This is a genomic window from Pseudoalteromonas sp. BZB3, assembly GCF_040104455.1.
Lineage (GTDB): Bacteria > Pseudomonadota > Gammaproteobacteria > Enterobacterales > Alteromonadaceae > Pseudoalteromonas.
Map to the genome: position 1 here is coordinate 1 of NZ_JBECOS010000007.1, position 51,307 is coordinate 51,307.

General features: G+C 41.3%; 33 protein-coding genes and 3 tRNA genes. 23 read left to right on the top strand and 13 right to left on the bottom strand.

The annotated features are described in order from the left end of the window. The first annotated feature begins 1,051 nt into the window (after positions 1–1,051). The 13 genes from ABMY35_RS05450 (at position 1,052) to ABMY35_RS05510 (ending at position 27,776) form a co-directional block, all read left to right on the top strand. Positions 1,052–1,750: a DNA-3-methyladenine glycosylase I gene (locus ABMY35_RS05450; RefSeq protein WP_349285353.1), complete on the top strand. Its 699-nt coding sequence runs from the start codon at positions 1,052–1,054 to the stop codon at positions 1,748–1,750. Further along, positions 1,750–3,171, top strand: a complete 1,422-nt coding sequence (locus ABMY35_RS05455) for a protein adenylyltransferase SelO family protein (protein WP_349285354.1) — start codon at positions 1,750–1,752, stop codon at positions 3,169–3,171. Before ABMY35_RS05450 ends, ABMY35_RS05455 begins: the two co-directional genes overlap by 1 nt. Then, a complete protein-coding gene (locus tag ABMY35_RS05460) occupies positions 3,171–4,961 on the top strand; it encodes an ABC transporter ATP-binding protein (RefSeq protein ID WP_349285355.1) in 1,791 nt (596 codons plus the stop codon). The genes ABMY35_RS05455 and ABMY35_RS05460 overlap by 1 nt, the downstream gene beginning before the upstream one ends. A 125-nt stretch (positions 4,962–5,086) precedes the next feature. Continuing rightward, positions 5,087–6,148 (top strand): OmpA family protein, encoded by a 1,062-nt coding sequence (locus ABMY35_RS05465; RefSeq protein ID WP_349285356.1) that lies wholly within the window; start codon positions 5,087–5,089, stop codon positions 6,146–6,148. Between the two features lie 306 nt (positions 6,149–6,454). Continuing rightward, positions 6,455–7,393, top strand: a complete 939-nt coding sequence (locus ABMY35_RS05470) for an autotransporter outer membrane beta-barrel domain-containing protein (protein WP_349285357.1) — start codon at positions 6,455–6,457, stop codon at positions 7,391–7,393. Between the two features lie 2 nt (positions 7,394–7,395). After that, a complete protein-coding gene (locus ABMY35_RS05475; protein ID WP_349285358.1) occupies positions 7,396–8,385 on the top strand; it encodes a hypothetical protein in 990 nt (329 codons plus the stop codon). A 116-nt stretch (positions 8,386–8,501) separates the two neighbouring features. Next, positions 8,502–17,882: a hypothetical protein gene (locus ABMY35_RS05480; RefSeq protein ID WP_349285359.1), complete on the top strand. Its 9,381-nt coding sequence runs from the start codon at positions 8,502–8,504 to the stop codon at positions 17,880–17,882. A 255-nt stretch (positions 17,883–18,137) separates the two neighbouring features. Next, entirely contained in the window at positions 18,138–22,613 is a 4,476-nt protein-coding gene (locus tag ABMY35_RS05485) for a hypothetical protein (protein ID WP_349285360.1), read from the top strand. Positions 22,614–22,727: 114 nt separating this feature from the next. Beyond that, the gene (locus ABMY35_RS05490) at positions 22,728–23,531 is read left to right on the top strand and encodes a VOC family protein (RefSeq protein ID WP_349285361.1); all 804 of its coding nucleotides are present in this window, start codon (positions 22,728–22,730) and stop codon (positions 23,529–23,531) included. A gap of 56 nt (positions 23,532–23,587) precedes the next feature. Beyond that, a complete protein-coding gene (locus ABMY35_RS05495) occupies positions 23,588–24,253 on the top strand; it encodes an SDR family oxidoreductase (RefSeq protein ID WP_349285362.1) in 666 nt (221 codons plus the stop codon). Between the two features lie 111 nt (positions 24,254–24,364). Continuing rightward, the gene (locus tag ABMY35_RS05500; protein WP_349285363.1) at positions 24,365–24,730 is read left to right on the top strand and encodes a hypothetical protein; all 366 of its coding nucleotides are present in this window, start codon (positions 24,365–24,367) and stop codon (positions 24,728–24,730) included. After that, positions 24,730–27,072 carry a fatty acid cis/trans isomerase gene (locus ABMY35_RS05505; RefSeq protein WP_349285364.1) on the top strand — a complete coding sequence of 781 codons (2,343 nt, stop codon included), beginning with the start codon at positions 24,730–24,732 and terminating at the stop codon, positions 27,070–27,072. The genes ABMY35_RS05500 and ABMY35_RS05505 overlap by 1 nt, the downstream gene beginning before the upstream one ends. A gap of 83 nt (positions 27,073–27,155) precedes the next feature. Further along, positions 27,156–27,776 carry a dUTP diphosphatase gene (locus tag ABMY35_RS05510; protein WP_349285365.1) on the top strand — a complete coding sequence of 207 codons (621 nt, stop codon included), beginning with the start codon at positions 27,156–27,158 and terminating at the stop codon, positions 27,774–27,776. 8 nt (positions 27,777–27,784) lie between these two features. On the opposite strand, the gene yrfG is transcribed toward ABMY35_RS05510, so the two are convergent. Beyond that, positions 27,785–28,441: a GMP/IMP nucleotidase gene (gene yrfG, locus ABMY35_RS05515; RefSeq protein WP_349285366.1), complete on the bottom strand. Its 657-nt coding sequence runs from the start codon at positions 28,439–28,441 to the stop codon at positions 27,785–27,787. A gap of 61 nt (positions 28,442–28,502) precedes the next feature. Between yrfG and nudE the strand changes: the two genes are divergently transcribed. The 7 genes from nudE to ABMY35_RS05550 all read left to right on the top strand — a co-directional run bounded on the left by nudE (position 28,503) and on the right by ABMY35_RS05550 (position 33,014). Next, positions 28,503–29,066: an ADP compounds hydrolase NudE gene (gene nudE, locus ABMY35_RS05520; protein ID WP_138484616.1), complete on the top strand. Its 564-nt coding sequence runs from the start codon at positions 28,503–28,505 to the stop codon at positions 29,064–29,066. A gap of 3 nt (positions 29,067–29,069) precedes the next feature. Further along, positions 29,070–29,870, top strand: coding sequence for a 3'(2'),5'-bisphosphate nucleotidase CysQ (gene cysQ, locus ABMY35_RS05525; protein ID WP_349285367.1), 801 nt, complete (start codon positions 29,070–29,072; stop codon positions 29,868–29,870). 193 nt (positions 29,871–30,063) lie between these two features. Further along, positions 30,064–30,140, top strand: a tRNA-Met gene (locus tag ABMY35_RS05530). A 58-nt stretch (positions 30,141–30,198) separates the two neighbouring features. Beyond that, positions 30,199–30,275 (top strand) — tRNA-Met (locus ABMY35_RS05535). Positions 30,276–30,332: 57 nt separating this feature from the next. Further along, a tRNA-Met gene (locus ABMY35_RS05540) sits at positions 30,333–30,409 on the top strand. A gap of 724 nt (positions 30,410–31,133) precedes the next feature. Continuing rightward, positions 31,134–31,766, top strand: coding sequence for a 2OG-Fe dioxygenase family protein (locus tag ABMY35_RS05545; protein ID WP_138630925.1), 633 nt, complete (start codon positions 31,134–31,136; stop codon positions 31,764–31,766). 9 nt (positions 31,767–31,775) lie between these two features. After that, positions 31,776–33,014, top strand: a complete 1,239-nt coding sequence (locus ABMY35_RS05550; protein WP_349285368.1) for a cysteine desulfurase-like protein — start codon at positions 31,776–31,778, stop codon at positions 33,012–33,014. Between the two features lie 56 nt (positions 33,015–33,070). On the opposite strand, the gene ABMY35_RS05555 is transcribed toward ABMY35_RS05550, so the two are convergent. From ABMY35_RS05555 to glnA, 6 genes are all read right to left on the bottom strand, one after another. Then, positions 33,071–33,241 (bottom strand): hypothetical protein, encoded by a 171-nt coding sequence (locus tag ABMY35_RS05555; protein ID WP_171037261.1) that lies wholly within the window; start codon positions 33,239–33,241, stop codon positions 33,071–33,073. 98 nt (positions 33,242–33,339) lie between these two features. After that, the gene (locus tag ABMY35_RS05560) at positions 33,340–33,798 is read right to left on the bottom strand and encodes a cyclic nucleotide-binding domain-containing protein (protein ID WP_349285369.1); all 459 of its coding nucleotides are present in this window, start codon (positions 33,796–33,798) and stop codon (positions 33,340–33,342) included. Positions 33,799–33,818: 20 nt separating this feature from the next. Continuing rightward, on the bottom strand, positions 33,819–35,219 hold the full coding sequence (gene ntrC / locus ABMY35_RS05565) for a nitrogen regulation protein NR(I) (protein ID WP_349285370.1): 1,401 nt from the start codon (positions 35,217–35,219) through the stop codon (positions 33,819–33,821). Further along, a complete protein-coding gene (gene glnL, locus ABMY35_RS05570) occupies positions 35,216–36,298 on the bottom strand; it encodes a nitrogen regulation protein NR(II) (RefSeq protein WP_349285371.1) in 1,083 nt (360 codons plus the stop codon). The genes ntrC and glnL overlap by 4 nt, the downstream gene beginning before the upstream one ends. 68 nt (positions 36,299–36,366) lie before the next feature. After that, positions 36,367–36,900 carry a DUF4124 domain-containing protein gene (locus ABMY35_RS05575; RefSeq protein ID WP_349285372.1) on the bottom strand — a complete coding sequence of 178 codons (534 nt, stop codon included), beginning with the start codon at positions 36,898–36,900 and terminating at the stop codon, positions 36,367–36,369. 203 nt (positions 36,901–37,103) lie between these two features. Beyond that, positions 37,104–38,510 carry a glutamate--ammonia ligase gene (gene glnA / locus ABMY35_RS05580; protein ID WP_058031201.1) on the bottom strand — a complete coding sequence of 469 codons (1,407 nt, stop codon included), beginning with the start codon at positions 38,508–38,510 and terminating at the stop codon, positions 37,104–37,106. Positions 38,511–39,077: 567 nt separating this feature from the next. Between glnA and typA the strand changes: the two genes are divergently transcribed. Then, positions 39,078–40,901 carry a translational GTPase TypA gene (typA, locus tag ABMY35_RS05585; protein ID WP_058031200.1) on the top strand — a complete coding sequence of 608 codons (1,824 nt, stop codon included), beginning with the start codon at positions 39,078–39,080 and terminating at the stop codon, positions 40,899–40,901. A gap of 94 nt (positions 40,902–40,995) precedes the next feature. On the opposite strand, the gene ABMY35_RS05590 is transcribed toward typA, so the two are convergent. The 5 genes from ABMY35_RS05590 to ABMY35_RS05610 all read right to left on the bottom strand — a co-directional run bounded on the left by ABMY35_RS05590 (position 40,996) and on the right by ABMY35_RS05610 (position 48,278). Then, positions 40,996–41,844 carry a CZB domain-containing protein gene (locus ABMY35_RS05590; RefSeq protein WP_349285373.1) on the bottom strand — a complete coding sequence of 283 codons (849 nt, stop codon included), beginning with the start codon at positions 41,842–41,844 and terminating at the stop codon, positions 40,996–40,998. A 43-nt stretch (positions 41,845–41,887) separates the two neighbouring features. Further along, a complete protein-coding gene (locus ABMY35_RS05595) occupies positions 41,888–42,928 on the bottom strand; it encodes an ABC transporter substrate-binding protein (protein WP_349285374.1) in 1,041 nt (346 codons plus the stop codon). A 46-nt stretch (positions 42,929–42,974) separates the two neighbouring features. Then, on the bottom strand, positions 42,975–45,107 hold the full coding sequence (locus tag ABMY35_RS05600) for a GNAT family N-acetyltransferase (protein ID WP_349285375.1): 2,133 nt from the start codon (positions 45,105–45,107) through the stop codon (positions 42,975–42,977). Beyond that, positions 45,019–47,184 (bottom strand): DNA helicase II, encoded by a 2,166-nt coding sequence (gene uvrD, locus ABMY35_RS05605; RefSeq protein WP_349285376.1) that lies wholly within the window; start codon positions 47,182–47,184, stop codon positions 45,019–45,021. Before uvrD ends, ABMY35_RS05600 begins: the two co-directional genes overlap by 89 nt. Positions 47,185–47,333: 149 nt before the next feature. Then, positions 47,334–48,278, bottom strand: a complete 945-nt coding sequence (locus tag ABMY35_RS05610; protein ID WP_349285377.1) for a chemotaxis protein CheV — start codon at positions 48,276–48,278, stop codon at positions 47,334–47,336. Positions 48,279–48,452: 174 nt separating this feature from the next. Between ABMY35_RS05610 and ABMY35_RS05615 the strand changes: the two genes are divergently transcribed. Then, positions 48,453–49,517: a potassium channel family protein gene (locus ABMY35_RS05615; protein ID WP_349285378.1), complete on the top strand. Its 1,065-nt coding sequence runs from the start codon at positions 48,453–48,455 to the stop codon at positions 49,515–49,517. Positions 49,518–49,574: 57 nt separating this feature from the next. Here ABMY35_RS05615 and ABMY35_RS05620 read toward each other — a convergent pair whose 3' ends face one another. Further along, the gene (locus tag ABMY35_RS05620) at positions 49,575–50,039 is read right to left on the bottom strand and encodes an EVE domain-containing protein (protein ID WP_349285379.1); all 465 of its coding nucleotides are present in this window, start codon (positions 50,037–50,039) and stop codon (positions 49,575–49,577) included. Positions 50,040–50,163: 124 nt separating this feature from the next. Here ABMY35_RS05620 and tesB point away from each other — a divergent pair, with 124 nt between their 5' ends. Next, the gene (gene tesB / locus ABMY35_RS05625) at positions 50,164–51,027 is read left to right on the top strand and encodes an acyl-CoA thioesterase II (protein WP_349285380.1); all 864 of its coding nucleotides are present in this window, start codon (positions 50,164–50,166) and stop codon (positions 51,025–51,027) included. Positions 51,028–51,307: the final 280 nt, after the last annotated feature.

Consider the following 51,307-nt stretch of genomic DNA (forward strand, 5'->3'; position numbering starts at 1 on the left):
GACTCCATGCCGAACTCAGAAGTGAAACGAAACAGCGTCGATGATAGTGTGGGTCTCCCATGTGAAAGTAGAACATTGCCAAGCACCTATTTAGAGAAAGCCCGATTCGAAAGAGTCGGGCTTTTTTTCTTTAAGTCTCTCAGCAATTGCTAAAATAGCTAACTGCACCTTGCGCAAAAGAAGCGCTCTCACTGCGTTCGCAGTCGCTAATTTTGCACGATAGCGTCGATGATAGTGTGGGCGCGGCCAGCCTGGCTTCCTATGTGAAAGTAGAACATCGCCAGCAAAGGTTGCCCCGGACAATTAAAGAAACCCGTTGCAGCAATGCAGCGGGTTTTTTGCGTTTAGGGTGCTAAATCGTCCTGCACGATGATGAGGCAAAGCTCGGTGATAAAAAGACGAATTAGCGCAAGGTGAAATGAGCGACCTTCACCGCGTTTAATCTAGACGGCCTTAACTCCAGCTAAACTAGTTTATCTCACCTTGCGCGAAAAGAATGTAAGCGCTGCGCGCTTGTCATAAACCTTTTGCACTATACTTGCGCAAATGAAGCGCTCTCACTGCGTTCGCAGTCGCTAATTTTGCACCATAAGCGCAAGGTGGAATGAGCAACTTTCACAGTAGTTACTCTCTTCATTCTGAAACACTTTTCAAACGCCTAAATAACTAAACCCTCTATTCCGGCTAAACTGGTTTATCTCACCTTGCGTAAAAAGAGCGGGTTCACTTCGTTCGCAGTCGCTAATTTTGCACCATAAGCACAAGGCGAAGTGAGCAGCTTTCACAGTAGTTACTCTCTTCATTCTGAAACACTTTTCACACGCGTAAATAACTAAAACCTTAACTCCAGCTAAACTGGTTTATCTCACCTTGTGCGAAAAGAATGTTAGCGCTGCGCGCTTGTCATAAACCTTTTGCACTATACTTGCGCAAAGCAAACGTATTCGCTTCGCTCATTGTGGTTAACACTTTGCACTTAATTCCTTTATCATTAAACACATTAGAGATCTTCAGCGTATTAAGCGTTTTAATTAATTGAAAGGTATTGGGTTTGGAATCCTTCAAAGAGATTTATGAAAGAGCATGTGAAAGAAAGTTAGGTGAGCAAAATTTAAAGTTGTTGATATCTACCCCACTGACGAAGCAAGAGTTGTTGTCACACTCAGATTCGCTTTGGCTTGAAGCGTTTACTAAGAAAGTATTTCAAAGTGGTTTTTATTGGTCAGTAATCAATGCGAAATGGCCGGGTTTTAGAGAGGTTTTTTGGCAGTTTGATATTGATGCGCTATTGATGATGTCGCCTGAACAACTAGAAGAAAAGTCACAAGATGAGCGTATCATCCGTAATTTTAAAAAAGTACAGACGATTCCACATAATTGCTACATGATTTATGAAATTGCACAAAAGCACGGCTCATTTGCTAAGTTTATCGCCGACTGGCCTGAAGATAATATTATTGGCCTTTGGGCAGAACTAAAGAAACAGGGTGCACGATTAGGCGGCAATACAGGACCTTACGCATTACGTGCGATGGGCAAAGATACTTTCATTTTGTCACGAGATGTAGAGTCTTACCTTAGAGCTCATAAAATCATTGATGGAGGTTTGCAAACAAAAAAATCTCTCACTGCAATTCAATCTTTTTTTAATAAACTAGTAGAAGAAAGTGGTTGGTCTTTAACTGCGCTGAGCCAGCTTATTGCTTATAGTGTTGGTGATAATTACGTGAATGTAGAAGGTAATGAATAATGCAAAATGATTATGCTGCAATTACAGAAGGTTTTGCTGTTGATTATCCGATGGCTCAACCAAGTTCAGCCAAGCTTGTTTTATTTAACGAAGATCTATTTGAAAGACTAGAGCTAAATTGGAAAGAAGAAGAAGTGCTTTCTTATCTCTCTGGCACAAGAAGCATTGAGGGCATTCCAGCATCTGCATTAGCCTATTCAGGTCATCAATTTGGTCATTTCAATCCAACACTTGGTGATGGAAGAGCGCATTACCTAGGAACGACTCAGAGTAATAGCCCCTTTGACTTACAGTTAAAAGGTTCTGGGGCAACACCATTTTCTCGTGGCGGTGATGGCCTTTGTGCGCTTGGCCCGGCAGTTCGAGAGTTTGTGATGAGCCAAGCTATTCAGTCACTTGGGGTTAAAACGACAGAATGTTTGTCTGTAATCACAACAGGTAATGATGTTTATAGGCAGGGCTATGTGCCAGGTGCGGTAGTTTGCCGTGTGGCATCTAGCCATATAAGGGTTGGTTCTTTTCAATATTTAGCGTTACAGCAAGATAAATCGGGTATGGAACGTTTATTAGAACTTGCGATTAAGCGGCATTACCCACAAATTCAATTTGAAGGTGATGATAGAGTATGTGATTTCTTAAAGCATGTTTGTAACAACCAAATCTCATTGATTATTGATTGGTTAAGAGTGGGCTTTATTCACGGAGTTATGAATACCGATAATTGTTTGGTGTCTGGCGAGACCATCGACTTTGGGCCGTGCGCCATGCTTGAGGCTTTCGATTTCAATGCTGTATTCAGCTCTATAGATAAACAAGGTCGCTACGCATTTGGTCAGCAACCAAATATCGCCCACTGGAATTGTGCACGTTTAGCAGAATCTCTGATGTTAATTATGGCGTGTGATGAAGAGCAGGCGCTCGAAAAGCTGACCGGTGTGCTGAGTGATTTTTCTAAGTCTTTCAACGCAGCCTATCATACTATGTGGGCACAGAAATTAGGGTTACCAGATTGGCGTGATTCAGATAGCGACCTACTCTCGGAATTGTTGGTGTTAATGAAGAATCACCAACTAGATTACACCAATACTTTTGCTGGATTGACTTCCTTGGCAGTAAACAAAGAAGTATTGTTTACGCTCCCTGTAGAATTGCATGAATGGGTAGCAAAATGGCAAACAAGGATCTCAGTATATGATGTTGCCGAGGTGGCTACTTTGATGTCAAAGGCAAACCCAGCCATTGTGCCGCGTAATGAATTAGTCGAAAAAGTCATAGAGGAATTTTATGAAAAAGGACACAGCCCTTTACTTGAAAAGTGGTTACCTATGTTAAATAACCCATATGATTATCAAGAATATGACCAAGTATTTACTGCGCGTCATTCGAAACCTGAAACCTATCAAACTTTCTGTGGTACATAATGCAAATCAGTTCTGGTGAACCGCTAACTTGGCAAACAATTAAACAGGGTGTGCTTGCACATCGTAAGTCGCTTATTTATGCCCATATCATTGCACTATTGGCCGCACTGGTCAGTGTGCCTATACCCTTAATGATGCCCTTATTAGTAGATGAAGTTCTACTCGAAAAGCCAGGCGCAGCCATTGAGTTTATGAATACGCTTTTGCCTGATTCTGTACACAATGCAGTTGGCTATATTCTCTTTGTTTTATTGAGTGTTGTGCTGATGCGATTATCGGCATTGGTATTGGGTGTTTTACAATCTCGACAATTTACAATTATTGGAAAAGACATCAGTTTTCAAGTTCGCAGTTTGCTGTTAAATCATTTGCCATTAGTACAACTCAAAGAATATGAAATACAAGGCGGTGGCGCGATCAGTTCTCGCTGTATTACAGATGTTGAAACACTTGATAACTTTATTAGCCAAACCTTGTCACGGTTTCTAATTAGCTTGTTAACTATTATTGGCACCGCAGTTATTTTGCTTTGGATAGACTTAACATTAGGAGCCATTATTCTTCTGTTGAACCCTGCTGTTATTTATTTCTCAAGACAGTTTGGCAAACGTGTTAAAGATCTAAAGAAAAAAGAAAATGGCGCATTTGAGGCCTTTCAATCTTCACTGGTAGAAACTTTAGATGCGATTGCCCAGTTAAAAGCGATTCGTCGTGAAGGCAAATATTTCGAGCAAGTAAAAGCAACAGCAAAAGATCTAAAGCATTATTCTGTTCAATCTCAATGGAAGACTGATGCAGTTAGTCGTCTTAGTTTCACAATTTTCCTACTCGGTTTTGAGGTATTTAGAGCCATTGCGATGATCATGGTGGTATTTGCCGATTTAACGGTTGGGCAAATTTTCGCGGTGTTTGGTTACCTATGGTTTATGATGGGGCCAGTACAAGAGCTATTAGGTATGCAATATGCCTACTATGGTGCATCCGCTGCATTACAGCGACTGAACCAAGTCTTTGCCTTTGAAACAGAGAAACCTGCATCGGCTCCAAGTATTCAAGCATTTAACAACCCGCAAGTAGATATTCGTTTTGAGCAGGTTAACTTTGGTTATCACAGCGAGCAGCCGGTGCTCAAAAATGTTTCCATGCACATTCCGGCGGGTAAGAAAGTGGCGGTTGTCGCTGTTTCTGGCGGCGGTAAGTCAACGTTAGTGCAATTGCTATTAGGCTTATATGAGAAGCAATCTGGCAGCATTTTTATTGATGATAAGCAAATAGAGCAAATTGGTTATCTACAAGTCAGAGAGCATGTTGCGACCGTACTGCAGCAACCCGTTATGCTGAATGCCTCAGTGAGAGAAAACCTATCAATGGGCGGTCAGTTTACTGATGAGCAACTGTGGCAAGCTTTGGCCACTGCTGAACTAACTGAAACCATAGAAAAACTAGATGAACAACTAGATGCTTTAATTGGCCGTAATGGAGTGCGTTTATCAGGTGGTCAAAAACAGCGCTTAGCAATCGCTAGAATGGTATTAGCAGATCCTAAAGTGGTTATTCTAGATGAAGCAACATCGGCATTAGATATAGAGACAGAAGCAAAAATTCATCGTAACTTAACTCAGTTTTTAAAAAATAGAACAACTCTGATTATTGCTCATAGGCTAAGCGCAATTTCTCAAGCTGATTTGATCTATGTATTAGATGATGGTGAAGTATCAGCGTTCGGTGAGCATAACACACTGATAAGGCAAGAAGGTTTATATCAGACGCTATTTTCTCATCAGTTGTAATGTGAATGTTGAATGAACAATTTAATATTAAAGTATTAAGTAAAGATTAAGCTTGGCTCTTCTACTATAATCACACACAAGCGACGAACTGAGTTGCTTATCTTGATTATAAATGGGGAATGATAATGAAATTTAAAATGCTAAGCCTTGCAGTAGCTATTCTAGCTACATCGGCAGTTAATGCTAAAGAGCAAAAGGAAGGTGTATACCTTGGTGTATTCGGCGATTACTACAAAGCTAAGTGGCAACAAATGCGAGATGCAGCGGGTGTAAATGTTGACGACTCAACATCATGGGGTGCAGAGCTAGGTTATCGTTTTAACGACTATTGGAGTGCACGTTTAGAGTACGCTGATATGGATTTTGATTTGTCCGGTTCAAAAACAGGTTCTTTAAGTGGCGATCGTTTTGGTGTTGACGGACTTTATCACTTTGATGGTGGTCCTTTCTATGCATTGTTTGGCCTGAAATCAATCGATGCTTTTACATCAAATACATTTGCTAATGTAGGTGCAGGCTATCGTCATCATTTAACTGATAACTTATTTGTAAATGCTGAAACAGCACTCTACCAAGGTTTAGATCGCGGTTATACAGATGTAGGTGCAAAATTAGGTATTAACTATGCGTTTGGCGCTACTTCTTCAAAGCCTGTTAAAGCAACTCCTGCACCAGCACCAATTGCTAAGCCTGAACCAAAGCCTGTTGTTCAAGCTCCTAAAGATGCAGACAAAGATGGCATTATTGATGCTGAAGATCGCTGTGCTAATACGCCTATGACAGATGCAGTAGATGCGAGTGGTTGCACGCTTTATAAGGATGAAGAAGTGGCAGTGAGCCTATTAGTACGCTTCCCGAATAATAACTCAGCTGTTTCTCAGCAATATTTAAATGACATTGATGCTGTAGTGAATTTCTTAAATGAATTCCCTGAGACGACCGTACGTTTAGAAGGGCACACATCTGCAGTTGGTAAGGCAGAATATAATAAATGGCTATCTCAAAAGCGTGCAGATTCAGTTGCGAAGCAGCTAATCGAAGAAGGTATTGACGCGAGTCGAGTGAGCGCAATCGGTTACGGTGAGGAGCGCTTAAAGAACACAGCTAATACTGAAGAAGCACATGCACAAAATAGACGTGTAGAAGCGAAATTGATTTCGGTTAAACGTGTAAAAGTGAAGCGCTAAAATAAAGAGCGCTGATAAATACTAAAGCCAGCTTATGCTGGCTTTTTTGTACAATATTTTCAGGTTGTTTAAGTTAAAAACTCTTAATAAGCAACTTGTTTAAGTAAGAAGTTAACAATTCCATTAATGACTTAATTATTGATGTAAGCGTATCCGGGCTGTCTTACTTTATTAAGCTTCTGTTAATAATCTTTCTTGACTAAGTGCTTGGGTGTATTAAAATTATTCAACAAATGTAATAAGTTGTAATCAGGGATTGGGCTACACTTAACCTTGAATTACTCACTTTTAGCTCAAGGTTTAATTATGAAAAAGGCTTTTCTCCTTTCTAGTATTCTACTTTCAACTTCTGCCGTTGCTGCTCCGAATCCATCTTTTAGTGAAGTGCGTTTAGGTTTCGAGTCCATTGACTATAACGAGCAATTAAACAATGTCGCAGGTATTACGGATTTAAAACAAAAGGCTTCTGTTACTAACCCTGCTATTCGTCAGCTTTCTTATACTGGTATTGATGACGACTGGGGGTTTTATATTGCCAGTGCCGCAACTATTGCAACGTCTATTGACACTGAAGTATGGACGGCTGAGGAGTTTGGTGATGTTCAGCAAAATGACTTTAAAATTAAAGCGAATGAAATTGCTTTGTCTATGGCCTATAACTTAAGCAAATCAGTGCAGCTAACTTTTGGAACACGCATTCATACGTCTAGCTTTACTCGTTCAAGCTTTAAACTAGGGGCTGGTGCAAACAGTTTTGATGAAGCTTTAAAAGCGCTAGGTGAGGGAGAGGATTTACCAAGGTTCGATTTACCAGGACAGCGCAAAGAGGCGACTGATATTCTTGCTAACAACCCGAGTTATTTAACCCCGGTTATTTCTATTACCGAAGACCAGATGGGTATTTTAGGCGCAGTAGGTATTCGTTACGATAGCCGTTTGGCCGACACTTTCAATAATGTGAGTTGGTATGCAGAAACAGAAATAAGCACGCCATTTTACTCTCGAACTCAAAATACCAGTATTGAATCTGTGACACTAACAGATAGCTTCAATGGTTGGGGAGTAATGGGCAGAGCGGGTGTACGTTATCAACTTATGGACCATATTGCATTGATGGTTGGCGTAGATGCGCAATATAAAGAGCGCGATAAAATTTCAGAAGAAGTAGATGGTCGTCGTAGAACAGTACCTAATATTAAATTTGAAAATGTATCAATTTCAGCGGGTGTACAATGGAGCTATTAAAAATGAGAAGAACAGCGATTGTTGTAGCCATAACCGCTTTGTCCCTGTCTGGTTGTAAAACACTCGACGCTGTTCCTGGAGGGTTAGGTGATTTAGTCGGCAGTAAACAAGTCGATCAAGCACAAGTTCAAGCAGCCTATAGCAAAGCTCAAGAGGCTTACACATCGGCTCAAACAGTGATGCAAAATGCCTCGTCTCAGTCATTAAGTGACTATGATCCTGAGCGCGTTAAAGATGCCAATAAAATTTGGAGTGATTTACAAGAAGAGTTTGCTGAGCTTCAGGCTAAGCCTGAAAGGGCCTTAGATAAAGCATCTTTATTTTCTTCGAATACGGTTGCTGATGAAGTCATGGAGCAGTCACAAAATATCATTGCGCTGATCACAAGTGCTGAGAATTCAAAAAATGCCATCGTTGCTGTTCTTGAACCGATAAGGGCGCACTTTTTAGTTTTGGACAATATTGAAACGCAAAAGAACTTTTCTAAACAATATACACAATTAGTTGAGCGCCATGATGAATTGAAAGCGCTTTTAATTGAAGGTGAACAAGCCAAAGTTGAGGAGTATCTGCCTGAATTTAGTCAGCGCTTACATAACCTCGAACAAGATGCTGTAGAGCAGTTTTATTTAGGCGAAGTGTTTTCAAAGTTAAAGTCATTAGCTAATTCAGAAAAATCAGAGGTTTTGCCATCTGTGTATGCCGATGTAAAAGACACTGCCGAAACAGCCCAAGCTTTTGCAAGAAATAATGTTCGAGACTATGACGGGATTAAAGATAAAACGCGACTTGCTGAGCTGCAAATACAACGTGTTAACAGCCTTTTCTCTGAGCATAAATCTCGAGAGCAGGCACTTAAGAGCGAAAGTGTAGAGGCACAACTTCTGGCGCTTGAAACACAGTTATTTCAACTAACTCAAAAAGCTGGGTTGGGAGACTTAAGACATTTAAGCTTTTCAGATCAATTAAATGAACTGAAAAAAGCATTATAATAATTTAAAATACTTCAATAATTTCATAACAATATAAAATATATTTGCAAAGGGACTTACAAATTCTATTGATATGGAATTTGCCCTTGCATACATATTTGGAAATGGAGACCACAATGCGTATGCATCTATCAAGAAAGTTCGCACTGAGCTTGTTATCGACAAGTTTAATGCTCACTGGCTGTGGAGGAGGGAGTGATGATACTCCGGATTCTGGTGGTGGCGGTACCCCGCCTCCGGCCCCTGAAAATAAAAAACCGACCGTCACTATAGAGGCACTGACAGAAGCCAAAGAGCAAGTTGCTTTTACACTAAAGGCAACTGCAAGTGATGAAGATGGTTCTGTTGAGTCTTTTTCTTGGACTCATGATTCTCAACTAGATTTAAAACCTCAAAACACAGATTCAGAGTCTGCGACTTTCACCGTGCCTGATATATCTGAAGATATAACAGTAGGCTTTACGGTAACTGTTACCGATGATGACGGTAGCACAGCTTCTTCGACGCAATCTGTCACAATCAAGCGCAAAGTTTCCAGTGTGACGATCACAGGTATTGTAACCGACGGGCCAATTGAAAATGCATTAGTCACTGTGACTGCGGGTAATAGCACTATGGATGCTCAAGCGGATGACAAAGGCGCTTATTCAATTACTGCTATTGTAGATGAAAGTGAAGTTGATCAGCTTGTTACTTTAACAGCTAAGGGTCAACCAGACTCGACTAAATCATTTGTTGAGTTTAAATCTCAGTTGCCTTCAACCAACACACTACAAAGTTTGGCGGGTGATGATGCCGTTTTAACAAAAGAAGAAAGCTTTGCGGTTAATGTTACTAACGTATCAACAGCTGAGTATGCGCTATTACAGCGTGATGGTGGAGCACCACAAAATGAAGGTGAGTTAGAAAGCCGCCTTAAAGGTATCGATGCGCAAGAAAAATTAGAATTAGCAGCATTGATCAAAACGGTTGTTGATTATGGTGTTGAGTTACCTGATGACGTTAAAACAACGCTTGACCTTGTTACAAGCGAAGAAAATGCAGAAAAAACGAAAACTGAAATTCAGAAAACTCAACCTGAAGTTTTAGAAAAGGCACTTAAAGACATTAAAGAAGATGAAGAGCTACTTGAAGCCGTGTCAGGAAGCTTACTTGGTGACTTTATTATTAATAAGCCGCGTGCGTATAACAACCGAGCAATCCACCTTACCTTAAACGGTGCAGATGACGGTGCTACTTCTGGTGAAGCGGTTATTTCAGCTAGCCAAGCTGTAAAGACCACATGGCAAGTCATCGACGGTGTCGTAAAGGTTGACTTAACTGAAGACAATCTGCTGCTTGACAGTTGGACTGATGGAGATAAAAAGTACGAGAAGAGACTCTCATCACTCGAGTTTTCGTTATTAGAAGATAAAGATGCGTTCACAGTTATTGAAATCAGTAAGGCTGATGTTGAACAGTACGAAAACGGTGAACAAAAAAGCGTTATCAGTTCCGGTCCTCTTTTAGGCGTAGCGAATCTATTCAAAAAATCAGAGACCTTTGCGCTTGATGCGCAGGCATGGCAAGGCACATGGGCAATTCAAAGCTTCAATGACAACCAGCAAGACGATGAAGTATTCGTTTTTACGATTGACTCTGAAGGTAATATTTCTGACGACGATGGCTCTACTTTAGGTTGGACGCTTGATGCAAATGGCCAATTAACCATTACCTACAACGATGAAGGCACTGAACAGGTTATTACTTTCTGGCTCACGAAAGAGTGGAAAGAAGATGCAGTTTATCAAGCCGTTGGTTTAGATAACAGCGGTAAGAAAGAAACCTTCTATGGTCTTTTTGTTAAGCTAGATGACGTCGAAATCAATGAGGAAAATATTGTTGGTCGTTGGCGCGTTGGTTTAGGCCATACAATGGACGACTATGATGTCAATATTCTACCAGATCTAAGTGTGGAAGCGGGTTTAAGCCGTACACCAATAGTGGCAAGGGTTGAAGATGGTATCATTCATCGTGGTATTTATAGTCTTGATGGTGAAAACGTAGATTTCTGTGATACCAGCGAAGAAAACTGTACGGCCTACTACAGAAGCGAACTAGAAATTCTGAATACGGATGACGAAATCTGGTTTGGTTATCACCAAGAGTGGCGTGCAAACAGCCTAGGCGAATTAGAGTTGTCAGATGCAGGGCTGTATATATATGAAAAGACAGATCTTGCATATGATGAATTCGAAGCTGAAATGTTGGCATTTGATGCCACATTAAATTACTTCGATGGAGAAAAATACGCAGAGTTATCTATCTCGCCAAACGCTGACAATAGCTATAGCGTGACCATTGATGGCGTAACTTATGTCGCACAACTTGTTGAAGGTGCGCTTGAGTACACCTATACCGATGGCGTTACATATCGCATTTCATTAGAAGGGTATGAAGCCGGTTCATTATCTGTGTGCCTTTTCGATAAGTCTAAAGGCTGTGATTCAGACACAAACCTGTTAACACTCAACACTGCTAAACCGAGCTTTACAGTTGAAACCAATGTAGGTGAAAACGGTAAAGTGACGCCAGAGCAGGCTAAGCTGCTTTATGACGAGCATATAGCATTGTCAATTTTACCTGATTTTGGTTTTGCCATTGATCAGGTCACAGGCTGTAATGGAACGCTGCAGGGCAGACAATACCTAATTGGTGAACTCACCGAAAACTGTCAAGTTGACGTTAGCTTTAAAGAGGCTGACGCATCGAGTGATGGCGTGATCAGTGAATTAACCTTCTACAACCCAGACTACTATCGTAGCAGCGTTTATCAAGTGACTCTGAAGAATGATGGCACGGCGACTTTGTCAAGTTCAAACTATTCGGTCGATGCGCTATGGAGCGACGAAGAAGGTGTAATCAAGGTCACACCAATTGAAGAGCTTATCACTTGGAATAATGATTATTTAGGTTACTTTCAAGGCTGGAAAGATGTACTTGAGAGCATTGAGTTCGAAATTGTTGATGCAAAAGAGCAAGAGTATGAGTTTACTGCCAATATAACTCGTTATAACTCTCAAGATGGTCAACCAACCGATAAAGAGTCTCGCCCAAATAGCTTTAACACGTTTGCATTTAATACCAGTGAGTTAGGTGTACCTTTCCCTGAACTTGCGGGTAAAGAGTGGAGCTTATCGGTATTTGATGATGTTGTTGCGATTAAATTTGCTGAAGGCGGTAGTGCAGAAGTTCGCAGTATTGAAGAATCTGAAACTGAAATGGCCACTTGGTCAATTGATGAGAATGATGTTCTGACCTTTAACTTAGAAGATGGTAATCAAGTTCAGCTTGTTAATACTAAAGACATCAGTGTTGGCTTACAAGCTATCGCCAAAGAGTTTGACAGTGAAGGGCGTTTAATTGCGTCGGGTGCAGCGCTGATGGTAGAGCGTGGTGACATTACAATTACCAAAGATAACTTTGTTGGTGCGCATTATCAGACTTATGGTGAATTAGAAGATGCAACTAGCAGCGGGTATATCATCTATGAAGATGGTCATATTGGCAGTTTGATGTCGAGTTTTGGCCCACAAGGTGTCTTTGATGATAACGGTTACACTAGATATCTATATCGAGATTTTAATACGCATCAAGCACATTGTGAACAGGCATCTCCATCATGCGCTTTAAATACTCAAGTAGATTATCGTTTAATTGCGCAAGATGAAAATCGTTACTTCATTGAAAGGGTGTGGAATCGTTATAATTATCAAGGTACAGGTGAATTAGTTAGTGCAGCTTCTTTGCTCTGGACGGTTGAATTTACAGGTTCAACAAAAGTCACTGAGTTTAATGAAAATAATCTATATGGTCGTTTGTTTGAGATACTGCCAGATTCAGCAGTAGAATGGCGATTCTATAGTGAATATGACGCTGAGCAAGAGGAGTCACAATTCTTCTTAAGTTTGGATGAGGAAGAAACTCGTCATCTTGAACTTGCTGGCGGCAAACTTAACTACTACGAGCCGCTAGAAGACAGCGACTATGTAATCGAGTTGGTTGATAACGATCAAAATGGAATTGTAGTTTGTCGTTATGAGCAGGGCTTTGCTTGTCAAGAAGACGATAAAGTAACACTGGTAAAAGAAAAACCAGCCTACGAAGTGACTATTGAGTCTGACGTGAATGGCAAGTTAACGGATATGTATGACAGTGACCATATATACCGTCATGGCGACACAGTTAGATTCGAAATCAGACCTGACTATGGCTTTGCACCAAAAGCAATCGAAGGGTGTAATGGTTACAGAGATGGTGGCGATTATGTTATCGATGCCCTGACCAGCGATTGTACGATCACAGCAAGCTTCGAAGAGTTTACGCCACTGTCAGAGCAGGCTTCGATCACTGATGAAAAACTGGCGATTTGTGTTGATAAGCAGTCACATGAACGACGTTTCTGGGCTTTAGATGAAGTCACAGCGCTACAATGTGATCATCAATATAATGGCATAAATAACTTAGCTGAACTTGCAGTATTCCCTAACTTAGAGAGTATTGATTTACATAACATTGATATTGCTGATGTCGATCTATCTGCGTTAACAGCGTTAACCAGTGTGAGCATCGACTACAGCTACAATGAAAGATTCAACAGCTTAACCGTGGCTGCCCCAGAAAATATTATTGCACTGTCATTGCGTGGTAATAGACTGAGTGATGCTCAACTTGAAGGCTTGAGGCTGAATGAATATATCAATCTACAACATCTTGACTTAGATGCCAATGTTATCACTAAGCTTGATCCATCTGTCTTTGAGCAATTGCAGTATCTTTCTGTCTCTCACAATGAGCTGACATCAATTGATTTGTCTAATAACCTAGACTTAATTTCTCTTTGGGTTGTTGACAATGAATTAACGCAGATTGATGTTAGCAATAATACAATGCTAGAAAAACTTGGTATCTCGTTTAACGATATTGAAAGTCTAGATGTCAGCAATAACACATTGATTGACAATATTTATGCAGATAGCACAGGTCTAGTAACTGTTACTGGTTTAGAGAATAGCGAACGTAAATGGGGTTATTTTGAGTTCCATAACAACCCGCTTTCAGATGAAACGGTCGATGAGCTAGAGCGCTTAAAACAAGAAGAAGGGTTTAACAATATCCATTACTCTCGTGCGCAATTAGTTACTATCAGCGCAGGTGAAAATGGACAGGTGAATGACACTGAAGTACTTGTAGGTCAGGAGCCGGTAAGTGTGTATATCCAGCCAGATGAAGGGTATGAAGTAGCAAGTATTTCAGGTTGTGATGCAGAAAATGACCAAGTAACACTTCTGAATGCGAAACACTTAGAAATCACCTCAGTGACACAGGCATGTACTATCAATGTTGAGTTTACTGAGGCGGTGCCGCTTGCGACTAAACTTGAAATTCCTGAAGACAATGTTGCACTCACAGAGTGTTTGAATAATTCGAACTATATCTGGAAAGAGCAAGTGAAGCACTTGAACTGCTGGCAAGGTATTCAAGACTTTAGTCCACTATCAAAGTTACCTGCACTTCACTCATTGGAATTGCAAAACCTTACAGTTGAAGCCTTAGACTTATCTGCTTTAGAGCATTTAACATCGCTTGAGATAAGTAATAATTATCAAATGCCATTAAACTCGATCACGCTTAACAACGCAGAGCAGTTGACTAGGTTAGTTATACGATACGGCACACTTGATGATATTGCGCTTGAAAGCTTGAATCTGGCTCAGTTTAAGAAACTAAAAGAGTTAGAGCTAAATGACAATCAATTGACTGAGCTTGATGTGTCTCAATTGCAGCAACTAGAGCGTTTGTCATTGAGAAACAATCAGTTATCTGAGTTAAATATATCAGGTAATACTAAGTTGATGTATTTGAACGCGTCATATAACCAACTAACTGAAGTGGATATTAGTAGTAACACTGAGTTAAAAGAGTTAGAAGTATATGACAATGCGCTAACCAGCTTGGACCTCAGTAACAATACGCAGCTACATCATGTGAATGCAAATTCGAATCAGCTCACAGTAGTCACTGGTATTGAGAATATCAGTGATAAATGGGCGGGGTTATACTTTGAGAGAAATCCATTCACGAACGAAGCCGTGGCAGATCTTGAATACCTTTCTGACATCTATTTCAACTTGTATTATTCACGTATTTATACGGTTAACTTAAAACCTGGTAATGACGGTGATGTACATGAGCTGCAAGTTATTTTAGGTGAAGGCGAGCACTACTATACGTCAGTTTATGCAAATAACGGTTTCCAAGTAGCTAGCCTGTCAGGCTGTGGTATTGCAGAAGACAGAGCAAGCCAAGCGAACATTCTGTTCAATGCAAGTCAACTTAAATTGCAAGCCGACACTTTGGTATTTGATGAAAATACTCAAAGTTGTGATCTCACAATTGAATTTGGTCCAGCAATCGATCTGGCAAAAGAACTAGATATTCAGGATGCAGGCTTATATTCGTGTGTAAATAACTCAAACTACATCTGGAAAGAGCAAGTAAAAAGCTTAGGTTGCTACGGTGGTGAAATTCTAGATTTCTCTGAATTAGCTAATGTCACTACACTGACAAGTTTTGAAGTGTATGATGTTCAATCAGATGCATTAGATTTATCTAAATTATCTAACCTTTCAACTCTGAGCGTGTCTAACAGTTATAACTTAACCAACTTAACATTGCCTCAATCAGAGAAACTAGAAGAGTTAATTTTAAATGGTCTTAATTTAACCAATGAGACGCTTGATAACTCAGGTATTTCAGCTTTAACTAACTTAAAACGCTTAGAGCTCAATGATAATGCGCTAGTTAAATTTGATGCGTCACCTCTAACTCAGCTTGAATACTTAAGTGTGTATTATAACGACATTAAAGAGTTGGTGATTACGGGTAATACGCTTTTAGAAGAGTTAAAAGCCGACAATAACCCACTTGTCAGTCTTGATACGTCGAGCAATGCCTTCTTAAGACAGCTGCACCTACAAAGAACGGCATTAACAGAACTAGATGTTAGTGCCAATGTACGTTTAGATGGCTTATATGCTTATGAGTCAAGCTTGCAATCAGTTTCAGGTATTGAGTACTTGAAAAACTGGGTACATATCAATTTGGATAATACGCCACTGTCTGAGGATATGGTTGCTGAAATAGAGCGTCTGCGCGACTATGAAGACTACCATAATATTTATTATTCAATCGCTTACCCGGTAACTATTAATACCGACGACAATGGCTATACGTATGATAGTAAAGTTTTCTTACCGAAAGATAAGACGAGAGAAGTTTACTTAAATGCGAACGATGGTTTTGAAGTGGGTGAAATTACGGCTACGGGTTGTGATGCGTCACAATATGAACTACTGGACGCAAGCCGTTTAATTGTAGGGCCAATTTCAGAAGCGTGTACGCTGGACGTATCGTTTGTAAAAGCGACACCATTGTCAGAAAAGGCAGGCATTACTAATGAGTCATTAGCGCAGTGCGTGGACAATACAAATTATATTAAAACAGAACAAGTTAAGTCACTTAGTTGTAGTGTCTATAACGTGGAGAACTTTGCAGAGTTAAGTAAGTTTGAAAATCTACATACGCTAGAGTTATATGACAACCAACAATCAGTGCTTGATTTAACTGGTTTGGCTAATCTGAGATCTCTTTATTTCAGGTATGGGCAGTCTCCTTCAGAGTTAAAACTAACCAACCCTGAATTGCTGGAATCTTTCGTGATTGAGTACATGGACCTCAACGATGATGCTCTGGCGACGTTAAATATTTCTAGGTTTATTGCTTTAAAAGAGCTGCGTTTACGCGGCAATCAGTTAACACAGCTTGATACTTCAGTGTTAACCGAACTTGAAGCGTTAGACATTTCAGATAACCAAGTCACAGCGGTTGATTTGAAGACAAACGTTCAACTGCAGTCGTTGCATTTAGGAAATAACCCATTAACTGAGCTAAACCTTGCTGAAAACACTCAGTTGCGAGAGTTAGAAGTGTATGAAACTCAGTTGAGTCAGTTAGATGTAAGTAATAACTTGGCACTTCAGCGTGTTAATGCAAGCAATGCGTTTATTGACACTGTAATTGGTATTGAATTTCTTGATGTAGATAAGCTGCAAAGTCTTAATTTCTACTCAAACCCATTAACGCAAGAAATGGTTGATGAGTTTGAACGACTTAAAGGTGAAGGCTATTACATATCTTACTCACTCTCTTACCCTATTATGGTGAATTTTGATACCACCCAAGCGTGGGGAGATAGTGGTAAGTACCACAGTGATGGTGAAACTAACTTAGATCTATATATTTATCCGAATGATGGGCTTGAGATAGGCACTATCGAAGGGTGTGATGGTCAGTTTGAGTTAGTAGATGCAAACCATTTGATTGTCAAACCTATCACTCAAGCATGTACGTTAGATATCAAGTTTGTAGATAAAGTAGCGCTCGCTGATAAAGCCGGTATCACGTCAGATAATCAGCCTCTTATGGATTGTGTGAATTATTCTAACTTTATTAAGACAGAGCAAGTTAAAGCGCTAAATTGTTGGGGCTATGACATTCAAAGTTTCAATGAATTAAGTGCTTTTACTAATCTGACTAACTTGGAATTGAACTATTTAACCACGCAGAAAGTAGACCTATCATCGGTTGCCTCTTTGAAAGAGCTAACTTTAAATGGTCGTAATACAGATCAGCCACTAATTGAATTAACTTTAGCGATCCCTGAGCAGCTTGAGCGTTTATCTCTATCAGAGAATCAACTTGATGATACTGAATTAGCGCAATTAAACCTTGCGCAATTTACGGGCTTAAAAGAGCTAGTTTTAAGTAATAACGACTTAACTAAGTTTAATGCCGAGTCATTCTCACAGCTTGAAATACTTGAAGTGAATGGTAATAGCCTAAGTGAACTATTACTTACTTCTAACCTATTGCTTCAAAAGTTGTTGGCAGAAGAAAACCAACTTTCAGCTGTAGATGTGAGCAAAAATATTGCGCTGACAGAGCTGCAAATTCAAAATAACCCAATCAAGAGTCTGGCTCTAGAAGCTAACACTAAGTTGAATTACGTTAACGCATCTTGGACACACATATCAACTGTAACAGGTATTGATTCAATTGAAGACAAGGGGGTAAGTCTAAACTTTGACCCAACACCTATATCTGATGAGACCGCTGGAGAGTTTGAAAGGCTTAAAAATGAGTTAGGTTATTATAATCTATACTATCACAAAGCTTATCCTGTGGTTATTGCTACAACAGGCGATGGATACGTATATGACACTGAGTTTTTCTTAGGTCCTGATAGCAGTAAAATGGTCAACTTATACACTAATAACAACTCCGTTGTGGAGAGTGTAACAGGCTGTCGTGGCGAGTTCTCTTTAGATGGCACGACACTTACAGTTGGACCTGTAACTGATATCTGTGAAATTAAGGTTGAGTTTGTAGCGCAGTAATAAGCAGTGCTTTCATAACCACAATACTTTCATTAAGTATCTAAAACGCGCCTTTCGAGGCGCGTTTTTTCATGCCCAAATAACCCTTTTAATTAATAAAATGGATATTAAACTCTGTTCGTTAGACTTTTTTATTCTATAGACAGAAATAACCAACAGTTCGGCTAAAAATTAACCTACGCTTATCGTGCCGTAAATTTGGATAAAGTGCTTTTGCTGAGGCTTTAGCGCGATAAAGACTGCACAGGATAAGTCATGAAAACAGGATTATACAAAGATTGGCGCTCGGTACTTGCGCCGCTAGCTTTTAGTCTGGTCTTAACTGCATGTGGTGGGGGATCAGATGATCCTGCACCGACACCAACACCAGATCCAACCCCAACGCCAGAGAATAAAGCACCAACCGTATCTGTTGATGCAGTCGCTGAAGCTAAAGAGCAAACTGAATTTTCGCTCACAGCAACCGCTGCTGATGAAGATGGTGAAATTAGTACCTATGCTTGGACAACCACTTCCAACCTTGATTTAACGCTTAGTGGGCAAGATACAAGCACGCTAACTGTAACGAGCCCTGATATCTCTGAAGACATTGAGGTGACTTTTACTATCACCGTGACTGATAACGGCTCGACGGCCAAAACTGCGCAAGCGCAACATACTGTTATGATAAAGCGCAAGGTATCATCAGTTTCAATTACCGGTATTGTCACAGACGAACCTATACCAAATGCCAATGTCACCATTTCTGCTGGTGGCTCATCAGCGCAAGTGCAAGCTGGCAGCGATGGCAGTTATTCACTTGAATTGATTGTGGATGAGTCTGAGGTTAAAGATCTCGTGCAAATTAAAGCTCGGGGCACTGGTGAACAAAGCAATGTTGAATTCTGGTCACTACTTAATTCAGTAGAGACAGTAATCGAGCAAGCGGGTGAAGACGGTGTACTGCAAAAGGACGAAAACTTCTCAGTGAATGTCACTAACGTCACTACCGCAGAATACGCCATCATTACGCGTGATGGCGAAACACCGCAAGACGATGAAGCACTTAAATCAGCACTCTTAAACGTGGATGCTGATGAAAAACTTCAGCTCGCGACCTTAATCAAAGTGGTTGTTGATAACCCAGACTTTGAGTTGCCAGAGGGGGTAGAGAATACCCTTGAGCTCGTCTCATCGCCAGAAACGGTAGAAGCGTTTGAGGCTGAGGTGAATGAGAAAGATCCGACCATCATCGAAAAAACGAAGACCGAGATTAAAGAAGATACAGATCTGGTAACGGGCCCTTCGGGTAGCTTAGTGGGTGAGTACATACTTCAGTCACCTCGTTACTATAACAACATCGCTTACCATGTCAGTTTAAAAGAAGATAACACCGGGGTTATTCATGGCATAGATCAGCAAGCGATAAGTAGTTGGACGCTTGATGACAATAAGTTAGCTCTGACATTTGCAGAGCCTTTGAAGAAGTCAGTGTCTGAAAATACCCTTGAAGATGAAACTAAGCAGCGAGTTGAAACGTTCGTCAGTGGCATGAGTATGTTGGTACTCGGAGAGAATGAGGTATTTAGAACCGTTGAAGTTACAGAAACGGTTTTCCAAATACTGGATGGTGCAGCTCAAGATTCTGAGACAGTCACCTATATCAGTAACCTGACTAGTAAAAGCCAAACCTCTGCCCCCACTACTGAGATACTCACCTCAGACGGTGGTATCTGGTATTTGGATTTACATGATAGAGATTTCACACTTAATGACGAACCTGAAGAGCAAGTGTCAAAACTTATCTTTAATGCAGATGGCACAATCACCACTGAATTCTCTGATGAAGAAGTGACATGGCGCATTGAAGGGCGCGCTATTGTTGTTGACTATAAAGACTTTACTGATGACACCAAACAAACGCTTGAATATGAAGGTTCGGCTTCAATTTGGCTAACCAAAGTACTGGATGCGGGATATCAAGTCGTTACGCTAGATACGACTGACGATGAGTGGCCAAATACTGAGTATGGTTTATTTATCAAGCCTTCAGATGTCACGGTAAACGAAAGCACAATGTCTGGTCGTTGGCATGGTTTTTATGGCTTGAACCAAAGTTATTACATGGATTTATATCCTGACGGGTCTATTTATTTTGGTTTAGAGCGCAGTGATTATGTATGGGATATTGATGGCAATACAATGGTGCGTAAAGTCTATATGCAAAATGGTAATCGCGTTGAAAGTTGCCTAGAAGCGCGTGACGATTGTGCTTTGATTGGCATTACGAATCATGAAATTCTCGCAATGGTGAATGACCGTTATTACCTAAAACGTACGTTCTTATGGATGAATGAGCAAGGCATGATGGAGGTCAGCGAATCTGCACTGTTTATCTTTGAATATGACAGTGATTTAAGTATCACAGCCTTTGACCAAACATTACCAAATTATGGCGATACCTATGTCTGGGTACAAGATGCCATGGGTAACTTGATGATGGTGAAGATCAATCGTGATAGTGAAGAATTTGACGGTGTCATTACCTTTGGAGAGCAAAGTTATAACTTTAACTTTGAAGATGGCAATATTGTTTACTTTGTTGATGGTGCTAAATATACCCTAGAGATAATAGACAGTTCTCAAGAGTACATTCAGGCCTGTTTATACCCTTCATCGGGGCTGTCATTCGAGATTGAGGATGAGGGGTCTGTTGGATTCCACAAAGTTGGCTTTGCGACTTCTGGTTTAGAAGGTGTTTGGGAGCTGGCAAATGATAATGTTATTTTCATGTTCTTACCTGACAGCAGATACTTTGCCATTCAATGGGCAGAAGAAAATGGCTTTGTAGGTTTTGAAAGAGGGGCTTATACAACTGACGGTACCAGCATTACATTTGAAACTGAGCAAAATCATGATGGCGAAGCTTTAGTGTGTGATGCACCTGCAGGGCAAGGTTGCTCAGGTGTTTCTTTTGAATACAGCGTATCTGACTCCGAATTTGTCTTGGGTGGCACTGATGAGGGAGCAATCTCTTTTAGTAAAGTAAGTTTTGCTGCTGAAGGTGTTGAGGGCACATGGGGGCTATTAGACGATGCGGCTTTACTTATGCTGTTACCTGAAAGCCGCTACTTTGCTATTCAGTGGGAAGAAGAAAATGGCTACATTGGCTTTGAGCGCGGTAACTACCAAACAACTGAGACGCAAATAACATTTGATACGCTGCAAAATAATGATGGCGAAGCTCTAGTATGTGACGCATCTGCCGATAGCACGTGTTCAGGTATCACCTTTAATTATTCTTTACCATCTGGCTGCACTGATGATTCTATGGCGAAGGTTTGGAAGCAGATGCCATTAATGGGCAGCTCTATTATCAATAACTCAGATCTCTACCTCGGTGAAACACTGGGTCTAAGTTTAGATAGATGGGGTAATGGTAAAGTTAAAACCGCAATGGGTGAGTACGATGTAAACTGGTATGTCGCATCTGAAGGTATGATTGAGCTTAATTTAGCTTACCCACCTGTTATCTATAGTAATACCGATAACAGTATGATGACTGAACATAAACTCAATGGTTATACAGTACAGCTCGACGCTATGGATGGTATGAAAGTAGCGGTCACCGAACGAGTTGATGTTTACACTGATGGTTATATGACCGGCGACGTCAATCATGACTTTATGGGTAAGCTTTACTATGAAAGAGACTTCATAGATTTATCAGAGGTCGACTTTGTTGGTAAGTGGGTCGCTTATGATAGAGTTGACGGCCACCAAATCAGTCATGTCGAATTTATGGCTGATGGTACAGGTACTGTGAAATCGACATTCGATGAACTAGATGAAAATGGTGACTTTACATGGTCGGTGATGGGACGAGCATTACGATTAAACTTTGAGGATACTGAGTTTGATAACTTGCATATGACTAAAGACTTATCGGTGGGCTACCAGTTTGTTGATAACTTTGATGATTTAGCAGATGTTTATTCAAGCCAGATTGTTTCAGGCATACTTATCAAAGAAATGTCACCTGAACTCAGTAAAGAAGACTACCAAGGACGCTGGGTTTACTTTGATGGTGCAGATCAAGTCAGCGGTCAAAATGGTACTGAAATTTACCCAGAAGATGAAGATGATTCTTATCTGACATTCGTATTTGGTACAGGCAAAAGCTCTTATCAAGGCCGTTATCAGGATGGCCAAGTTGTCCGAGCACGCTATGTAAATCCTGAGACAAAAGAGAGAACCCGCTTCTGTGAAGCGTCACCAACCTGTGTGCTCGAAGCTGAAATGCGCTATCAAATGGTGGCAGAGTATGAGGGGCGCTACTTCTGGGCAAGAGAATTTAGTAACTTTGATGCTGACGGAAAAGAGTACCCTAATTCTGGCGTCATATTCGTTGGTGAGCGAAACGAATCAACGGATATTGAAAAGCTTGAAGAGTACCATGTCAGCTTCTTCTATCTTTATCAGGCAGTAGATGATGGGCAAGTGGCTTGGTATTCGACTACAGCAACAGATGATATGGGAGAAGACATTTACACATTACAAATCGGCGATGCTGAAGCGGTGCAATTCACGTTTGAAAATGGACAAATGCAGTTGATGGACGGACAAGATACCATTATTGAACTAGTCCCGGGCAGTAACAATAAAGATGGCTTAACCTTGTGTAAGTATCTAAAAGGGAATACCTGTACAACACAAGATCATATCCCTCTATTCTTTAGTCCTCCGAACTAATTACTGTTTTTAATTATTGAAAAGGCCCATTGCGGGCCTTTTTTATTTCTGTTGCTTGCTAATTAAGCACTGTTCAACTAATAAGTAAATGCAAATAACAAGAAGGAATTAACTATGGCCAAAGTCACTTCACCACCCATTTCAGCTTTTTGCTGGGCAGAATTATGCTCATCGGATTGGGCGGGCGGAAAGCAATTCTATACGCAACTCTTTGACTGGCAGTTTGACGATCAACCCATCGGTGAGGATTGTTATTACACTATGTTAAAGAAGCAAGCCGATGATGTCGCGGCCATGTATCAAATGATGCCTGAGCAAAAAGAGGCAAATATTCCCAGTCATTGGTTAGGCTATATTGCAGTCGAAAATGTTGATGCCATCGCCGGTAAAGCAAAGCAGCTAGGTGCAACGGTCATTCATGGTCCTTGTGATGTTATGAGTGCCGGTCGTATGGTGATGATAAGCGATCCAGGTGGAGCATTTGTGGCATTTTGGCAAGCGAATGAGCATATTGGCACACAACGCATATTAGAGAAGAATACCCCTTATTGGCATGAGTTGGCTTGTCGAGGCAGTGAAAAAGTCGGCCAGTTTTATAGCGAGCTGTTAGGTTGGCAAGTCCAAGTCGAAAAAATGGAACACATGGACTACACCTTGTTTTGCAATGAGCAGGGGCCCGTTGCAGGAATGCTCGAAATGACCGAAGAGTGGGAGGGCATTCCACCTCATTGGATGATCTATTTTGCTGTGGCTGATTGTGATGCGATGTCAGATAAAGCGGCGTCTCTAGGTGGCCAGGTTTGCGTACCACCCACCGATATTCCAAATATAGGGCGTTTTGCCGTCATCACAGATCCTCAAGGCGCAGTATTCTCAATTATGCAGTCTTGTAATGACGATGTTGATTTGGATGCTTGATATTAAAAGTATTTGCCCCAAGTTTAGTAAGCATTAAAAGATGCTAGGAGAATACAATGACAAAACATGTGGTGATTACAGGGGCAAATCGCGGTATCGGCCTTGAATTCGCAAAGCAGTATTTAGTGCAAGGTTATGAAGTAACCGCAGTTGTTCGTAAGCCATCAACTGAGCTACAAGAATTATCGGTTAACATCATCGAAGGTATTGATGTGAGCAAAAGTAATGATGTTGCTCGATTAGCATCAGCGCTTAGCGGTAAGTCTATTGATGTGCTTATTAACAACGCAGGTATTTTTGAAAACGAAAGCCTCGCCAATATGGACTTTGAGGCCATTAATGCGCAGCTTCAGATCAATGCAGTTGCGCCTGTGCGAGTCACACACGCTTTGCAAGCTAACTTAGACAGTGGCAGTAAAGTGGCGATGATCACCAGTCGTATGGGCTCAATCGCTGATAATGGCTCAGGTGCTTATATAGGCTATCGTATGTCAAAGGCGGCACTCAATGCAGCTGGCGTAAGTTTAGCGCATGAACTAAAACCTAAAGGTGTCACAGTTGCCTTATTACACCCGGGTTTTGTGCAAACTCAGATGGTTAACTTCGCCGGAGATATCCCACCTCAAGTTGCTGCAGAGCGATTAATACAACGCATCGAAGAGCTGAACTTAGATAATACAGGTAGCTTCTGGCACTCAAACGGTGACATTTTACCTTGGTAAAATAGAGAAAATGAATTACGAGCAGATAGCTGGTAATGCTTTCTGTTCGTCGCGTGTTCAGGTTAGGTTTGCTAAACTTGTGGCAATGATCACTTATCCTGAACAATTATCATGGAATTAGAACAAAACACACCACTCACACTGCCGCTTTTTTTACTTGATGAGCACATTGAGCAGCGCGACCTAGAAGCCTCTGATTTAACACTCAGTGTGATCTTAGACGAAACCTTACTAGCTAACCTCTGTCAAAATCCGACAGAAGATCAAAGCATCAGTATTAATTTAGAAACTTACCAGCTATTTGCCGATAACAGCGATTTCAAACCTGTGATCAGTGAAGCACATCAAGCTCAGTTATTACTTAACCGAGGACCAGTGTTAAGCGCTGTCGTCAGCAGTGGTGAGCAAGTCTTTATTTCTCCTCCAGTAGAAATGATGCCGACATTTGATCTAGGCGACGAAGAAGAGGAGGCGTAATGCCTTTTAAAAAAGGATTTGTTCTTACTTGCCTACTTTTTCTAAGTGGTTGTGTTGCACTGGCTGCCAACCACTACGAAACCCTGTTTGGGCCAGCACAAACACAGCAACGTGAAGTCGTTGCAAATACACCTCATGCGACGCACTATCTGAATGAAGTAAAGCCGATTATTGAGCAGCGCTGTGTGGTGTGTCACGGTTGCTACGATGCACCTTGCCAGCTAAAGCTCTCTTCTCCTGAAGGCATTGATCGAGGCTTGAGTAAGGAGCCTGTGTATGATGGCACTCGTTTATTGGCGCAAACACCGTCACGTTTACTAATAGATGCCACATCTACACAACAATGGCGCGATAAAGGCTTTACTGCGGTGCTTAACGAACATCAGCAAAGTGCAGATGCAAACTTAGCAGCTTCTGTGATTTATCGTTCATTATTATTAAAACAAAATACTGAATTGCCCGCACAGCAAGTGCTAGGTGATGAATTTGATTTTAGTCTAGACCGAACGGCCACTTGCCCGAGCATTGAAGAGTTCGACAGTTATGCGCAAAATCAGCCTCATGCTGGCATGCCGTATGGTTTGCCAGCGCTAGAGCAAAGTGAATTTGTTGTATTGCACGACTGGTTAAAAAGCGGTGCTAAAATGGCTCAGATTGCGCCACCGACCCTAACTGAGCTTGCACAAATTGAAATCTGGGAAGCGTTTCTAAATCAAGATAACCTCAAAGCGCGTTTGTCAGCGCGTTATATTTATGAGCATTGGTATTTGGCGAACATTTACTTTGATGATGCCAATAAATCAGACTCGCCGAGCTTTTTTAAATTAGTGCGCTCAAAAACGCCACCGGGGCAGACGATTGAAATTATCGCGACGCGCCGACCTTTTGATGAGCCAAACGTTGAGCGCGTATATTACCGTTTTCAACATCAGCGCAGCACAGTATTGTCGAAAACCCATATGCCTTTGGCAATTAATGATCGAAAGTTAGCGCGTTTAAAAGCACAGTTTATCGAAGCGGGTTATCAGGTTTCGAGCCTGCCAGGCTATGAGCCTGAGGTCGCTTCGAATCCGTTTAAGAGCTTTGCGCAGCTACCTGTTAAGTCTAAATATCAGTTTATGCTAGATGAAGCACATTTGATCATCAGTGGCTTTATCAAAGGGCCGGTTTGCCGTGGTCAAATTGCATTGAATGTGATTAATGATCACTTTTGGGTCGCCTTTGTCGATCCAGAAAAAAATAGCTCACCAAAAATGGCCGAGTTCTTAATTCACAATGACGATGAACTCGCGCTGCCTGCTGAAGAGCAAAGCAATGCCTTACCTTTTTCAAGTTGGGCTAAATATGCCAAACGCCAGCATGAGTATTTAAATGCTAAAACGAAATTAGCGAACCAAGTGTTTGCCGATGGCAGCAATTTAACCACAGACTTAATTTGGCAAGGTGAAGGGCATAACCGTAATGCAGCACTCACAGTATTTCGCCACTTCGACAGTGCCACTGTGGTAAAAGGTTTTGTTGGCCAGCCACCAAAAACCATGTGGCTATTAGACTATGCGTTGTTTGAGCGTATTCATTACTTGCTGGTGGCCGGCTTTGACGTGTATGGCAATGTAGGGCATCAACTCATTACCCGTTTATATATGGACTTTTTACGTCTTGAGGGCGAGCAAAACTTCATTAATTTACTGCCGCAAGATGAAAGGCAAAAAGTCAAAAATCACTGGTACCGTAAGTCGCATTTAAGCTTAAGTGAGTTTATTAATCGTAAGACCATTTTAGCTGCCCCAACGGGGATGCAATTTACCACCTCTGAGCCTAAGTTAGAGCTATACAGCAAGTTTAAACAGCATTTGCAGCCTATTTTAAGTGAGCGTTATGCCTATAACTTGGTACCTAAGCCATTGGCAAAATTAAATTTGTTACCGAGCAAAGCCATTAATTTACTGCCTCAAGTGTCATTTATTTTGGTCAAACACGGCGAGCAGCATAAAGCGTATACGCTTATTCATCATAACGCGCACTACAATATTTCTAGTTTATTAAACGAAGAAGGTCAGCGTGCTTACGATGAAGATACTGCGACCCTAGTTCCTGGGTTTATTGGAGATTATCCTGCAGCTATATGGTATTTGCCGAATGAGGAGCATGTTCATAGCTTTGTTGAAAATTTGCATAGCATGCAAAGTGAGACCGACTACAGAGCTCTAAAAGAGCAATTCGCAATACGTCGAAGCCATCCGCAATTTTGGCAATACAGCGACCTGTTGCATGAGATTGCTAAGCAGTACAAGGGCATCGAATATGGGGTGTTCGATTACAATCGACTTGAGAATCGATGACCTTATTCACCTTGTAATATAGATAAAAGCCCAAGAAATTGGGTATCATAACCGACAATAAAAACGAAATTAGGAAGCGCACCATGTCTGCGAACACAACAAAGCTAGTCGTTATGCTAGAAATGCAAAATGCCATGAACACTAAGGTTCATGATCAATGGTTTAACCAAGGGTTTGAATGGTATCGCGCTATTTGGGTTGAGTGTGCTGAAATGCTAGACCACTACGGTTGGAAGTGGTGGAAAAAGCAAACGCCAGATACTGAGCAAGTGATTTTAGAGCTGGTGGATATTTTTCACTTCGGCCTATCGCTACGTATTGATGGCGTTAAAAGTTATGAGCAGCTAGCAACTGAACTGGAAAAAGAGTTAAGCGAGCCGCAACTTGCTGAAGACTTTAAACAAACTCTTGAGCAGCTAGCGGCAAGTGCGGTGGCTGATAAGTCTTTCAACGCACAAGCATTCGCTGGTTGCATGCAGCAAATCGGTATGAGCATTGATGATTTATATCGTGGTTATGTTGGCAAGAATACGCTGAACTTCTTTCGTCAAGATCATGGTTATAAAGACGGTTCTTATATCAAAGTATGGAACGGGCAAGAAGACAATGAGCATCTAGTTGAAGTTGTGAAAAGTTTAGACACAGAGCATGCTGATTTTGCTAAGCAAGTTTATGCAGGGTTAGAAGCGCGTTACCCTGCATAATATTTGTTCTAAGCTATTGGCAATAAAGTGCGATAGTCAGTAATTGATAAATAGTCAGTGATGTCTTTCACTGGCTGTTTGCTATCTGGGTTAGCAACAGCTAATAAGTGTTCAATGCCAAATTGTTTAGCTGAAGCTAATACGCTTAAACTGTCATCGACAAACAGAGTTCTGCTTTTATCAAAACCCAAATCAGCTTGAACTTGCTGCCATAAGCTTTGGCTTTCTTTACTCACACCATACTCATGGGTTGAAATCAGCTTATCGAGGTATTGATCAAACTGCGTGCGTTCGACTTTTAAGCTCAAACTATCAGGGTGTGCATTGGTGAGTAGAATTAACTCTTTGCCTGCGGCCTTTAGCGCCTTTAAAAACTCAGGTACATCGTCACGCACAGTGATCAGGTGCTGTACCTCTCGTTTCAGTTCCATAATGGGGAGGTCGAGTTCTTTTTGCCAATAGTCTAAGCAGTACCACTGTATTTTTCCTTCTACAGCTTGGTAGCGTTTCTCTATATCTGCAAAAGCTTCTGAGACACTGATATTGTGCTTTTTTGCGAGCTGCTCGGGGATCACATTTAACCAAAAATGGTTATCAAAATGCAGATCGAGCAGGGTGCCGTCCATATCTAATAAAACGGTATCGATTTTTGACCAATTTAACATAGGCATTTGTCGTTAAAGGCTTTATGATTAAGTTAACTGCCATATTAGCAAATAAACGCCTATGTCACAGAAAAAGCATCCAAACCCACCCGAAATTATCCACTGCGATGTAGTGGCCAAAAGTAAACTTTTTACCGTTGAAGCCTTAGATTTGACCTTTTCAAATGGTGAACAGCGTCAATATGAACGAATTCGAGGCGGTGGCCGAGGTGCTGTGATGGTGTTACCAATCACCGCAGACAACGAGCTTTTATTAGTCAGAGAATATTGTGCGGGCACGCATAATTATCAACTCGGCTTTCCTAAAGGTTTAATTGACCCCGGAGAAACGGCAAAGCAAGCTGGCAACCGCGAGCTAAAAGAAGAAGTAGGCATGGGCGCAGAGCAGTTTGATGAGCTAAAAACGCTGTCACTAGCACCTAGTTATTTTAATGCTCGTATGCACATTTTGGTTGCGCAAAACCTTTACCCAGAAAGTTTAGAAGGTGATGAGCCTGAACCGCTGGTGGTTGTAAAATGGCCATTAGATGAATGGCAATCCTTACTTGAACAAGAAGACTTCACTGAAGCGCGTAGTGTGGCAGCGCTTATGTTGTTACAAACCTTCCTAGCAGCAAAGGAGTAGCATATGCAGTCATTATTAGAGCCTTGTATTGAGCTTGCCCAAAAAGCAGGCCAAGCTATTATGGATATCTATAAACAAGATGACATTGGCCAGCAAGAAAAGTCAGATCATACACCGGTCACCAAAGCTGATTTGGCCTCTAACGAAGTGTTGATGGCAGGTTTGCAGGCTATGGCACCCGATATTCCGATTATGTCTGAAGAAACGCCTATTCCAGCCCTTGAAAAACGTCGCGAGTGGCAGCGTTATTGGTTGCTAGATCCTATGGATGGTACAGGCGAATTTATTCTGCAAAGTGGTGACTTTGCGGTAAATATTGCATTAATAGAAAACAATAAGCCTGTTTTGGGGGTCATTTTCTGGCCGGCTAAAAATACCACATACTTTGCTTATGCAGGTTTAGGTGCATTCAAACGTGTGGGTGAAGAACAGCAGCAAATTAGCGTTGCCTCACCTGATAACTTAACTTTAGCAGTGAGTCGCAGACAAAAACTCGAAGCAGTAAGTCAGTACTTGAATAGCCAATTTGATACCGTTGCGCTTGGTTCATGTTCACTCAAAGCGTGTATCATCGCAGAAGGCAAAGCCGATTGTTTTTTACGAATTGGCCCAACAGGCGAGTGGGACACGGGCGCTTCACAGGTAATTGTAGAAGAAGCCGGTGGCTGTATCACTGATTCTGAGTTTAACCCCTTAACTTATAATCAAAGAGAAACCACAGAAAATCCTGATTTTATCGTTATGGGTCATCCTGATTGGCAATTCCAAAAGCTGATCACGCCTCACCAGCGTATTGTTGAGTAAATGTTAAAAAGCTAGCAGGTAATGCTAGCTTTTTCGGTACTTTGCTAGACTTTTGTTTTATTTTTATCCATTTGAACGCGATTTCGTGTTTTATGCCTTGCAATAAAAATTTAATCCATTATTATAGCGACCTCTTGAAAGGGAGACCTTTCAAAACTCATTAAAATAATTCAATTTATTTTAATGTTACAGGCGCGGGATGGAGCAGCCTGGTAGCTCGTCGGGCTCATAACCCGAAGGTCGTCGGTTCAAATCCGGCTCCCGCAACCAATTCTTTTAGAGAGAATTAAAACCTCTAAGGCTTGTTTGCTTATGCAAACCATTCGGACGCGGGATGGAGCAGCCTGGTAGCTCGTCGGGCTCATAACCCGAAGGTCGTCGGTTCAAATCCGGCTCCCGCAACCAATTCTTCTAAAGTGAATTCATAACTTTAGGGCTCGTTTGCTTATGCAAACCATCTGACGCGGGATGGAGCAGCCTGGTAGCTCGTCGGGCTCATAACCCGAAGGTCGTCGGTTCAAATCCGGCTCCCGCAACCAACTTTCATACCTTAAAAATTTTTTATAAATTCTCCTTATTAAATTAGCTTTTTGGTTAAAACATAATTTTTAACTTTCGTCAGTTTTGTCGGGCTCTCTCTTATTATTCACAAAGGTCATCGGTTCAAATCCGGCTCCGCAACCAACTTTCTTACCTTAAAATCTTTTTATAAAATCTCCTTATTAAATTAGTTTCTTGGTTCAAACATAATTTTTAACTTTTGTCAGTTTTGTCGAGCTCTCTCTTATTATTCACAAAGGTCGTCGGTTCAAACCCGGCTCCCGCAACCAACATTCTTACCTTAAAATCTTTTTATAAAATCTCCTTATTAAATTAGTTTTTGGCCCAAACATAATTTTTAACTTTCGCCAGTTTTGTCGGGCTCGCTTATATTAACCCTTAATTGACTACCAAAGTGATTAATCGTTAATTTCGCTTATCGCTTATCGCTTATCGCTTATCGCTTATCGCTTATCGCTTATCGCTTATCGCTTATCGCTTATCGCTTATCGCTTATCGCTTTAATTGAATTATTTTTATTCTGGACCGACCAGTTTGGGCGTGAAATTTTTAACCTGTTTAAAATTAGAATATTTAGCCTTTTATAGTAAAAAGTTGCATTGAAAATGTAATTTTTTATGTTTTATCATGCAATTTAAATCAATTAACTGCTCGAAATAGATTAAGATCTGCGCTAATTCTATAATCATAAACGAGAGCAACATGACAGCAGTAAACAACCAGAATTTGCTTCAATTACGTTTTATTCAACAGCCTCATATTGATGGTGTAAAACCATTCTTTGATCATCTACCTGATAACCCATATGCAGACGGTGCTTTCCGTAAACGTCGTTATTCGGTATTGAAGTTTGTTGATAATGAAGTAAGCCTTCAGCCAACTAAAGCGTTTGTTCAAGACGACTCAATTAACAACTTTCAGGGTAACATTGAGCGTGTTTATGAGAATTTAGAAACCGATTTAATTAATAGCGATGCATTTAAGCACTTACTGACTGAATTCAGAGCGATGACTGGCATTGAAGAGAGCCGTGACATCGAAGTTCATCAGTTCAGAATGTTAGCGATTGAAAGTGACACACCACCGGCACCAGAAGGTGTTCACCAAGATGGTTTTGATCATGTATGTGTATGTGGCGTCTCTCATGAAAATATCGCAGGCGGTGAACTGCTGGTATACGAGCACAAAGAAGCTGAGCCTTGCTTCAAGATGGAAATCAAAGACGGTTTGTTTGCACTTGTGAATGACCGTGAAGTTTGGCACAACGCCACACCGATGAATAAACTAAATGCCGATGAAGTTGGTTATTTAGATTGCTTCGTGTTTACAGCGTAAGAGGCCATAATGGAACTACAAAAATTGCGTCGTCAGTTCCCTGCACTTATGCAGCAGGTCAATGGTCAATCTCCTATCTTCCTTGATGGTCCGGGTGGCTCGCAAGTACCTCAGTCAGTGTTGAGTGCGATGTCGGCTTATTTGGGTTACTACAACTCAAATTTAGGTGGGGCATTCTTCTCAAGCGATAAAACGGTCAGTTTAATGGACAATGCACGTCAAGCAGTTGCTGATTTATTAAATGCGCCTAGCAAAGAGCAAATCGTGTTTGGCGCGAACATGACGAGTCTAACATTTAGCTTTAGCCGTGCGATATCACGTGACTGGCAAGCGGGTGATGAGGTGATTGTGACCAATGCCGATCACTTCTCAAATGTATCTTCTTGGCGTCAGGCTACTGAAGATAAAGGCGCACTTGTACACGCTGTAAAAATCAATGAAACGGATTGCACTCTAGATTTAGCACACTACAAGTCACTGTTAAATGACAAAACTAAGCTAGTTGCAGTGACTTATGCGTCGAACACCACGGGTTCTATTAACGATATTAAACAGATCGTTGAGCTTGCGCACCAAGTTGGTGCGTTGGTGTATGTGGATGCGGTTCACTACGCACCCCATGAGCTTATTGATGTTCAGGCACTTAACTGTGACTTCTTAGCGTGTTCGGCTTACAAGTTCTTTGGCCCGCACGTAGGGATTGTTTATGGTAAGCGTGAACATTTAGAAGGTTTTACACCATATAAAGTGGAGCCTGCAAAAGATGTGATCCCAGGTCGTTGGGAAACAGGTACGCAGAGCTTTGAAGGTTTAGCGGGTGTGATTGCTGCCATTGATTACATAGCTAGTCTAAGTGACCTACCAGAAAGCACGCCACGTCGTGAGCGTTTAGCACAAGCATTTGCTAACACCAAAGAACATGAAATGGCATTAAGTGCTTATTTCTTAAAGCGCCTTGCTGATTTTCCTCAGATCCGTTTATATGGTATCGAAGATGAATCTCGTCTTGCTGAGCGTACACCAACTTTTGCTTTAACATTTGAAGGCTTTGCACCGCGAGAAGTGTCTGAGTTCTTAGGCAAACAACACATGTGTGTATGGGATGGTAACTTCTATGCGCAAGGTTTATGTGAGCAGCTTGGTGTAATGGATAAAGGTGGTGTTGTTCGTATTGGTTGTATGCACTACAACACCATTGAAGAGCTAGAAAAGTTATTCAGTGCGTTTGAAGCGTTACTGAATCGCTAATTTTACTTGAGTAAAAAAGGCGCTATTAAGCGCCTTTTTTATTTCTAACGGTAGTCTTAGCAGTAATCTTTATTGCTAACGCAACCTAAGTAGCTCATACAACGCCAAGCAGGCTGTGTCCAATTAGGATCCCAACCTCCGGCTACTTTTGGGGTAACAGCTTGTGGTAAATCGCTGCTGTTTTTTGACAGGCTTTTCATTTTCTTTTTGTTTAATTGCAACTTCATATTATTTTCCTTAATTAAAGTCGGCTCGCTTGAGTAAAAAATAATCGCTGCAATTACACTTGAAGTAAAATGAAATATATTAATGTACGAAAAATAAGCTAAATATTTTCTTCAATATAATTATTTAGCTTTGCGATTCGCTGGCCCATTCCTTCAATAATTTTATCTTTGATTTTTTCTCTGATCACACTTGGTAAGCGAGTTAATGCTTCAGGTGTAATGGTCAGTAAAATACTGTCGCTGAGTGCTTTGGCATTGGTACTGTGTTCACGTTTACAAATAAATGCGCCTTCACCTATGAATTCACCCGGACCTACCTTGCCGAGCTGACTGAGTTCTTCTTTTTTAAATATAGCGAGTTCACCGCTTAGGATAATAAATAAACGGTTATCTTGATCGAAGCGTTTGAAGGCATGCTTGTCTTTTTGCACGAGATATAAATGGCTGAAAGACTCAAGCAATACTTGTCTTTCAGCTAAAGTGAAGTCACTAAAAAAAGGCAGGCGATTGATTATTTCTAGCTGTTTAATCAGCGGTACATGTTCTAGTAACTTCATAGATAATATTCAGAATAGTTTTAACTATCCTGAATATTGCGCTCTTTTAGTTTTCGGGTCAATGTATTGCGGCCCCAACCTATACGAAGTGCAGCATCTTGTTTATGACCGTGGCAGGCATTTAAAGCGGTTTTGATCAGACGGGTTTCAAGTTGCGCTTGAACTGCCGGCCAAATATTCTCTTTGCCGTTTTTAAGCTCTTGGTTAAGCCAAACTTGAAAGGCATCGAGCCAATCGCCTTGCGCTTCTGGTTGTACTTGCGTGTGTTGTAACTCGTCGGGTAAGTCGATATCACCAACTAGTTCGCCAGGTGCCATAACAGTTAACCAGCGGCAGGTGTTTTCTAATTGACGTACATTCCCCGGCCAGTGATACAACTGCATGGTCTTGATCGCTTCAGCAGAAAGCGTTTTACTTTCGACCTGTAATTCTTTCGCGCTCTTTGCTAAAAAGTGAACGGCTAAACGTTCAATGTCTTCTGGGCGCTCTCGTAAGGCAGGGATCTTCAAACGCACTACATTGAGGCGATGGAATAAGTCTTCACGGAATTTACCTTTTTGCACTAAGGTTTCGAGATCTTGGTGTGTAGCCGCGATAATTCTTACATCAACCTTAATGCTTTGATGCCCACCAACACGATAGAACTCTCCATCGGCTAACACGCGCAATAAACGAGTTTGCACGTCGAGTGGCATATCACCGATTTCATCTAAAAATAACGTACCACCGTCTGCCTGCTCAAAGCGGCCGCGACGTATGCTATCAGCGCCAGTGAAGGCGCCTTTTTCATGACCAAACAACTCTGACTCTACAAGATCTTTTGGAATAGCCGCCATGTTGAGTGCGATGAAAGTATTGGCTTTACGCGGGCTGTGATTATGTAATGCGCCTGCAACAAGCTCTTTACCAGTACCTGATTCGCCATTGATCAAAACACTCATACTTGAAGCCGATAGTTTTCCGATAGCGCGAAATACTTCCTGCATTGCAGGGGCTTCGCCTATGATATCAGGGCTGTTTTGTGGTGTGCTCGGTTGCGCTTTGGTTTTACGGTTTTGTTGCTGAGTCTCGTAAGCACGTTCAACTAGTTGAGTTGCTTCGTTCAGATCAAAGGGCTTTGCCAGATATTCAAATGCCCCTTTTTGAAATGCATTGACCGCTGAATCTAGGTCTGAGTGTGCTGTCATAATGATCACAGGCAGATTCGGATACTGGCTATTAATCTGTTCGAGTAGTGCCATGCCATCGATACCCGGCATACGCACATCAGACACAAGCACTGCAGGTTGGTTGTATTCAAGCGCAGTCAGTACATCTTGGCCATTTGTAAAGCTTTCTGTGGCAAAACCTGCACGAGACAAAGCCTTATCTAAAACGAATCGAATAGATGCATCATCGTCAACTAACCAGACTGATTTCATTCGTGATTCCCCGATGGTTGTGATGTAAATGGCAAATATATATTGAACTCGGTATGACCCGGCCAGCTATCACATTCAATACTGCCACCGTGTTGTTCTATCAGTGTTTGTGCAATAGAGAGCCCGAGACCAGAGCCACCCTCTTTATTGGTTACCATAGGGTAAAATAAGGTGTCTTTTAATTGTTCGTCTATACCTGGTCCATTGTCGCTGATTTGAATAAGCAGTGCTTTTTTAACGACATGATCCCCTTGACGAACACGATGTCTGAATCGGGTTTTTAAGGTTATCTCTCCACCTTGTTTGAGCGCTTGCTGTGCGTTACGCACGATGTTTAAGATCACTTGTTGGATCTTAGCTTGGTCAATAACCGCATCAGGAATACTCGGATCGTAATCTTTCTTTAAGCTGATGTGTTGACCCTGTTCAAAGCTACATAGTTTGATCACAGACTCTAACAGTTGGTGGATATTGCACGATGTTTTATTAGGGAGCTGGTTAGGGCCTAATAATTTATCTACCAATTCAGTCAGTCTATCTGCTTGCTCTATGATCAGTTGTGCACATTGCTCGCGCTCTTGCTGGCAAGTCTCATACTGCAATAATTGCGCCGCTCCACGAATTCCACCTAATGGATTTTTTATTTCATGGGCAAGACCGCGGATCAGTGTGCGTGCGGCATGATATTGGTGCATTTGCTTAGAGGCTTGATCAAATTTTACTTCGTCATCAATTTTGCGACATTCAAGCAAGATGTAAGCTTGGTGCTGATGCACAATTTTGCGACTATAAATGTTCAGTGTGGCGGAGCGATTATCGATGAACACCACGTCTACTCTGTGTTGCTGGCAATCAACGCCTTCATCTAGCACGTATTGAGAGAGCTTTTCTAGGTCGATACTATGATGATTAAAAATACTGAGTAGGGGTTGATTGAGTAGGCGTTTTAGGCCCAAGCCAAACAGTTCACTACAAGAATTGTTGGCAAATTGAATAGTGTAAGCATCATCAATGACTAAGATGCAAGTTGATAGATTTTGCCAAACGTTTTCGGCAAAAGACGTTAAGGAGTGTACCATGATGGATCAGCTTTCATTGTTATGCACCAATTTGGTGCGTTTTATCATACGCCTACATTTGACTTGCATCAACGATTACTGACACTGGCTTTATGAAGGTAAAATGTGTGCTCTTTGCTTGTCACAATTTGTGTGCCTTGAGGGTTGAAAACAGCCATTTTTATCTTATGTTCACCTCGTGAGAGTGATTTAAGTACAAATGAAGTGGAAGACTGCTTTGCACCTACAGTACTGCCGTTATGGAAGAGCTGGACGGTAAAGCCTTTATGAAACCTAGGCAGCACTTGTCCACTGACATAAACGGTACCGGTGTTTTCTCTAATGGTTTGCTCATGGTTTGGTGAAGTGATATTTGCTTGATAAGAGATTTGCTTTTGGGTGTTTGATGATTGCAGAACATTGGTATTGGTATTGGTATTGGTATTGGTACTGGTACTTGGCATGACCAATGGCTTATTTAACTTTACTTCTTGCGCGCCTTTTCTGGGGGTGTCTGAGTAGACCCAATTGCCATTTTTATCTTTCCAACGATAAATTTTAGCGTCACTTGGCAGCGAAATCAGTGTCATTAAAATACATAACCCTTTTACCGTCCATTTCATTTTTTTGCCCTAACTCTTATCACACAATGCAATAAATACTTTAGTTGTTTATGAACTGCTTTACCATAAAAAAGCCCGCTTTCGCGGGCTTGAGAACACATATGATTTAGGTGCGTGTCAGTTACACGCTTGAGTGCATTTTAAACTCGTCACTTGTAGTGTGAGTTGTCATGTCCTCTAGAATTTAACTGCTAATTAAGCAATTAAACGCTGTAGTACATTTCGAACTCAACTGGGTGAGTCGTCATGTTCAGTTTTTCCACTTCTTGTGACTTAAGTTTGATGTATGCATCAATTAAGTCATCAGTGAATACGCCACCTTGGATAAGGAATTCACGGTCAGCATCAAGTGCTGAAAGCGCTTCTTCTAGTGAAGCTGCAACTGTTGGGATTTCAGCCGCTTCTTCTGCAGGTAGGTCATATAAATCTTTGTCCATTGCATCGCCAGGGTGGATCTTGTTCTTGATACCGTCAAGACCAGCCATAAGCATTGCTGAGAACGCTAGGTAAGGGTTTGCTGTTGGATCTGGGAAACGTACTTCGATACGACGTGCTTTCTCAGAAGGAACAACTGGAATACGGATTGAAGCAGAGCGGTTACGTGCAGAGTATGCAAGCATTACTGGTGCTTCGAAGCCTGGTACTAAACGTTTGTATGAGTTAGTAGACGCGTTAGCGAATGCGTTGATTGCTTTAGCGTGCTTAATGATACCACCGATGTAGTATAGTGCTTCTTCAGAAAGACCGCCGTACTTGTCACCAGCGAAGATGTTCTGGCCATCTTTACCTAGTGATTGGTGACAGTGCATGCCTGAACCATTATCGCCTACGATTGGCTTAGGCATGAAAGTTGCCGTTTTACCATATAGGTGCGCCATGTTGTGGATAACGTATTTCATTTCTTGAATTTCGTCTGCCTTCAATACCATGGTATTAAAGCGAGTTGCGATTTCGTTTTGACCCGCTGTAGCTACTTCGTGGTGGTGTGCTTCAACAACTTGGCCTAATTCTTCTAGAACTAAACACGTTGCAGAGCGCCAATCTTGTGAAGAATCAACCGGTGCTACTGGGAAGTAACCGCCTTTTACGCCTGGACGGTGACCCGTGTTACCACCTTCGTAATCTTTGTCAGAGTTCCAACATGCTTCTTGAGCATCAATTTTGTACATAGAACCAGACATGTCAGTTTTGTACTTAACATCGTCAAATAGGAAGAATTCTGGTTCTGGACCAAATAAAACAGTGTCTGCGATACCAGTTGAACGCATGTACTCTTCTGCGCGCTTAGCAACAGAACGTGGGTCGCGCTCGTAACCTTGAAGTGTTGATGGCTCAACAACATCACAACGTACGATGAGTGTTGTTTCTTCTGCAAATGGGTCTAACTTTGCAGAGTCAGCATCAGGCATTAGCACCATGTCTGATTCGTTGATGCCTTTCCAACCAGCGATTGAAGAACCATCAAACATTTTACCATCTTCAAAAAAATCTTCGTCAGCTTGGTGATGAGGAATAGAAACGTGTTGTTCTTTACCTTTAGTGTCAGTGAAACGTAGGTCAACAAACTTAACGTCGTTTTCCTTGATAAATTGTAAAACTGTATGAGACATGTGTGTCCTCCAAAACTCGTTGGGTTAGTTATTTTGCTATAACTTTCGTTATTACTGCGCAGCTATAAGCGGGTATTGTGCCAGTTTTTTATCTAAATGAATTTAAAGGTTTTTTGTGTTATTTGATTTGTGTTGCACCTTAGTGGTGCACCAACATGATCCGCAAATGCACGCTTGTGGTGCAGCTCCAGTATAGTGCATGATGCTTTTTTGCCCAGTTTTTAGTTGCAAAAATACACGCTTTAATTTCATTTCCATGCTGTATTAAGCAGCAGGATGGCTGTATTGTCATTTAAATCACATTTATAAAAGGTATTTTGTTGAGATTATTGTATTAAAGCAGGCGCTTTTATGGCGTGGTTTATTTCAGCTTCTATACTGAATTGACCCTTTATTCGTCGAATAGTGACGTCAGTTGAAAAAATAATGCTGCATAAACTTTCATCTATGGCGTTATTAGGGGATAATACGTCCCTTTTAAATTCTAGCGGCCTATTTTGGGCTGTGCTACACGATTTGGTGTATAGGATTAACCCACTCTTTCGAGTAATTATCTGAGTTATAAACATGAGCATTGAAAAATTACGTAATATCGCGATTATCGCGCACGTTGACCACGGTAAAACGACCCTAGTAGACAAGCTACTAGAGCAATCGGGCACGTTAGAAACACGTGGCGGTAATGAAGAACGCGTGATGGATTCCAACGACATCGAAAAAGAGCGTGGTATTACCATCCTAGCTAAAAACACCGCGATTGAGTGGAACGATTACCACATCAACATCGTAGACACTCCGGGACACGCTGACTTCGGTGGTGAAGTAGAACGTGTTCTTTCAATGGTTGACTCAGTATTACTTCTAGTTGATGCGCAAGAAGGTCCAATGCCGCAAACGCGTTTCGTAACGCAAAAAGCATTCGCACTAGGTCTTAAGCCAATCGTTGTTATCAACAAAATCGACAAGCCAGGTGCACGCCCTGATTGGGTAATGGACCAAGTATTCGATCTATTCGATAACCTAGGTGCAACTGACGAGCAGCTTGATTTCCAAGTTATCTACGCTTCAGCAATTAACGGTTGGGCAACGCTTGACCTAGACGAGCCTTCAGACAACATGCAACCAATGTTTGAAGCGATCGTTGAGCAAGTAGAAAAGCCAGATGCAGATCCTGCAGGCGCATTCCAAATGCAGATTTCACAGCTAGACTACAACTCATACATCGGTGTAATCGGTGTTGGTCGTATCAAGCGTGGTACTGTTAAAGTAAACCAACAAGTAACAATTGTTGGTGCTGACGGTTCTACTCGCAACGGTAAAGTTGGCCAAGTACTGACTTACTTAGGTCTTGACCGTCACGAAGCACAAGAAGCGCAAGCGGGCGACATCATTGCAATTACCGGTCTAGGTGAACTTAAGATCTCTGATACTGTATGTGATGTAAACGCAGTTGAAGCACTTCCAGCGCTTTCTGTTGATGAACCGACAGTAACAATGACGTTCTCTGTAAATACGTCTCCGTTCTCTGGCCAAGAAGGTAAATTCGTAACTTCACGTAATATCCTTGAACGTCTTCAAGCTGAGCTTGTTCACAACGTAGCACTACGTGTTGAAGAAACAGATAACCCAGATAGCTTCCGCGTGTCAGGTCGTGGTGAACTTCACCTAGGTATCCTAATCGAAAACATGCGTCGTGAAGGTTACGAACTAGCTGTATCTCGTCCAGAAGTAATTCTTCGCGAAGTAGATGGTCAGTTAGAAGAACCGTACGAAACAGTAACAGTTGACGTTGAAGAAGAGCACCAAGGTTCTATCATGGAGCAACTTGGTCTTCGTAAAGCAGAAATGACTGACATGGCACCAGATGGCAAAGGTCGTATCCGTATGGACTTCATGATGCCTTCACGTGGTCTTATCGGTTTCCAAACTGACTTTATGACGCTGACGTCTGGTTCTGGTCTAATGTACCACACGTTTGATCACTACGGTCCACACAAAGGCGGTAACATTGGTCAACGTAAGAACGGTGTACTTATCGCAAATGCTGCTGGTAAAGCACTAACTAACGCACTATTCAACCTTCAAGACCGTGGTAAGCTATTCATCGGTCATGGTGTTGAAGTATACGAAGGTATGATCATCGGTATTCACGCGCGTGATAACGACCTAACTGTAAACGCCCTTAAAGGTAAGCAGCTTACTAACGTACGTGCATCGGGTACTGACGAAGCGCAAAACCTTGTGCCACCAATCGTTATGACACTAGAGCAAGCACTTGAGTTCATCGATGATGATGAGCTAGTAGAAGTAACACCTGAAAGCATCCGTATCCGTAAGAAGCTACTTACTGAAAGCGAGCGTAAGCGCGCGAGCCGTGAAGCTAAGAAATAATCTCTTACGAGATGTAAAAAAACCGCTCAACTGAGCGGTTTTTTTGTAGCTAAATAAAGCAAACTATTTAGAAGTATTACTTTTTGGCTTTGAATTAAAACAAACCATAGCTTTCGGTTTCTTCAGGGTCATAGCTTTGTAAATGTTCGGGTCTAAAAATCGCACTAGGATCGATTAATACGCTATGTGTATCATCACGTTTAATTAAACCTTTCATCATTTGCTTAGTTTGTGGATCGATATCAAAACCGATATTGGTGATCTCATTGAGTGGTTTGATCTCACTCTCATCGCAATGAATATTGTCTTGTACTTGATCGACCAACAAACCAATATGTGGTTTTTGACCATCTAAGGTTGTGAAAACAATAATAGGTTTATGATCGAGCGTGATTTGATCTCTTGCTGACTCAAATAATCGGATCAGTTTTTGATAAGTCGTAGTGCGCTCTTTTTCGAGCATTCTTACTGCTTGTTCTTTTTCGCCTTTGGCACACATATCTAATAAGGTGCTTGAAAGATTGTGTAATTTTGTATGTGGTTCTTCAAAGCGGGCAAGTAAAGCTTTTAAATCTTCATTATCAGTTTTGAAACTATAAAACCACTTACCAAATTCACTCTGTCGAGGATCTCGTGCTTTGGTAAAAGCGACACCTTCATGAATGCTGTGTTCAAGTGCGACTAACCAAGCTTTATGATCTTGTTCACGATCATGTAGTAGTTTTACGAGTGCTTGATTTACTTCTGAGGAAGATTGGTTATTTAAGATTAAGCCAAGATCAAAAATAGGTGTTGGGGTGCCCATGTAATCTTTGACCCCTAAGAAGCTTGGGTTGCCGTTTGGCAATGAGGTTAGGTTTCCTTCATAGCGCTCGGTCAGCAATATGTCTAAGATCTTTAAAGAAATTGTTTTTTGCCCAACACGAAAGTTAATTAAATCCATGTCTGCCTCATCATGCTTATAAGTATGACTAATGATAGATCAATTACGAATGATATGAACGGAAAATTGGTAATTTCTTTTGCTTTGGTTTGATCTTAAATAAATGACGTAATTCATCATCTTGGTTGATCACATTGCTTAAGGCATTGAGTACACAGCTAGAGTTAAATGGTAAAGGACACATTTTTGCGGCTCGACTAAACACTAATGCGTTGAGATACCCTTCAAATATTGCGTGTGTAATAGGTAAAGAATGCGTGTTTAACGTTGCTCTGAACTGCTCACAAATTTTACCCTTACAAGAGGCTGGGTTTGGCACCACTTCTGTGACCATTAATTGGCTTGGTTGAGTAAGCTTACTTAATAGGCCTTCGCTGGAGGCGAATGATACAGTTGTGAATGCAAGTTTCTTGTTTTGCTTTTGTGATAACAGAATGAAGTGTGATAACGGCTCATAAGTGCCTACCATAGCAACGGCGGTGGCTTCACTGTTGCCAATTAGTTTAAGTGCTTTCTCGACTTCATTGGTATTTCTGCGAAATCGACCAACTACCTGAGGCTTTAACCCCCTCATTCTTAGTGCCGCTGTGAGGCTTTTTTGTAATGTAATACCAAATTCATCAGCTTGAATGAGTAAGGCAATTTTTGAATGGCCTAATTCATCAACCAGGTAACTAATTTGCTCTTTTGCCTCATCAAGGTAGCTGGCTCTTAGGTTAAACACTTTGAAGGTAGGTTTTTCCCTTAAAAATGCAGCACCCGTATAGGGCATAAGTAAAGGTATTTGCGTGTGCTCTAGCATGGGTTTTATGGCCGTTGTGGTTGGGGTACCCATATAACCAAATAAAGCATGTACTTTTTTATCATAAATAAAAAAGCGTGTGTTGTTGACGGTATGGTTTGGCTCATAGCCATCATCTCTCACATCGAGTTCGATAAGCGCGCCATGAATTCCACCTTGCTTGTTGAGTTGCTCAAAATAAATTCTAGATCCCGAGGCAAGTTGTTTGCCTATTTCACTGGCAGGTCCAGTTAATGCAACCGACATACCTAGCTTAATATCGAGTTGCGATCCAGAAGCCATAAGCTGGCTTGCCCACAGAAGGCAAGAAGTAAGCAAAATTGAGGGCTTAAATTTGTGCATAGATTTCTGCAACTAGATTAGATAAACATAGGTTTAGTTGTTTTTTTGAGTCAATGCATAACTCTTTCTGAATTACGTCTTTTTTATTACCTTGTAGTACTAGCTTAATTAGTAGTCGATGGGAAATAGCCGAAAGGTTGTATAGTATTTGTGGATTCTGTGACACTATTTGCCAAATCAAGGCTAAGCCTTGTTCGATATGCGCAGGTTGGTCGAGTAATATTTTTAACTGCTGTTTATACTCAGCCGAGATGAGTGAGTTGCCAGATGTTGGTTTCATTAACTGACTGACAAGTGTGTCATCTAACATTTGATACTGTGTCAGCAATTGATAAGTAAATTGCTGAGAAAAGCGTACTCGCAACTGATGCTGTTCTTCAGATAGGTTTTTATTACTTTTTAAAACAATCGCAGAATACTCACCGCTAGCTTTATCTTGTTTAAAGCCTAACTTTACAATTCGATACTCGTTCTCTTGCCAGAACTTTAATAACTGTGCGGTGCAGCCAAAACTACTGCCAAAGTAATCGACCTCATCTTGTAGCTGCTGCTCAGTGTAATTCAATAACTGCTGACCCAGCTTTTGGCTTTGAAACTCAGGTGCGATAGCGATTCTGACAACTCTGGCGGCTTTATGACTCAAAAATGTATCTTGTTGTAGCAAGTGGTAAAGCTGTTGCGGTAGCAAATGCCCTTTAGGTCGCCTGTTCTGTTGCGCAATCATTGCGATACTATCAGCATTTAAGCCGCCTTCAATGCTGACCAGACAAATACCAAGTAAATGGTTTTGCTGTTTGATTGCAAAAAGTTTGTTTTCAGGTTGGTCGAGTAATTGTCTTAGGTCATTAACGCTGGTTTGGTAATGAGCGAGCACCAATAATGAAAATGCTTGTCTGAGTAGATGCTCATCGTGCAGTAAATCTTCAGATGTAATATGAGTAAACTCGAACTGTTCAAGTTGCTTAGGTGCATTAAACTGCGCGTCTAGCGCGAATAGTTTGTTTATGCTGCTTTCTAATGGATCACACTGCTCATATCTTATAGGCGCATTTAGGGTTATTTGCTGATAGGTGGGGGAGTGTTTTGCTAAGAAACGTTTGAACCTTAGCGTATAGCCTCGACCATTACCTTCATAGCCCACTAAGGTAGATGCAAATACACAGCGCTTGAATTGATCTGCTATTTTGATGAGTGTGGGTACGGGTAAAGCTGCCGCTTCGTCAATAAGAATGATGTCATCGCTGATATTTTCTTGAAGTAACTTATCTGGTGGACAAAAGCGAAGATTAGCGAGTGTTTTCTCATTGCCTGAATATTCAACTCCGAGGGCGTTGGCCAAATGCATAAAGCTACTTTTTACTGCTTGATATTGTCGAGCACATACCACAAATGATTGCTCAGGCATTTTGCTCGCTAGTAAACCTAAAGCCGATGATTTACCACGGCCTCTATCGGCTGTAAGCAAAATATGTTGCCGAGATTTGGTGAGTAATGTAGTGAGCGTTTCAATCACTTTATCTTGCTCACCTAATCTATGGTTAAGCTCTGAAGCAGGTTTTAAACTTGGCAAAGACAGTCTTGCGTCATTAGTTTCAGAAATAATAGAGATAGGTAACTGAGTAAATAAGTGCTGCCAACGTATTAAAAATGGACTCGTTGTTAGCGATTGCTGGTGATTTTGCCAAGTTGTGATCCCTTGGTCACACCAAAAACTTAATTGTCCAAGTTCAGGTAAGACGAGCGCAAGTATTCCGCCTGCCTTTACTGTGCCACTCAGTGCCGCGAGTTTATTAGGGATAATCCCTGAGTATCCATCGTATATTGCGACCTCGAACTCTTGACCGAGAATTTGATGAAGATGCTCAGGCCATTGCGCTTGATTAAAAGCCGGTTCTTTTGACAGTGTTAAAAAAGAAGTTGTTTTGTTTGTGAGTTTATTTAACTCAGTAGCAGCCCACATTTGTGAGCCGCAAAACAACACTAACTGACGGTGCTGATTAAAAGTAAGGCGCTCAAATAGCGCCTCTAAATTATATTTTTTCGAGTCTTGCATAAGCGGTGACAAGCCATTTAGTACCCACATCGTCAAAGTTGACTTGAATACGCGATTGCGCGCCATTCCCTTCGTAGTTTAATACGGTGCCAGCACCAAACTTAGCATGTAAAACTCGTTGACCAAGGTTGTAACCGCTATCTTCAAAGGTTGCCAAAGTAATGGTGTTACTGAAGCGGCCTGTACTTGCTGGGCGCGAAACTTGCGTTTTAATGCGAATTTCTTCTACACAGTCTTCAGGGATTTCACGTAAGAAGCGCGAAGGACTATGATGTTTTTCTTGTCCATACAAACGACGGCTTTCGGCATGGCTAATATAAAGTTTATCCATTGCGCGGGTCATACCGACATAACATAAGCGGCGCTCTTCTTCTAAGCGGCCCGACTCTTCATGGCTTTGTTGTGAAGGGAACATACCTTCTTCTACACCAACCATAAATACAAGTGGGAACTCTAGACCTTTTGCCGAGTGTAAAGTCATCATTTGCACAGCATCTTCATGTTCATCAGCTTGGCCTTCACCCGCTTCGAGTGACGTGTAGGCTAAGAAGCCTTGTAGTGGCGAACTAAAGTCTTCATCAATAGGCGGTTCATATTGACCACAGGCACTGATTAATTCTTCTAAGTTTTCTACTCGAGCGCGGCCTTTTTCACCTTTTTCGGCTTGATACATTGCCATTAGGCCTGATACTTCAATGGTCTGTTTGGCTTGCTCGCTCAATTCTAGCTCATCAATTTTATCGCTGAGATGCTCGATAAGTTCAACGAATTTAGAGACGGCAGTTGCTGCTCTACCAGCTAAATGCTTTTGCTCTAGAATCGCTTTTGCGGCGTACCATAATGGCATTGATTCATTTCGAGCACAGTCACGGATATGGCTCAAGGTTTTGTCACCAATACCACGGGCTGGGGTATTAATAACTCGCTCAAATGCGGCATCATCCTGACGGTTGCATATTAAGCGTAGGTAACATAAAGCATCTTTGATCTCTTGGCGCTCGAAGAAGCGCATACCGCCATAAATACGATACTTTAAGCCTTCTTGTAACATGGCCTCTTCAAGAATACGTGACTGGGCGTTGTTACGATAAAGAATGGCGCAATCTTGTAAAGCATTACCCCCATTCAGCCAAGTTTTGATTTTACCTACCACAAAACGGGCTTCATCTAACTCATTAAAGGCAGCATAAATCGAAATAGGCTCGCCTTGGTTGCCATCGGTCCAAAGGCTTTTTCCCATTCGCTCGGCGTTGTTTTCAATCAGCGCGTTTGATGCTTTTAGAATGGTTGCCGTAGAACGATAGTTTTGTTCAAGGCGAATAGTCTCGGCATCAAAGTCATCTAAAAAGCGTTTGATATTTTCAATTTTAGCGCCACGCCAGCCGTAAATACTTTGGTCATCATCGCCTACGATCATGATATTGCTGTCACCGCCCGCCAGTAGTTTTAACCAACGATATTGAATGTTGTTGGTATCTTGGAATTCGTCTACCAACATATGACGGAAACGCTGCTGATAATGGCGCAGCAAGGTTGGCTGCTGTTGTAGCAACTCAAAGCAGCGTAATAAGATTTCAGCAAAGTCGACCAAACCCGCTCTGTCACAGGCTTCTTGATAAGCCGTATAAACGCGCAACATGAGTTGCTCGTTCACATCATAAGCTTGAATATCTTTTGGACGTTGACCTTCATCCTTACGGGCGCTGATATACCAGGCTATCTGCTTTGGCGGCCATTTCTTTTCATCAATATTCATGGCTTTCAACAGACGACGGATCATACGTACTTGGTCGTCAGTGTCTAAGATTTGAAATGCTTCTGGTAGGTTAGCTTCACGGTGATGAGCGCGAAGGATTCGGTGAGATAAACCATGGAAAGTGCCGATCCACATACCACCGACAGGTGATTTGAGCGTTTCTTCAACACGGGTACGCATTTCTTTGGCGGCTTTATTGGTAAAGGTCACAGCAAAAATACTATAAGGAGAAGCGTGCTCTACCTGCATTAACCATGCAATACGATGAACAAGTACTCGCGTTTTACCTGAGCCTGCGCCAGCCAGCACCAGCATGTTCTGCAAAGGAGCAGCTACAGCTTCGCGTTGTTTATCGTTTAAGCCGTCAATTAAATCAGAAACGTCCATTAGGTTACCTTGCCAAATCAGAATGCAGCAAAGTATACCTAGGCTAGCGTCTATTTCCCAGCAAGACACACATTTTTACTATGCGTAAAAACTTAACTTTTTGAAATATATGAAGAATGAAAATAAATTAAACTGTATAAATAACCAGTTTACTGGCCGATATATTCTTTTAAGCGATTTTGAACTTCTTCAACTAATAAGTCAGGTTGGAATTTAGATAGAAACGCATTACAGCCCACTTTTTCAACCATAGCTTGGTTAAAACTGCCACTCAAAGACGTATTCAAAATTACATAAAGATCTTTAAGGCGAGGATCATTCCTAATTTCATAGGTTAAGCGGTATCCGTCCATCACTGGCATTTCGGCATCGGTGATCACCGCAAGTATTTCTTGATTAATGTCTTTGCCTTCATCAGCCCACTTTTTCAAAATGTCCAAAGCGGCTTTGCCATCGGTAGCAGGAATAATTTCAATTCCTAACTGCGCTAGTGTGTCTGATACTTGCCGACGTGCAGTTGGTGAATCATCCGCATGAAGAATTTTCTTACCTTGAAATTCAGGCAGGATTGATTCATCTAGTATATCGTCTGATATCTGTATGTCGTAGCTAATAATCTCTGCCAGCACTTTCTCTACGTCGATAATTTCAACGAGGTGTTCTTGGCCGTCACGCTTTAGTTTTGTGAAGGCAGTAAGATAATGGTTTTTACCCACAGAACTAGGTGGAGGCATAATATCCGACCAAGTAGTATTGACGATTTGGTCAACTTTACCGACTAGAAAAGCTTGAATAGTACGGTTGTATTCAGTGATAACGAGATTGCAGTCTTCATCACGCTGACATTCTGGCAAATTGATTGCTCTGCGAAGGTCGATCACTGGGATGGACTCTCCACGAATGCTAGTTACACCACATACTTTCGGGTGCGCGTTTGGCATGATGTTTAGGTGTGGTAGCTTTACAACTTCTTTTACTTTGAAGACATTTAAAGCAAACAGATGGCGGCTATGTAAATGAAATAACAACAACTCAAGTCGGTTTTCACCCACCAGTTGAGTTCTTTGATCTACAGAAGCTAAAACACCAGCCATGTCGTTATCCTTTAGAAGAAGATAAATTCAGTATACCTAACACGAGGTAGAAATCTAATAAACCTAAAATGAGGTCGTCTATAAGTCTATCCTAGATTTATTTAAAGTGGTATTTGCAAGCAAATAGATATCGCGTATTGTGAACAAAAATCATTAAATTCAATTATTTTAGTTATGCCTCTGTATTTTAAAAAACTAGCCATGCTCTTAAGAGCACATATAGACAAAGCTAGTTGGCAGCTGTTAATGGCGGTAACAGTGTTGCATATAGCTGCGACTTGGTTACTGCTTTTAGCTGCAAACGAAACCGAGCTTTTAGGGCTCAACACCTATTTTTATTATTATGTTGTTACCACTTCAACGGTAGGATATGGCGATATGAGTGCCGTAACCCCTATGGGTCGTTTGGTCGTGGCACTATTTCAAATTCCATTTGGCTTAGCGTTATTTGGTGTTTTGCTTGGCAAAGTCGGGCAGTTAGTTACATTTTGGGTAAAAAGAGCAATGACGGGAAACAAAAACTTAGCACACTTAACTGATCACATCGTTATCTTTGGCTGGCATGAGCAGAGAACAAAAAAGATTGTTGATTACATACTTGCCGACAATAAAAGAAAAGACCGACAAATCATTCTTGCCGTTAATGATCTCGAAGAGCACCCTCTAGCTAACTATTCTGAAGTTGAATTTGCCCATCTGACGAGTTTTACAGATGAAAAAGAATTGGAGCGTATTGCGATTTCTCAAGCTGATAAAATTATTATAGATGGCAAAGATGACGATCAGACCTTCACTACTGCATTAATGATAAGCCCGTTAATAAAAGAAGCTGCACATATTAGTGCGCATTTTATCGATGAGAGTAAAGTCAGTCTGCTTCGCACTCATTGCAAGAATATTGAGTGTTCTAGTACAAAGTCAGCTGAGATCTTAGTGCGCGCTATGCAAGATCCTGGTTCGAGTCGAGTGCAAGAGGAATTACTTTCAACTTTGCATGGCGACACTCAGTTTAGTGTGCGGTTACCTGAGAATATTGCAGCACTTCCTTTCTCGGCTTTCTTTCATTACTTCAAAGAAAAGCACGATGCAATCATTTTGGGAGTTGCTCACGATCTAAATGCATTTAATATGGACTTAAATCCGCCTCTGCATTACCAAATTAAAGGCGGTGATATTCTTCACTATATTTCACCTGAGCGTATTTTACCGTCAGAAGTAAAGTGGTCAGAAATCAAATAGTATTTTTGAAGTCGTAATAATAGTAATTGTTTTGCGGTAGATAATAGCGAGCAACTATCATTGCTCGCTATTATGGTAATGTTTTAATAATAAGAACTCTTCCTCAGTGACGGGCATAATGGATAACCGGCCAGCTTTTTTGAGGGGTAAGTCGATAATTCTAGGATCTGCCTTAATCTGTTTCAGAGAGATGGGCCTTAACTTTTCTCTAAATTGAACAGTGACACCAAACCATTTTGGGGAGTCTGGCTTAGATTTTTCATCAAAGTAATCACTGCTTGGATCGAATTGGTGGGGATCAGGGTGTGCTTCTTCTATCACCTCTGCGATCCCGACAATTGCAGGCACTTTACAGCTGGAGTGATAAATAAAGATCTGATCACCGAGCTTGACATCATCTCTCAGAAAGTTTCGTGCCTGATAGTTTCTTACACCTTCCCAAAAAGTGCTTTGCTCTTGTGCATTCTTTAAATCATCAATAGAAAATGCATCGGGTTCTGTTTTGAATAACCAATAAGCCATAAAAATCTTCAGATAGTGTTTTTTAATATTGTTGATGAAATGACAAAGCTGAGCAAGGTAAATACACAATAAACAGATACGTGTAGTATGATTAAAACGTTATGTTGTTTGAGGGTAATGAGTTATGAGTCAGGTATTAGAGAATTTACTGTCACTTCTTTCATTAGAAGAAATTGAACAAGGGATCTATCGAGGGCAAAGCCAAGATTTAGGTTTTCCACAAGTCTTCGGTGGTCAGGTAATGGGGCAAGCCCTATCAGCAGCCAAATATACGTTGCCAGCAGATCGTTATGTTAATTCTTTGCACTCATACTTTTTACGTCCGGGCGATGCCAGCAAACCAATTGTTTATGATGTTGAAACTATCAGAGATGGAAGAAGCTTCAGTACGCGCCGTGTTTGTGCAATCCAATATGGTAAACCTATCTTTTATATGACAGCTTCTTTTCAGGGAGATGAAGAGGGGTTATCTCATCAAATAGAGATGCCTGATGTGCCAGCACCAGAAACCCTTAAGTCATCGCTTGAGTTTTACCAAGAACATGCAGATCTAATTCCTGAACAACTGAGAAATAAATTTACCTGCGAAATGCCTATCGAGATGCGTCCGGTAAACTTTCAGAACCCTTTTAAACCAAAAAGTACTGAAGCTAAAAGACATGTTTGGTTTAGGGCTAATGGCACAATGCCTGATGACAGACGCATACATAACTACTTATTAGCATATGCGTCAGACTTTGAGTTTTTGCCAACGGCATTGCAGCCGCACGGGCTTTCTTTCTTACAACCTAATATGCAAGTTGCAACGATAGATCATGCTATGTGGTTCCACCGTCCATTTAGAATGGATGAATGGTTGCTATATAGTGTCGATAGTCCAAGTGCGAGTGGTGGCCGTGGTTTAGTTAGGGGGCAATTCTTTAATAGACAAGGTGAGTTAGTTGCTTCAACCATACAAGAAGGCGTGATGAGACTAAGATCTAACTAGATCTTAGTTTTTAAATGCAAATAACCTGTATTAAATGTTAGCAAAAAGCGACTAAAAACAGGGTTTTGATTTCTTTTTGAGCGGTTGAACACATTTCTTAAAATTAATTGCAAAAAGGGGTTGATCAAAAAAATGATCTCCCTATAATGCGACCCCACTGACACGGGGCGAGACGCTGAAAAGCAAATCAAAACGATGTCGAGTCAAATAAAACTTAACTTTAAAAACTTTTTAAAATTAAGTGTTGACATAAAAAGTGAAGTCGTTATTATGGCGCTCC

Bases quoted from the DNA above. Each gene is read 5' to 3' on its own strand.
- glnA (WP_058031201.1), bottom strand. From the start codon at position 38,510: ATGTCTCATACAGTTTTACAATTTATCAAGGAAAACGACGTTAAGTTT.
- ABMY35_RS05550 (WP_349285368.1), top strand. From the start codon at position 31,776: ATGGAACTACAAAAATTGCGTCGTCAGTTCCCTGCACTTATGCAGCAG.
- ABMY35_RS05555 (WP_171037261.1), bottom strand. From the start codon at position 33,241: ATGAAGTTGCAATTAAACAAAAAGAAAATGAAAAGCCTGTCAAAAAAC.
- ABMY35_RS05465 (WP_349285356.1), top strand. From the start codon at position 5,087: ATGAAATTTAAAATGCTAAGCCTTGCAGTAGCTATTCTAGCTACATCG.
- ABMY35_RS05480 (WP_349285359.1), top strand. From the start codon at position 8,502: ATGCGTATGCATCTATCAAGAAAGTTCGCACTGAGCTTGTTATCGACA.
- yrfG (WP_349285366.1), bottom strand. From the start codon at position 28,441: ATGTTAAATTGGTCAAAAATCGATACCGTTTTATTAGATATGGACGGC.
- ABMY35_RS05620 (WP_349285379.1), bottom strand. From the start codon at position 50,039: ATGGCTTATTGGTTATTCAAAACAGAACCCGATGCATTTTCTATTGAT.
- ABMY35_RS05510 (WP_349285365.1), top strand. From the start codon at position 27,156: ATGTCTGCGAACACAACAAAGCTAGTCGTTATGCTAGAAATGCAAAAT.
- ntrC (WP_349285370.1), bottom strand. From the start codon at position 35,219: ATGAAATCAGTCTGGTTAGTTGACGATGATGCATCTATTCGATTCGTT.
- ABMY35_RS05575 (WP_349285372.1), bottom strand. From the start codon at position 36,900: ATGAAATGGACGGTAAAAGGGTTATGTATTTTAATGACACTGATTTCG.
- ABMY35_RS05485 (WP_349285360.1), top strand. From the start codon at position 18,138: ATGAAAACAGGATTATACAAAGATTGGCGCTCGGTACTTGCGCCGCTA.
- ABMY35_RS05460 (WP_349285355.1), top strand. From the start codon at position 3,171: ATGCAAATCAGTTCTGGTGAACCGCTAACTTGGCAAACAATTAAACAG.
- tesB (WP_349285380.1), top strand. From the start codon at position 50,164: ATGAGTCAGGTATTAGAGAATTTACTGTCACTTCTTTCATTAGAAGAA.
- ABMY35_RS05600 (WP_349285375.1), bottom strand. From the start codon at position 45,107: ATGGCGCGCAATCGCGTATTCAAGTCAACTTTGACGATGTGGGTACTA.
- ABMY35_RS05560 (WP_349285369.1), bottom strand. From the start codon at position 33,798: ATGAAGTTACTAGAACATGTACCGCTGATTAAACAGCTAGAAATAATC.
- ABMY35_RS05595 (WP_349285374.1), bottom strand. From the start codon at position 42,928: ATGGCTTCTGGATCGCAACTCGATATTAAGCTAGGTATGTCGGTTGCA.
- uvrD (WP_349285376.1), bottom strand. From the start codon at position 47,184: ATGGACGTTTCTGATTTAATTGACGGCTTAAACGATAAACAACGCGAA.
- ABMY35_RS05495 (WP_349285362.1), top strand. From the start codon at position 23,588: ATGACAAAACATGTGGTGATTACAGGGGCAAATCGCGGTATCGGCCTT.
- nudE (WP_138484616.1), top strand. From the start codon at position 28,503: ATGTCACAGAAAAAGCATCCAAACCCACCCGAAATTATCCACTGCGAT.
- ABMY35_RS05470 (WP_349285357.1), top strand. From the start codon at position 6,455: ATGAAAAAGGCTTTTCTCCTTTCTAGTATTCTACTTTCAACTTCTGCC.
- ABMY35_RS05500 (WP_349285363.1), top strand. From the start codon at position 24,365: ATGGAATTAGAACAAAACACACCACTCACACTGCCGCTTTTTTTACTT.
- ABMY35_RS05545 (WP_138630925.1), top strand. From the start codon at position 31,134: ATGACAGCAGTAAACAACCAGAATTTGCTTCAATTACGTTTTATTCAA.
- cysQ (WP_349285367.1), top strand. From the start codon at position 29,070: ATGCAGTCATTATTAGAGCCTTGTATTGAGCTTGCCCAAAAAGCAGGC.
- ABMY35_RS05475 (WP_349285358.1), top strand. From the start codon at position 7,396: ATGAGAAGAACAGCGATTGTTGTAGCCATAACCGCTTTGTCCCTGTCT.
- typA (WP_058031200.1), top strand. From the start codon at position 39,078: ATGAGCATTGAAAAATTACGTAATATCGCGATTATCGCGCACGTTGAC.
- ABMY35_RS05455 (WP_349285354.1), top strand. From the start codon at position 1,750: ATGCAAAATGATTATGCTGCAATTACAGAAGGTTTTGCTGTTGATTAT.
- ABMY35_RS05490 (WP_349285361.1), top strand. From the start codon at position 22,728: ATGGCCAAAGTCACTTCACCACCCATTTCAGCTTTTTGCTGGGCAGAA.
- ABMY35_RS05590 (WP_349285373.1), bottom strand. From the start codon at position 41,844: ATGGATTTAATTAACTTTCGTGTTGGGCAAAAAACAATTTCTTTAAAG.
- ABMY35_RS05615 (WP_349285378.1), top strand. From the start codon at position 48,453: ATGCCTCTGTATTTTAAAAAACTAGCCATGCTCTTAAGAGCACATATA.
- ABMY35_RS05505 (WP_349285364.1), top strand. From the start codon at position 24,730: ATGCCTTTTAAAAAAGGATTTGTTCTTACTTGCCTACTTTTTCTAAGT.
- ABMY35_RS05610 (WP_349285377.1), bottom strand. From the start codon at position 48,278: ATGGCTGGTGTTTTAGCTTCTGTAGATCAAAGAACTCAACTGGTGGGT.
- glnL (WP_349285371.1), bottom strand. From the start codon at position 36,298: ATGGTACACTCCTTAACGTCTTTTGCCGAAAACGTTTGGCAAAATCTA.